Origin of the sequence: Rhodanobacter sp. FW104-R8 (assembly GCF_001617365.1) — a bacterium.
Lineage (GTDB): Bacteria > Pseudomonadota > Gammaproteobacteria > Xanthomonadales > Rhodanobacteraceae > Rhodanobacter.
The window spans coordinates 55687-99308 of sequence record NZ_LVJR01000021.1 but is presented as its reverse complement, the minus strand read 5'-3'; the positions used below and the strand labels follow the sequence as shown (position 1 = coordinate 99308).

The following is a 43622-nucleotide window of genomic DNA, read 5'->3' as shown; positions in this document are numbered from 1 at the left end:
TGTCTTCGTCATGTCGTTCTCCTTGCGTGGATTGAATCACACGGCAAGGGATACGTTTCTCGCGGGCAAGGTCAGAATGACGGACGCCCCCGCGTCCGCGCCGGACCGGATGCCGGCCGGCGCGGCATTGTAGTGGACGAAAACAGGGGCAATGCGAAAACAGGGGCAGAGCGCACTTGCGTGCGTGCGGGCCTCTGGCTGCCCTGATCCCGGTTTGGCTAAGTCGGCAGGCTGACCACCGGCGCGAAGCCGCCGAAGATCATGCGCTTGCCGTCGAACGGCATGTCGCTGGCGGCTGGCATGCGCGGATCGTTCATGATTTTCGCCATGCCGGCGTCACGGGTGGCCTTGTCGGGCCATTCGATCCAGGAGAACGCCACGGATTCGTCCGGCTTCGCCTGTACGGCGCGGCGGAAATCGGTGAGCTTGCCTTCGGGCACGTCGTCACCCCAGCACTCCATCACGCGGGTGGCGCCGAACTCCAGGAAAATGGCGTCGAAGGTACGGGCGTGCCCGATGAACTGCTCGCGGTTGGCGTCGGGTACCGCGATCACGAAACCGTCGATGTAGGACATGGCTGTCTCCTTTGGGGGGAGGGGCGGCCGAAGCGGTCGCCTTCATGGGGGCGACGAACGGGCATTGGCCGGATCGACATGGAACCGGGTGCGAGCGCATTTTCGCGTGAAGGGGGCGAATCGCTCTTGTCGGCCCCTGCGGATGAGGGCAACCTTGCCCGGGCATGCCATCCGGCCGTAACGCAGCACAGCGGAGTACGCGATGAACGGGCAAAGACTTTTCCTCCTGTGCGGGTTCCTCCTGGCGATGGCCGGTTCGGGAGTTGCCCGGGCGGCCGGCGACGATGCCGCCGCGATCCATCAGGTGATGGCGCAGCAGGCCGCGGCGTGGAACCGCGGCGATGTGGCGGGCTACATGCGCGGCTACAAGGATGCGCCCGATACCACCTTCGTCGGCAGCAGCGTGCGCAAGGGCTATCGCGCGATCCTCGACGGCTACCGCAAGCACTACGCGAACCCGGCGCAGATGGGCCGGCTCACATTCTCCGGACTGGATGTGCGCCTGCTGCCCGGGGCCGGCGGCGAGGTGCGCTATGCGGCGGTGACCGGCCGCTTCCACCTCGACCGCGCGGCGCACGGCGAGGTGGCCCGGGACGACGGCGTGTTCTCGCTGCTGTGGGAAAAGACCGCCGACGGCTGGAAGATCATCCTGGACCACACCAGCTGATCGGCCCGGGTCAGTTCGTGGCCGCTCGCGCCGGCTCGTGCAGAAACGCCAGCGCCTCGTGGCAGGGCGCGTCGATCTTCAGCGCGAGCAGCGGGTCGGCGCGGGTACGGCCCAGCGTCACCGCGGCGACCGGCTTGCCGGCCCGCGCCGCGGCATCGACGAAGCGGTAGCCGGAATACACCATCAGCGAGGAGCCCACCACCAGCATCGCGTCGGCAGCCTGCCAGGCGCGCGCGGCGGCTTCCACGCGTTCGCGCGGCACGGCTTCGCCGAAGAACACCACGTCGGGCTTCACGATGCCGCCGCAGTGCGGGCAGGGCGGTACCTCGAACGAGGCGAAGTCGTGGCCTTCCAGGTCGGCGTCGCCGTCCGGTGCATCGGTGGCGTCGAGCTGCGCCCAGGCCGGGTTGCGGTCGACCAGCATCCGCTGGAACGCGTGGCGGGCCAGCCGCCAGTCGCAGCCCATGCAGCGCACCTCGTCGAGGCGGCCGTGCAGGTCGATCACCCGTTCGCTGCCGGCGCGCTGGTGCAGGCGGTCCACGTTCTGCGTCACCAGCAGCTCGACCCGCCCGCGCCGCTCCAGCTCGGCCAGCGCGTGGTGCGTGGCGTTCGGCAACGCGCTGCCGAAGCGCCGCCAGCCGACCATGCTGCGGGCCCAGTAGCGCCGGCGCGTGGCCGGCTCGTGCATGAAGGCGGCGTAGTTCACCGGCGGCGGGCGCTTCCACTGGCCGTCGCGGTCGCGATAGTCGGGTATGCCCGAGTCGGTGCTGCACCCCGCGCCGGTCAGCACGAACAGGCGTGGATGGGCCTCGATGAATTGCTGCAGCGGAGTCATCGGCTCGATATGGGTGTGCGGTGGCCGGAAAACAGGGTGTCCGCAGGCAAGCGGGCAAAACAACCGGATGGGTGGCATTTTCCCCCAAGCCGATGCCTGTGGAGTAGTTTTGGCCGACCGGCGGGCCCGTGCCTGCCTCGCTGACGGGGAATCCGAGCATGCCTGTGCAAAACCATCGTTCCGCAGCTGCGTGGCCGTCGCCCGGCGCCTGTCGGAACACCCTGCTGGCCGTTGTGCTGGCCGGCTTGTGCGCCGTTTCGTCCGCCTGGGCCCAGACGCCGCAGCTGTCGGCGCAGACGCTGCCGTTCGTGAAGTACGCGCAGCCGTTGCTGGCGATCACCCATGTGCGGGTGATCGACGGCAACGGCACGCCGGCCAGGGAAGACCAGACGGTGCTGCTGCGCGACGGCCTCATCGCGGCGGTCGGCAGGCACGTGAAGCTGCCGAAGGACGCGACCGTGATCGACGGCAGCGGGCACACGCTGATCCCCGGCCTGGTCGGCATGCACGACCACATGTTCTATCCGGCGCCGAAGGTGAACCCGGAGGCGAAGGAGGCGATCTATCCCGAGCAGGCGTCGAGCTTTCCCAAGCTGTACCTGGCCGGCGGCGTCACCAGCATCCGCACCACCGGCAGCACCGAGCCGTATACCGACCTCGAGCTGAAGAAGGCGATCGACGCCGGCAAAATCCCCGGGCCGAAGATGCACACCACCGGGCCGTACCTGGAAGGCAAGGGGAGTTTCACGCCGCAGATGCACGAGCTGGCGGATGCGGCCGACGCCACCGGCACGGTCGACTACTGGATCGGCGAGGGTGCGACCTCGTTCAAGGCGTACATGCACATCACCCGCGCCGAGCTGGCGGCGGCGATCGCGGCGGCGCATGCGAAGCACATCCAGGTGACCGGCCACTTGTGCGCGATCGGTTTCACCGAGGCGGCCGAACTCGGCATCGACGACCTGGAGCACGGGCTGCCGGTGGACACCGAATTCATGGCGGGCAAGCAGCCGGACGTCTGCCCGGACACCAAGCTCGCGGTGGCCCAGCTGGCGACGATGAGCGTCGACGATCCGCGCATCCGGCAATTGATCAGGACCCTGGTGTCGAAGCACGTGGCGGTCACCTCGACCCTGCCGGTGTTCGAGACGTTCGTGCCCGGTCGCGCGCCGGTGGACCAGCGCGTGCTGGACGCGATGCTGCCGGAAACCCGGGTGGAGTACCTCAAGGGCCGCGAGCGCATCGCCGGCATGCACGATTCGCCGTGGCCGAAGGTGTTCAAGCTGGAGCAGGATTTCGAACATGCCTTCGTGCAGCAGGGCGGCACCCTGCTGGCCGGCCTCGATCCCACCGGCTATGGCGGCGTGATCGCCGGCTACGGCGACCAGCGCGAAGTGGAGCTGCTGGTGGAGGCCGGCTTCACCCCGCTGCAGGCGATCCAGATCGCCACCATGAACGGCGCCCGCTTCATGGGCGAGGACAAGCGCATCGGCTCCATCGAGGCCGGCAAGGCTGCCGACCTGGTGCTGATCGACGGCAACCCGGCGAAGCGCATCAAGGACATCGAAAATGTCGCGCTGGTGTTCAAGGACGGCGTGGGCTACGACCCGGCGAAGCTGGTGAAGGCGGCGAACGGCACGGTGGGCCTGCGCTAGCGCGGGTTTCGCCTTGTTGCTCCGGGATGGAAACTGCGACGCCGCGCTGTTTCCATCGGCATCACATCCCGGGCGCTAGGCTTGGCACCGCGGCGCAGCGTCGCCCGGGGCGCCGGCAACCCGAGGAGATCACGATGAAGAAGATTCCCACTGGCGCCTGGGTCGTGGTGGCTGACGGCACCGGCGCGCGGCTCCTGCGCAACGTCGGCAAGGGCCTCAACGTATCGCTCGAACAGATGAAACTGGTGGAGCCGAAGGATCTCGCCAACGACGGCCCGGCCGGACGCCAGCCGCCGGAGCGCAGCATGGCCGAGATGGACGAAGCCACCTTCGCCAAGCAGCTGGCGCAGCGCCTGAACGCCGCCGCGCTGAAGAACGAGTTTTCCCACCTGGTGCTGGCGGCCGATCCGCAGACGCTGGGGCAGATGCGCCCCCTGCTGCACGAGGAGACCACGAAGCGGATGGTGGAGGAGCTGAACAAGTCGCTATTCCGTGCGCCGCTGCAGGAGATCGAGCGCGCGCTGAAAGCGACCTGGTGAAGGCGCTCGAGCGGAGGGGTGGTTCCTTGGCCGTGTTGAACCCGTTGCCGGAACGACTTACCTTGCGGAGTTCCCCCGCCGCAGGAGTACCACGTGACCCGGTTGTCCGACTTTCCCGTCAGCACGCGCTGGCCCGCGCAGCATCCCGACCGCATCCAGCTCTATTCGCTCAACTCACCGAACGGGGTGAAGGTGTCGATCATGCTGGAGGAGACCGGCTTGCCGTACGAGCCGCACCTGGTCGACATCGGCAAAAATGAGAGCCACACGCCGGAGTTCCTCGCGCTCAACCCGAACGGCAAGATTCCCGCGATCATCGACCCGCACGGCCCCGGCGGCGAGCCGCTGGCGCTGTTCGAGTCGGGCGCGATCCTGCTGTACCTGGCGGACAAGGCTGGCCAGTTCATTCCCGCCGACCCGGCGCGGCGCTGGGAGACGATCCAGTGGCTGTTCTTCCAGATGGCGTCGATCGGGCCGATGTTCGGCCAGGTCGGCTTCTTCAACAAGTTCGCCGGCAAGGCATACGAGGACAAGCGCCCGCTCGAACGCTACGTCAATGAATCGAAGCGCCTGCTCGGCGTGCTCGACGGGCGGCTCGCCGGTCGCCGCTGGCTGATGGGCGAGGATTACACCATCGCCGACATCGCCACGCTGGGCTGGGTGAACAATCTCATCACGTTATACGAGGCGCGAGAGCTGGTGGCGTTCGACCGCTTCGCCAATGTCGGCGGCTGGCTAGAACGCGGGCTGGCGCGTCCGGCGGTGCAGCGCGGGCTGACGATTCCCGGCCGCGGCTGAGACCGCGCGATCCGGCGCAGCAACGGAACAACCTCAGGAGGTCGTCATGGGCACGGTTCTGGTCACGGGCGGGTCGGGTTTCATCGGCAGCCACTGCATCCTGCAGCTGCTGGCTGCGGGGCATCGGGTGCGCACCACGGTGCGCAGCCCCGGGCGCGAGGGCGTGGTGCGCGCGATGCTGAGGCAGGGCGGGGCCGAGCCGGGCGATCGGCTGTCCTTCGTCGAAGCCGACCTGCAGCGTGACGCGGGCTGGCCGGAAGCGGCGGCCGGCTGCGATTACGTGCTGCACGTGGCCTCGCCGTTTCCGCCGGACATCCCGAAGCATGAGGACGAGCTGATCGTGCCCGCGCGCGAAGGCGCGCTGCGCGTGCTGCGTGCAGCCCGCGACGCCGGCGTGCGGCGCGTGGTGCTGACCTCCTCGTTCGCGGCGGTCGGCTACGGCCACCCGCCGCAGGCGGCGCCGTTCGACGAGACGAGCTGGACGGATCTCGACGGCGACGGCGTGCTGCCCTACATCAAGTCCAAGACCCTGGCCGAACGCGCCGCGTGGGATTTCATCGCGCGCGAGGGCGGCGCGCTGGAGCTTTCGGTGGTCAATCCGGTGGGCGTGTTCGGGCCGGTGCTGGGGCCGGACTATTCCACCTCGATCCTGCTGGTGCAGCGGCTGATGGACGGCGCCGTGCCCGGTTGCCCGCAGCTGTGCTTCGGCGTGGTCGACGTGCGCGATGTGGCCGACCTGCACCTGCGCGCGATGACCGATCCGGCCGCCAGCGGCGAGCGCTTCCTCGCCGTCGCCGGCGACTTCATGTGGATCCGCGAGATCGCCCGGGCGTTGCGGCAGCAACTGGGGGCATCGGCGCGCAAGGTGCCCACCCTGCAGTTGCCCAACTGGCTGGTACGCCTCGCGGCGCTGCGCGACCCGGCGGTCAGGCAGATCCTGCCCGAGCTGGGCATGCACAAGAACGCCAGCAGCGCCAAAGCCCGGCGCGTGCTGGGCTGGTCGCCGCGTCCGCCGCAGGAGGCCGTCGTCGCCACTGCCGAAAGCCTGCTGCGGCTGGGGCTGCTGAAGGGCGGCGCGAAGGCGGGGGCGTAGCGTCGTCGCTGCCCGTCCCGCCGGGACGAGAAGCGTTTGCACGGCCGCGGGCCAACCTGCGCACAATGCGCCACCCGATCCGCGAGAGCACCGGCATGCCCCGACACCATCACGAAAGACACCGTACCGACCGCATCGGCTGGCTGCGCGCTGCCGTGCTGGGCGCCAACGACGGCATCGTCTCGACCGCCAGCCTGGTGCTGGGCGTGGCGGCGGCGCATGCCAGCGGGCAGAACGTCCTGGTCGCCGGCGTCGCCGGGCTGGTGGCGGGCGCGATGTCGATGGCCGCGGGCGAGTACGTATCGGTGCACTCGCAGGCCGACAGCGAGCGCGCCGAACTCGCGCGCGAGCACCTGGAACTGCAGACCCAGGCGGAGGCCGAGCACCGCGAACTGGCGGCGATCTACGTCGGCCGCGGGCTCGACCCGCAACTGGCCCGGCAGGTGGCCGACCAGCTGATGGCGCACGACGCGCTCGACGCGCACGCCCGCGACGAGCTGGGCATCACCGAGGCGCTGAAGGCGCGGCCGCTGCAGGCCGCCGGAGCCTCGGCGCTGAGCTTCGCGGTGGGCTCCGCGCTGCCGCTGCTGGTGGTGGCGCTGTCGCCGGCGGCGCAGTTGCTGCCGCTGGTGTTCGCCAGCTCGCTGGTATTCCTCGCCGTGCTCGGCGCGGTGGCGGCGTGGGCCGGTGGCGCGAAGATGGGCGTGGGCGCCATGCGCATCACGTTCTGGGGTGCGCTGGCGATGGCGGTCACCACCGGCGTGGGCATGCTGTTCGGCACCGCCGCGTAGCGCGGCGGTTCATTCGCCCGGGTGGTAGACCCGCTCGGTGTGCCCCTTGAGTTGCTCCGGCCAGAAATACACCGTGCGCAGGTTGCCGGTGGTGTAGCGCTCGGCCTGGTCGTTGAAGTGCTTCGAATCCGGGTGGCCGCTCTCGCCGCCGGCGGTGATCGCGCGGGCGCTGACCTTGGGGCCGAACTCGACCACGGCGACGAAGCTGTTGCCGCTGGTGCCGTAGTAGCGCCTGGTGCCCGGCCAGCGATGCGCGCCGAACGAGGCGAGCGAGCCCCAGCGCGACGACACGAACGGCACCGGGATGCTCGGCCTGGCGTCGTCGAATTTCTGCACGATGGCGCCGTCGTTGCGCTGGTAGCGGTTGACCTCGCCCCACGGCACGCCCCAGCTGCCGAAATCCTTTTCCAGCCGGTCGGATGCCTCGACCAGCGCATCCAGGCGCGCCTTCGCGCCGGCGTCGCCGGCCATGTAGTCGTAGACCGACTGGTGTCCGGATTCGGCTTCCGCGTGCACCTTGTCCCACAGCGTGTCGCCCCAGAACACCGCCAGCGAGGTGGGCATCGAGGCGATGCCCCAGCGGTAATCCCAGCTGCGCAGCAAGGCGACCGGGCCGGCCAGGCGCGGCTTCAGCGGGTCGTGGTCGGGCAACATGTCGTAGTCGTGCACCAGCACCGGCAGCAGTCGCGAGAACGCGGGCAGTAAGGAGTCGAACGCGGCGCCGATCAGCGAGGCCTTGCTGAAATCGCGCACGCCATCCAGCACGCGGGTGGCGTGGATGCCGCGCGGGTTCTCGCCGAAGCTGTCCATGTAGCGCGGGTAGTCCTGCTGCCGCGGGCTGAACTTGCCGGCGGCGGAGTACGGCCAGTTGTTGGTGTTCATGATCCAGCCGTTCGGCGGGTTGAGCAGGTGTGGCGCCTCGTCGAGCGCGTGCAGGCCTTTCCAATCGGTGGCCGGGTCGCTGCCGTCGACCGGCTTCGTGTAGTCGAAGCGGTTGTCGCGCTTCGGGATGAACTGCGGGTGCAGGTACGCGATCTCGCCCTTGTCGTCGGCGAAGATGGTGTTGTTCGACGAGTTGGCCTTCAGCTCGGCGATCTTCATGTAGCTGGCGTAGTCGCTGGCCTTGGTGCGCAGCCAGCTTTGCTGCAGCGCTTCCAGCGGCTTGTTCATCATCGCCACCGCGATCCACTTGCCGTCGGCCGCGCGCACGATCGGGCCGTGATGGGTGAAGTGCGCGTCGAAGCTGCGCGTGGCCATTGCGCCGTCCTTCGCACGGTATGCCACGCGGATCGTGCGCGTGGCGACCGGCCGCAGTTCCTTGCCGTAGCGGTAGAACAGCTGGCCGCCCTGGCGCACGATGGTCTCGGCGAACTCGTCGACCACGTCGGCGCCGGTCGAGGTGTGCATCCAGCCGATGTGCCGGTTGAAGCCCTGGTAGACGAAGAACTGGCCCCAGGTCACCGCGCCGTAGGCGTCCAGCCCTTCGTCGCTGGACATCTGCAGCTCGGAGCGGAAGAAGAACGAGGTGTGCGGGTTGATCCACAGCAACGCATGGCTGTCGGCGCTGAGCTTCGGCGCGATCGCGAAGCCGTTGGAGCCGGTCGGTTCGACCCAGCTGGCCGGCGTATCCGCGCGCGCCAGCGCGGCAGAATTGCGGCCGTAGAAAGCTTCGAGCTGCTTCAGCGACACCCGTTCGATGTCGCCGCCGATGCTGCCCTCGCTGAAGCTGAGCGCCATCCACGGTTCGAAGTGCTTGATCACGCGCGGATGCACGTCCGGATGCGTAGCGAGGTAGTAGTTGAGCCCGTCGGCCCAGCTGTTCATCAGCGCCTGCAGCCAGGTGGGACTCTTCGCGTACAGCGCCTGCAACTCGACCGGATCGATGAACAGTTTCTGCCGCAGATCGCTCCAAATCGCGGATTCGCCCTCGGTTTCGGCGAGTCGGCCCAATGAGTTGAGATAGTTCGTCTCGACCCGGTTGAAGTCGTCCTCGGCCTGGGCGTAGGCCATGCCGAACACCGCGTCGGCGTCGGTGCGGCCGTGCACGTGGGCGATGCCCCAGTCGTCGCGGGTGATCGTGACCGCCTGCGCCTGGCGTTGCCGGCGCGCCTGCCCGGGTTCGGCGGCCTGCACGGTGGCGAGCAGGCCGGCTGCGAGCAGCGCCACGGCCAGCAGCAGGCGCGGCAGGTGGCGGCGGCGTGCTCGCGGGCAGGAAGTCTTCGAGGTATGCGGGTGCATCGGCGGGTCATCCCCTGGTGGTCGTCGGTGCCGTCATGTTTCAGGGAGTTGACCACCACTGGGCCGGTCTTGCAAAACCCGGGTTGCGGCGGCGCTTTGACGCATGCGCCAAAGGTCGTCTTGGCGGGCTGCGTCCGCGTGTCCAGAATGGGACCTGGCGCGCTCGCGGCCGGCCTCCACGGGCGCCGCGCTTGCCGTCCAAGCCTCCTGACGAGTTGGAAAAACCATGACAGCACGCATTGCGCATTCCGGCCTGGCCGCGCGCCGCATGTCGGCGGAGCAGGCGGCCGAGTTGATCCTGCCGGGCATGACGGTGGGCATGAGCGGCTTTACCGGCGCCGGCTACCCCAAGGCCGTGCCGCTGGCGCTGGCCACGCGCATCGCCGCGGCGCACGAGCGCGGCGACAAGTTCGCGCTGCGCATCCTCACCGGGGCCTCGACCGCGCCCGAGCTGGACGGTGCGCTGGCCCGCGTGGGCGGCATCGACTTCCGCCTGCCGTACCAGTCCGACCCGGAGCTGCGCGCGCGCATCAATGCCGGCCAGATCGAATACATGGACATCCACCTGGGCCAGGTAGCGCAGTACGCGTGGTGCGGTTTCCTGGGCAAGATCGACGTGGCGCTGATCGAGGTTGCCGGCATCCTGCCCGACGGCCGGCTGGTACCGTCCACCTCGGTGGGCAACAACAAGACCTGGCTGGACCTGGCCGACAAGGTGATCCTGGAGGTGAACCGACGCCAGCCCGAAGGGCTCGATGGCATGCACGACATCTACTACGGCACTGCGCTGCCGCCGCACCGCCGGCCGATCCCGTTGCTGCAGCCGGGCGACCGTATCGGCGAGCCGTATCTGCGCTGCGACCTGGACAAGGTGATCGCGGTGGTGGAAAGCGACGCGCCCGATCGGCTGGGCCGGTTCGCGCCGCCGGACGAGGCGTCGCGGCGCATCGCCGAACACCTGGTGGAGTTCTTCCGCCACGAGATCGCCGCGGGGCGGCTGGGCGAGCAGCTGCTGCCGCTGCAGTCCGGCGTGGGCAACATCGCCAATGCGGTACTGGGCGGCCTGCGCGAGGGTGGCTTCCGCGGTCTGACCGCGTTCACCGAGGTGATCCAGGACGGCATGCTGGAACTGATCGGCGACGGCACCATCGCGATGGCCTCGGCCACCTCGCTGTCGCTGAGCCCTGAGGGCGTGGAAGAGTTCGTGCGCCGCATCGACTTCTACCGCCGGCACATCGTGCTGCGGCCGCAGGAGATGTCCAACCACGCCGAGCTGGTGCGCCGGCTTGGCTGCATCGCGATGAACGGCATGGTCGAGGCCGACCTGTACGGCAACGTCAATTCCACCCATGTCGCCGGCAGCCGCATCATCAACGGCATCGGTGGCTCCGGCGATTTCGCCCGCAACGGCTTCCTGTCCTGCTTCATGAGCCCGAGCACGGCCAAGGGTGGCGCGATCTCCGCGATCGTGCCGATGGTCAGCCACGTCGACCACACCGAACACGACGTGGGCCTGGTGGTCACCGAGCAGGGCCTGGCCGACCTGCGCGGGCTGTCGCCGAAGCAGCGCGCGCGGGCGGTGATCGCGCAGTGCGTGCACCCGGACTACCGGCCGATGCTGCAGGATTACTTCGACCGTGCCTGCCGCGACAGCTACGGCAAGCACACCCCGCACCTGCTGAACGAGGCGCTGTCGTGGCACCAGCGCTACCTGGACAGCGGCAGCATGCGTTGACGCCTGTCGATTTGCGGCCGGGCCGTTCGTCGCAGTGGGGAGAGCCGGTGTGCCGGCTCCGCTTTGCCCACCCCACGACGAGGCCACCCCATGCAAGCCCAGCCCTACCTGTTCTTCGACGGCCGCTGCGAAGAGGCCATCACCTTCTACCGCGAGGCGATCGGCGCCGACGTGGTGATGCTGATGCGTTACGGCGATGGCCCGGAAGGTTCCGCTCAGTGTCCCGACGGCACCCAGCCGCCGGCGGACAAGGTGATGCACGCCTGCCTGCAGATCGGCGCGACCCAGCTGCTGGTGTCGGACGGTTTCAGCCGCGGCCAGCCCGAGTTCAAGGGCTTCTCGCTGGCGCTTTCCGCCGACGACGATGCCGCGGCGAAACGCCTGTTCGACAACCTGGCCGCCGGCGGCCAGGTGCACCAGCCGCTGGCGCCGACCTTCTTCTCCTCCAGCTTCGGCATGCTGGTCGACCGCTTCGGCGTGTCGTGGATGGTGCTGGTGCCGAGCGCGCCGGCCGGTTGATGGTGTAGCGGCGGCGGGCTTGCCTGCCGCGGTCTGCACGAGGAACCTGCTGCCACGGCATGCGTCAGATGGCTGGGCGCGTCGTACTATCGGCTCATGCAGGTGGCTGAGATGGCAGAGGCAATGCCGGTCGTCGGGAGTGCGCCGCAGCGCACCGCCTTCGTGCTGGCCGGCGGCGGCAGCCTCGGTGCGATCGAGGTGGGCATGCTGCAGGCGCTGCTCGACTGGGGCGAGACGCCGGCGTTCCTGGTCGGCGCCTCCGCCGGTGCGATCAATGCGGCGTATTTTGCCGGCGAGCCGACCTCCGCCGGTGCCCTCGAGCTGGAACGGATCTGGTGCGCGCTGAAACGGCGCGAGGTGTTTCCGTTCAACCTGGGCAGCGTGTTCGGCCTGCTGTTCCGGCGCGATCATCTGGTGGATTCGGCCGGCCTGCGGCGCCTGCTCGAACGCCATCTGCCTTATCGGCGCCTGGAAGACGCGGCCCTGCCGGTCCACCTGGTGGCGTCGGACATGCTGACCGGGCAGGAGGTACTGCTGTCTGCGGGCTCGGTGGTCGACGCCGTGCTGGCCAGTGCCGCGATTCCGGGCGTGTACCCGCCGGTGTGGATCGACGGGCGCTGGCTGGTCGACGGCGGGGTGACCAACAACACGCCGATCTCGGTGGCGATCGGCCTCGGTGCCACGCGGGTGATCGTGCTGCCCACCGGGTTTGCCTGCGCGCTCGAGCAGGCGCCGTCGGGCGCGATCGCTCGCGCGATGCACGCGCTCAGCCTGCTGGTGGCGCGCCAGCTGGTCTACGACGCCGATCGTTTTTCCGGCAGTGCGGTGGAACTGCGCATCGTGCCCAGCCTGTGCCCGCTCGACGTCTCGCCGTACGACTACTCCGCGGCGGCCGGGCTGATCGCCCGCGCCCGGGCGGAAACCTGCCGCTGGCTGGAACGCGGCGGACTGGAGCGCGCCGGAACGCCTCCGCAGCTGCGCGAGCACCACGACTGACGTGCGCCGCGAGGGCAGGACGCTGCGCGGCACACTTGAACAAGTCGGCGGCGGCGAAGAGACTGGCGGCTTTCCCGCCAACCGCATCGGCATGTCATGACCAGGTACGTGGCGTTACTGCGCGCCGTCAACGTGGGCGGCACCGGCAAGTTGCCGATGGACGAACTCAAGGCGATGTGCCAGGCCGCCGGCTTTGCCGAGGTGCGCACCTATATCGCCAGCGGCAACGTGGTCTTCGGCAGCCGGCTCGGCGAAAAGGCGGTGAAGCAGGCGCTGGAGCAGCAGCTGCAGGGCTACGCAGGAAAGCCGGTCGGCGTGGTGGTGCGCACGGCGGCCGAGATGGCCGCCGTGCTGGCGGCCAACCCGTTCCCGGAAGCGCCGGCGAACCGCACGGTGGCGATCTTCCTCGACGCGCCGCCGGCGACGACGGCGCTGCAGGACGTCACCGGCACCGATGGCGAGCGGCTGGTGCTGGGGCGGCGCGAGATCTATGTGCACTATGGCGGGGGCATGGCCGATTCGCAGCTGAAGATCCCGGCCGCGAAGGCGGGCACCGCGCGCAACATGAACACCATCGCGAAGCTGGCGGCCATGGCCGCCGCGCGGTGACGATGCGGGGCGCCCGGAGATCATGGGCAGGCTCCAGGGCGGCAGCGATCCATCCCGTCCCGCCGCAACCGGTCACCGGCACGGCGCGGTTCGCCGCTGCCGGCTGGCGTATCGGACGGCGGCGCTCCATCGTGGCGGCATCCAAGGCGACCTTTCCGGAGGGGGTGACTCGATGAAACGAAGAGACCTGCTGAAAGCGGCGCTGGCGATCCCGTTCCTGCCGGGCATTCTTTCCGGCGGGCCGGCCACGGCCCGGGCGGCTGGTGCGATGCCGGCGCGTTTGCGTTCGCGGGTGCGACCCGGCGACCCGGGGTGGCCTTCCGCAGCCGACTGGGAGCGGCTGAGGCGCGACGTGGGTGGCCGCCTGCTCAGGCTGGAGTCGCCGTTTGCCGGCTGCGGCTCGACGGCGGCCGGCGCCGCCTGCGACGAGGCGCTGAAGCATCTGGACAACCCGTTCTATCTGGGCGACCAGCCGGCGCTGACCCAGACCAGCGGCTGGGTCGATGCGTGGACTTCGCAGCCGAGCGCGTATGCGGTCGCCGCCGAAAGCACGGCGGACGTGGTCGCGGCGGTGAATTTCGCGCGCGAGCATCACCTGCGCCTGGTGGTGAAGGGCGGCGGGCACAGTTACCAGGGCACCTCCGACGCGCCCGATTCGCTGCTGGTGTGGACGCGGCACATGAACGACGTCGCCTTGCACGACGCCTTCACGGCGCGGGGTTGTGCCGGCACGCAGGCGCTGCAGCCGGCGGTGACGCTGGGTGCCGGCGCGATGTGGATCGACGCCTACGACGCGGTGACCACCCGCGGCGGGCGCTACGTGCAGGGCGGCGGCTGCACCACGGTGGGCGTGGCCGGGCTGGTGCAGAGCGGCGGCTTCGGCAGCTTCTCGAAGAACTACGGCACCGCGGCGGCGGGCCTGCTGGAGGCGGAGATCGTCACCGCGGACGGCCGGGTACGCGTCGCCAATGCCTGCATCAACGCGGACCTGTTCTGGGCGATCAAGGGCGGTGGCGGCGGCAGCCTGGGCGTGGTGACCCGGCTGACCTTGCGTACGCGCGAGTTGCCGGAGTTCTTCGGCGGCGTGTCCGGTTCGATCAAGGCCGCGTCGGGTGCGGCTTACCGCGCGCTGATCGCGAAGGTGATCGGGTTTTACCGGGACGCGCTGTTCAACCCGCACTGGGGCGAGCAGATCGGTTTCGGCTCGGACAACACCGTGCGGGTCGACATGGTGTTCCAGGGCCTGAGCCAGGCGCAGGCGGAGCAGGCCTGGGCGCCGCTGCTCGACTGGGTTCGCGCGCGCAAGGAATACGAGCTGGTCAAACCGATCCAGGCGCGCGCATTGCCGGCCAGGCACATGTGGGATGCCGAGTTTTTCCGGCAGCACGTGCCGGGCGTCCAGGTCGGTGACGACCGCCCTGGCGCGCCGCGGAACCACGTGCTGTGGGCGGGCGACCAGGGCCAGGTGGGCTGGTTCATCCACGGCTTCAAGTCGGCGTGGCTGCCGGCGTCGCTGCTGCACGAGGAGCGAGAGGCACAGCTGGTCGATGCACTGTTCGCCTGCACCCGCCACTGGGGCGTGGGCCTGCATTTCAACAAGGGCCTGGCCGGCGCGCCGGCGGCCGAACTCGCCGCGGCCGGGAATACCGCGACGAACCCGCAGGTGCTGGACGCGTTCGCGCTGGCGATCATCGCCGGCAGCGGGCCGCCGGCGTTTCCCGGCATGCCCGGCCCGAAGCCGGATCTGGCGCGCGCCCGCGATCGCGCCGCGGCGATGGGCAAGGCGATCCACGCACTGCGGCGCGCGGCGCCGGGCGCCGGTTCGTATGTATCGGAGAGCGACTACTTCGAGCACGATTGGTCGAACTCGTTCTGGGGCACGAATTACCCGAAGCTGGCTGCGGTGAAGCGGAAGTACGACCCGGCCGGCCTGTTCTTCGTGCATCACGGCGTGGGCAGCGAGGCGTGGAGCGCGGACGGCTTCACCCGACTGGAAGGAGAAGGGGCATGAGAGTGCTGTTGCTCGGTGCCTCCGGCATGGTGGGCAAGGCGTATTGCGCGAATGCCTGCTCGCCGAGGACGTGGCCGAGGTGGTGACGCTGGCCCGGCGCAACCCGTCGATGTGTTTCGTCTACGTGTCCGGCGCCGGCGCAGACAGCAGCGAAACCAGCCCGACCATGTGGAAACGGGTGCGCGGGCGGCTGGAGAACGCGCTGCAGCGGCTGCCGTTCAGGGCGATATGCGTGTTCCGCCTCGGCATCATCCAGCCGCTGCACGGCATCCGTTCGAAGACCGGTGCGTACCGCTGGTTCTACGGCCTGAGCCGGCCGCTGCTGCCGTTGCTGCGCGCGTTGATGCCGGACACCGTGCTCAGCACCGAAGTCGTCGGCCGCGCGATGCTGGCGGTGGCCCGGCACGGGGCGCCGAAGCCGGTGCTGGAAGCGGCGGATATCAGCGCACTGGGGCGCGGGCTGGTGAGGTGAGGAGCGCGGCCACGTCAGTGGCGGGCTGCCGCTGGCGTGGACATCAGCCTTGCTTGGTCTGCACTTTGCGGATTCGCGAAAACCGGGGGCGCCGACGCGGCGGGGTAGCCATGCACGTCTGAGCAGCATGGCCCTGTGCGGCGATGCGGGCGGGAATCGCGCATGCATTGCTGGGCGGACAATTTCATCCGCGGTCTCAGCTTCGGCGTAGCCGGCGCTTCACTGGTCGGCGCGCGGAAGGTGCAGGCGTGCCGCGTAGGCATCGCGCAGCCCGGCCCAGCCATGGGCCAGCGCGGTCTCGCCGATGATCGGCGCGATCGGCCGGCCCTGCAGCAGGCGCTCGGCCACGAACAGGCACAGGTGCCAGCCGGCGGCCACCTTCGGGATCCAGTCCCGGTCGCGGACGGTCTGGCGCAAGCTCAGCCGCGTGCCGCCCGCGCACGGCTCCAGTTCCCAGCGCAGCACGCTCCGGCCGAACTGCTCCAGTTGCCAGCCGTATTCCAGCAGTCGCGGCGGGTCGGCGCGGGTCACCGTGGTGGGGACGTCGGGCTGCTCGCTGTCGAGCATGCGCAGGCTGGCGTCACCGGCCTGGCCGAGGTTGCGGTCGGCGGTATACGGCGACCAGGCGCGCAAGCGGGCGGGGTCGGTGAGCACGTCCCACACGCGCTCGGGTGGTTGCGGCAGTTCGCGCACGAAGGCCAGGGTCCAGCCGTCGGCATCGCGTCGGCAATCGACCTGGGCCAGTGGCCCGGTATCGGCGTCGGATGGGTTCATGGCGGGGTTGCCTCTGTGGTTTCGCGCACGGGCGATCGGTGCGGGGTGGCTTTTTTCGCCCGCTGCCGGGACCGGGGCGGCGGGATGCCTGGCGATAATTTGCCCAACGACAAATTACGGCCAGGGATTAGCGCGTCAAGCGCGCCCCGGCCGGTAGCAGGCCCGTCACTGGCGCGGCAAGGCGCGCACGCCGAGGTAGCCCTTGACCGCGGCGATGGTCAGCGGGATCGCGCCGAAGATGATGAACACCAGGTCGCCGGGCAGGCGCAGCCATTCGATCAGGTGCGAGCGCGGGCTGCCGATGTAGTCGAGCGAGCGTGCGTGCCAGTAGCCGTGCTGCATCACGTCCCACACCTGCAGCACGCCGCTGGGGAACAGGCTGAACACCACCATCATGGCGAGGCCGATGTTGGTGCCCCAGAAGCCGACCCTGACGTATTTCTCCATGCCGGCCCAGCGCTCGTCGCTGCTGGTCTGGCGCAGCGTGAACACCATCAGCGCCAGCGCCAGCATGCCGAACACGCCCATCATCGCGGCGTGGCCGTGGTTCGGCGTGAGCTGGGTGCCGACTTCGTAGTAGCTGACGATCGGCAGGTTGATCAGGAAACCGAAGATGCCGGCGCCGACGAAGTTCCACACGCCCACCGCGATCAGGAAATAGAACGTCCATTTGTGCGGCACCGCCACCGACTTGCCGCAGACGTCGCACTGGCCGCGAGTGGTGTGCACGAAGTCCCACGCGTCCAGCGTGAGCAGGGTCAGCGGCACCACTTCCAGCACCGAGATCATCGCCGACATCGCCATGTTGACGCTGGTCTGGCCGGTGAAATACCAGTGGTGGCCGGTGCCGACCAGGCCGCCGAGGAAGTACAGGATGCCGTCCAGGTAGATCACCCGCAGCGCCACGTTGCGGCGGGTCAGCCCCAGTTGGTAGAAGGTCAGCGCCACCACGGTGGTGGCGAAGAACTCGAAGAAGCCCTCGACCCACAGGTGGATGATCCAGAAGCGCCAGGTGTCGACCACGGTGTAGTTGGTCTTGGCGCCGAAGAACAGCGCGGGGATGTAGAACACCGGGATCGCCACGGCGGCGAACAGGAACATCTTCACCAGCGGCTTCGACTCCTGGCTGACCAGCGACCGCGGGCGCACCAGCAGCCACAGCAGGGCGAACCATACCAGCAGGCCGACCACCAGCAGCAACTGCCAGACCCGGCCCAGCTCCAGGTATTCCCAGCCCTGGTTGCCGAACCAGAACCACCACTTGCCGAGCATCTGGGCGATGCCCAGCCACTCGCCGAGCAGGCTGCCGCCGATCACCACCACGAATGCGCCGAACAGCAGGTGCACCCAGGGCGCGAACCAGCGCGGCTCGTCGTTGCGCAGCGTGCGGCCCAGGAACAGCGCGGCCGCCACGTAGGCGGTGGCGATCCAGAAGATCGCCGTCTGCAGGTGCCAGGTGCGCATCAGGTTGCTGGGGAAGATCGTTTCGAGCTGGAAGCCGTAGAAGCTGCCCGGATCGGCGCGGTAGTGCGCCACCGCGCCGCCCACCAGGGTCTGCGCCAGGAACAGCAGCGCCACCACCACGAAGAATTTCACCAGCGCGCGCTGGCCGGGGCTGGCCACGCCCGGCAGCAGGTGCGGGTGGATGTGCTGGCCGCGGCTGATCCAGCCGAGGTAGTCGAACTTGCCGAACATCAGCAGCACCACGGCGATGCCGGCCAGCAGCACGATCAGGCTCAGTGCGCTCCACAGCAGCGCCCCCGGCACCGGCAGGTTGCCGACGGCGGGGTCATACGGGAAGTTGTTGGTATACGAGTAGTTCTCGCCGGGGCGGTTCGCCACCGAGGCCCAGGCGGCCCAGGTCACGAACGCGGTGAACTGGTGCAGCTCGGTCGGGTCGGTGATCAGCCCGGCCTTGAGGCCGCCGTTGCGCTCCGGGTGCAGGAAGTAGTCGGTCCAGTAGGGCAACTGCTGGCGGTACGCCGCCGCTTCCGGCGCGGTCAGCTGCAGGGTGTCGCTGGCGTCGTCGTAGCGGTTGGTCTTCAGGTCCACCGCCGTTTCCGCCCGCACCGCGGCGCGCTGGCCCGGGGGCAGCCCGGCCAGTGGCTGCTGGTACTGCTGCTGCGCAGTGGCCGCGGCGGTGTCCTCGCCGATCCGGTGCAGCGCCACCGCCGAGTAGTCCGGCCCCAGGTAGGCGCCGTGGCCCCAGATGCTGCCGTTGTCCATCAGCCCGTATTTCAGGAAAACCGCCTGGCCGTCGCGGATGTCGTCGCCGCTGAACAGCCGGTCGCCCTGCGCGTCCACCACCTGGGCGGGAATCGGCGGGGCATTGCGGTAGGCCAGCCCGGTGATCGCGAACAACCCGGCAAAGCCGAGCACCATCACGATCAGCACCGTGCGCAGCCACCAGGGGGAAAGTTCGGGATCCTCCGGGGTCAATGGCTGAGCGGCAATGCTCATGGTGCTTCCTCTTCCGCGACGTGTGGGTGAGTATCGGGCGGTATCGGGAACGCGTCCGCCCGCCGGTGCCGGAACCGGACCGTGCCTTGTGCAGATTTCCCCCGAATTGTGGCGGCAAGCATTTTCTTCTTTCCGTGCAGGACATGTGAACGACGGTTGGGCTGGCCATCCATTCGGTCGAGGCGAATCGGATCGGCAGCGAAACAGGCGGACGCGCGCACTCCGGACATGCGCCTTGGAGCACCGCGTCGCGCCAGTGGCAACGCTCGGCTCCGACAGCGCGCGTGGAAAGGCGCCGCCACGGTGGTCGAGCATGAAGAATTCCGACATCACCCGCGATGCCGGATGACGGCCGGTATCGGGAATTTTGTCTTCCGTGCCGGTCATTGACGCTGCGGTTGGATGCAGCACCCATTGACGACCGAGGAAAAACGTTATGCATACTCCTTTTGAGCGTACCGGCCCGTTGACCGAACTGAGCAGTTATCCGCAGTGGGCGCAGGACATGGTGGCCGACTGCGAAAGCACGAAGCAGCGTGTTCTGGATCACGATATCTGGCAGATGATGATTGCCCTGCAGCTCGATGCGGAGTCCACCCGCAATTTCATGATGGGCCTGTGGCCGTTTATCGAGCGGTTTCCGAGCTTCATGGCGCTGAACCTGCTGAAGACCCGTTATGGCCGCAGCCCGGGCGACGACAAGGCGCGTCGCTGGCTGGTGCGCAATATCCGGGTCGAGCAGAACCACGCCGAGTACTGGCTGAACTGGGCCGAAGGCGCCGGCGTGCCGCGCGACGACCTGTTGCACGGGGTTCCTCCGCACGGCACCGACGGGCTCACCCGCTGGTGCGAGGAGATCAGCGCCCGGGGCACCCTGGCGGCCGGCATGGTGGCCACCAACTATGCGATCGAAGGGGTTACCGGCGAGTGGTCGCAGCTGATCTACGACAGTGCGAAGTACCGTGAGAGCTTCGACCCGGCGATCCGTGCGTCCAGCCTGCGCTGGCTGCACTTGCATTCCGCCTACGACGACGTCCATCCATGGGAAGCATTGGATATAGTGTGCACGCTGATGGGCGAGACGCCCTTGGCCGATGACGTGGCACATCTGGCCGAGTGCATCAAGCGGAGCTACATGAGCATGATCCTGCTTGGTGACCGGTGTATCCGGTCGTGTCGCGACCTGTGGGTGGCTAAAGGAGCCGCAGCTTGAGTCGATACCCGGGACAGACTGCATCCATGGAAGCGAGCTGCATCATCAATCGAATGGGCAGGCGATGCACTCCAGCGGCAACAGTTTGCAGAAACCTCTGACACGGCGCCTGCTGCCGCTGGCCTATGCGCTGGCGGTGGCGATCGTGTTGATCATGGCGCTGACCTGGGGCGTGCTCCAGGTCCAGATCACTCTCGCTGGTTTCCTCAACAGCGAGAGTGTCTGGTCCAAGGCGCAAAAGCAGGCCGTGATCGACCTGGACAACTACGCGCTTGGTGGCGACGCCGCGGACCTGGTCGGCTTCCGGGACCATCACGGGCTGCTCGAGTCCGATCGCTGGGGGCGCGACGCGATCATCTCCGGCGATTACAACAAGGAAGGCATCACCCGGGTATTCGAACGCGGCAACATCATGCCGGCGGCACAGCCGGGTATGACTTTCATGCTGCAGCACTTTTCCGGCATGCCGCACGTGCGCGAGGCGCTTGCAGCCTGGCGCTCCACTGATGCGTCGATCGCCGAACTCGGCGCCATCGCGGATGAGTTGGTTGCCGCCTATCGCGCCGGCGGGCCGTCGCCGGCCGAGATCGCGCGGCAGCGCGGACGCATCAAGGCGCTCAACGTCTACATGGCGCCACGTACCGACTTGTTCTCGATCGAGGTCGTGAAAGGTGCGGTGTGGCTGGGCGAACTGCTGTTTTGGGGTGTGCTTGGCGCGTTCCTGATCGCCGCGCTGCTGTGGCTGCGCATGGCGCGCCGCACCCTGGAAGGCATCCGCGGCAGCGAGGAGCGCTATCGCTTGCTATTCGACAGCGCCGCCGACGCGATCGTGATGATCGACGAGACCAGCGGGCGGATCCTGGACGTCAACCGCACCGCTTCGGCGTGGACCGGGCGCAGTGCGAACGAGCTGGTCGGCGACCGCTTCGTGCACCTGTTCATGCAGTCCATGGCGGGCCAGCAGGCCGGGCGGGCTGCCACCAACGTGCTGCTGGGCGCCGATGGCCAGACCCGCCCGGTGGAAACGCAGACCAGCGTGGCGAACTGGGGCGCCCAACCGGTGCGTCAGGCGATCATCCGCGACATCTCCGAGCGGGTGGTGATGGAGCGCGAGCGCCGGATCGCCGCCGAGGCGCTGGCCAGCATCGCCGAAGGCGTGATCATCGCCGACGCCGGGCGACGGGTGATCTCGACCAATGCGGCGCATACCGAACTCACCGGCTTCACCAGCCAGGCCTTGCAGGGCAGGCGCCTCGACGACAGCCGTCGCCTGCCCGACGGCAAGCCGCTGCCGCAGTCGATCTGGGACAGTGTCAACGCCGGCCACGCCTGGATGGGCGAGGTGCTGAGCATCCGCAGCGACGGCAGCAGCTACCCCGAGCACCTGAGCCTGAGCACGATCCGCGATGCCGATGGCCAGGTGGTCCATTACGTTGCCGTGTTCAGCAACATCCACGAGGCCAAGACGAACCAGCTCCGGCTGGAGCACCTGGCGCGGCACGACCCGCTGACCGGGCTGGCCAACCGGGCGGAGTTCGAGCGGTGCTGCGCCGAGGCGATCGCGGTGGCCGAGCGCGAGCGGCTGGCAGTGGTGGTGCTGTTCATCGACCTGGATGCGTTCAAGATCGTCAACGACAGCTACAGCCATGCGATCGGCGACCGCCTGCTGGTCAAGGTGGCCGAGCGGATCCGCCGGCAACTGTCCGAGGGCGACGTGGCCGGGCGCATCGGCGGCGACGAGTTCACCGTGCTGATCCCGCGGCTGATCCTGCGCGAGGACGCGCGGGCCATGGTCAACCGGCTGCTCGCCAGCCTGTGCGAACCACTGCTGGTGGACGATTACGAGATCGTGCTGAGCGCCAGCATCGGCGTGGCCGGCTATCCGCTGGACGGCGACAGCGCGCTGGCGCTGATCGCGAACGCCGACGCGGCGATGTACGCGGCGAAGACCGAGGAGCGCAACGCGTTCCGCTTCTACACGCCGATGATGCACGCCGACACCCGACGGCGCCTGCAACTGGCCACCGAGCTGCGCCAGGCGCTGGCGCGCAACGAATTCCAGCTGGTGTTCCAGCCCAGCGTGGAGCTGCGCACGGGGCGCATCGTGGCGGTGGAGGCGCTATTGCGCTGGCGGCATCCGGAGCGCGGCGAGGTGCTGCCGGGCGAGTTCATCCCGGTGGCGGAGAGCCTGGGCCTGATCCGCCGCATCGACGAGTGGGTGATGCAGACCACCTGCGCTCAGATCCAGGCCTGGGACTTGGCCGGCGTGCCGCCGATCCGCGTGGCGGTGAACATCTCGGCGCGCTGGTTCGGCCACCCGGCCTTCGTCGACGGGGTCAGCCGCACCCTGCAGTCACGGCAGCTGGCGCCCGGCCGCCTGCTGCTGGAGATCACCGAGAGCGCGATGCTGCGGCTGGGCGACGACATCGAGCGCACCATGCAGACCCTGGACGCGCTCGGCATCGCGGTGGCGATCGACGATTTCGGCACCGGCTATTCCTCGATGGCCTACCTGAAGCTGCCGGCGGTGGCCTGCCTGAAGATCGACCGCTCCTTCGTCACCGGCCTGCCGGGCGACAGCAACGACGCGGCGATCACCGGGGCGATGCTGGCGATGGCGAAGAGTCTCGGCCTGACCACCATCGCCGAAGGCATCGAGACCGAGGCACAGCATGATTTCCTGCTGCGCAGCGGTTGCATCGAAGGGCAGGGTTACCTGTATTCCTACCCGTTGCGGCCCGAGGAGGTGCAGCATTTGCTGTGCCCGAGCCAGCCGCCGGTGCCGACACGGTTGAAACTGGTGCCGCCGAAGCGCAGCTGAGCGGACGGTCCCGCGCACGGAACCGCTCCGGCTGCCTTGATGTGCATCAGGGCGTGCGGGCGGGCGGAGCGGGACACTGGATGCAGTCCAGCCAGCCGCGCATGTCCATGTCCAGCAGCCATTCCGTCCCCGACGGCAGCAAGTACGTCAGTGCGCAGGGCACCCGCGCGGTCAAGGGCGGCATCCGCCCGAACGCCGCCACCGGCGCGCCGGATGTCGACCGCAAGCCGCCGTGGCTGCGGGTCAGGTTGCCGGGCGGCGCGCAGTACGAGGCGGTGCACGAGATCGTGCGCAGCCACAAGCTGAACACCGTTTGCGCCGAGTCGAAGTGCCCGAACATCGCCGAATGCTGGGGCCGCGGCACCGCCACGCTGATGCTGATGGGCTCGGTGTGCACGCGCGCGTGCAAGTTCTGCTCGGTCAGCACCGGCAACCCGCAAGGCTGGCTCGATCCGCTGGAGCCGCTGCAGGTGGCCGACGCGGTGGCGCTGATGGGGTTGAAATACGTGGTGCTGACCTCGGTCGACCGGGACGACCTCGCCGACGGCGGCGCGGCGCACTACGCCGCCTGCGTGCGGGCGATCCACCAGCGCGCGCCGCAGGCGGCGGTGGAGGCGCTGACCCCGGACTTCGCCGGCAACCACGATGCGGTGGCGACCGTGCTCGACGCCGGCCTGGTCACCTATGCGCAGAACATCGAGACGGTGGAGCGGCTGACCCACCCCGTGCGCGATCCGCGCGCCGGTTATGCGCAGACGCTCGGCGTGCTGGCGTTCGCCAAGCGGCATGCGCCGCGGACGCTGACCAAGACCAGCCTGATGCTGGGCCTGGGCGAGACCGACGCGGAGATCGGGCGTACGCTGGACGACATCCGCGGCGCCGGCGTCGACGTGGTCACCCTGGGCCAGTACATGCGGCCCAGCCCGCATCACCTGCCGGTGCAGCGCTTCGTCACGCCGGACGAGTTCCGCCGCTATCGCGAGCTGGCGCTCGGCAAGGGTTTTCTGGAAGCGGTCGCCGGACCGCTGGTTCGTTCGAGTTATCGCGCCGAACGCGTGCTGGAGCACAACAACCTGGGACTGTGACCCGGGCGCGACGGGCCGGCCCATCGCTTCGATGTCCACCGACATCAGGAGGTACCGTCATGTTTCCTTTCATTGCGCATCGTTTCCCCCGCCGCGCGCTGGCCGGGCCGGATTCCGCCGGCGCCGCAGCCGCAGCGGGCCGCATGCCGCCCGCTGCGGGAGCCGGCGAATCCGTGCTGGCGCGGGAGCGCCGCATCGACGACGAACTCGCCCAGAGTTTCCCGGCCAGCGACCCGCCCAGCTGGGTGATGGGCGCGGTGCCGGTGCGGCATTGAGTTTTCACCTGGCTCATCGAGGAGGATGGCATGGACACGACGATGTACCCGCAGTCGACCGCGGAACTGGCGCGCAAGCGTCGCGAACTGGCGCCTGCGCCGCTGGATGCGTTCAAGGCGTTCAGCGCCGCGGTGTTCGCCGACGGAGCGCTGCCGGCCGTCACCAAGCAGCTGATCGCGGTGGCGGTGGCGCATGTCACCCAGTGCCCGTACTGCATCAAGGGGCACACCGCGGGAGCCTTGAAGCAGGGTGCCAGCGAGCAGCAGATCATGGAGGCGATCTGGGTCGCCGCCGAGATGCGCGCCGGTGGCTCCTACGCCCATTCGACGCTGGCCCTGGACGTGATGCAGCACGCGCACGATGCGCACGGAGCCGGCTGAGATGGCCACGCGCTTCACCACGGTGTCGGACAGCATCCTCGATGCGGTGGGCGATACGCCGCTGCTGGAGATCGAGGGCGTCTACGCGAAGATCGAGTTCCTCAATCCCTCCGGCTCGATCAAGGCGCGCATCGCCAAGTACATGATCGAGCGGGCGGAGCGGGAGGGCCTGCTCAAGCCCGGCGACACCATCGTGGAGGCGACCAGCGGCAATACCGGCAACGCGCTGTCGATGGTGGCGGCGGTGAAGGGCTACCGCATGCTGGTGGTGATGCCCGAGGGCATGTCCAGCGAGCGCGTGGCGATCTCGCGGGCGTACGGCGCGGACGTGCTGTTCTGCGGCAACTTCCACGTGAACGAGGCATTGGTGCGTGCGCAGCGGCTCGGCCAGCAGCCGGGCTACTTCTGCCCGGGCCAGTTCGAGTCGGAGTGGAACGTGGAGGAGAACCGGTTGCTGCTCGGGCCGGAGATCCTCGCCCAGCTGCCGCCGGGCCGGCTGCCCGACGCGCTGGTGCTGGGCGTAGGCACCGGCGGCACGCTGATCGGCGTGGGCCAGGCGTTCCGTGAGGCCAACCCGAACGTGCGGCTGTTCGCGATGGAGCCGTCCGAGTCGTGCACGATCCTGTGCGGCGAGATCGCCGCGCATACCATCGAGGGGATTTCCGACGGCTTCGTGCCGGGCATCTTCCAGCGCCACGCCGCCCTGGTGAACGAGGTGCTGAGCGTGTCCAGCGCCGACGCGGTGCGCGAGATGAAGCGGCTGGCGCGCGGCTACGGGCTGTTCTGCGGCCCCAGTTCCGGCGCGCACCTGCTGGCGGCCAAGCGCGTGCGCGAGAGCTTCCCCGAGCTGAAGACGGTGGTCACGGCGTTCTGCGACGAGGGCGAGAAGTACCTGCACGAGTACTTCATGCAGCCGGCCGCCGTCGAGGTGGGCGCCACGCACTTCCAGTAAAGCGGCGTCGCATCGCGGATGCCATGCAGGGCGGACACTGTCCGCCACTGCATGACATCGTGGCACGCTTCTTGGCGGGCGTGCCTGCCCTACGCACCTGGGCGACCTTGCCGCTGTAGGAGCGCACCTTGCGCGCGATGCTCTTCGTCACGTGGCGGAAAAGCATCGCGCACAGGGTGCGCTCCTACGGGGGTCTACAGCGGTGCGCAGTGGCGGTTCAGCCACTCCAGGTCGGCGTCCTCCAGCAGCGGGCTGAGCGCGGCGCGCACGCTGGCGTGGTAGTCGTCCAGCCAGGCGCGTTCTTCCGGGTTGAGCAGGCCCGGTTCCAGCGCGCGGCGGTCGAACGGACACATCGTCAGCGTCTCGAAGGCGAGGAATTCGCCGAACTCGGTGCGGTCGGCCTCGACCACCACGGCCAGGTTCTCGTGGCGGATGCCGTGCCGGCCGGGCTTGTACAGGCCCGGCTCGATCGAGCTGATCATGCCCGGCTCCAGCGCCACCAGCGCGCCGCCGGCGACCGGCGGACGGATCGACTGCGGGCCTTCGTGCACGTTGAGGAAGTAGCCCACGCCGTGGCCGGTGCCGTGGCCGTAGTCCATGCCGCTGGCCCACAGCGGCGCACGCGCCAGCGCGTCCAGTTGCGGGCCGCTGGCGCCTTTGGGGAAGCGTGCGCGCGACAGTCCGATCATGCCCTTCAGTACCAGGGTGGCGTCGCGGCGCTGTTCCGCCGTGGTTTCGCCCAGCGCCAGCACGCGGGTGATGTCGGTGGTGCCGCCAAGGTACTGGCCGCCGGAGTCGATCAGCAGCAGGCCCTTGGCCTGCAGCGTGCTGTGCGATTCCGGCGTGGCGCGGTAGTGTGGCAGCGCACCGTTCGCCTGGTAGCCGGCGATGGTGGCGAAGCTCTCGCCGACCCAGCCCGGCTGGGCCGAGCGTTCCTCGTGCAGCAAGGCGTCGACATCCAGCTCGGTCACCGTCATGCCGGCGGCGAGGCGCTGTTCCAGCCGGCGGAAGCCGCGCACCAGGGCGGCGCCGTCGCGGCGCATCACGTCGCGGATGTGCTCGAGTTCGGCGGCGCTCTTGACCGCCTTGAACGCGGTGCTCGGGTTGGCCGCCTCGATCCGGGTCACGTCTTTCGGGATCGCCGCGGCGATCGCGCTGACCACCCGGCCGCTGTCCAGCAGCAGGCGGTCGTCGGCCCCCAGTTCCTGCAGGGTCGAGGTGACCGAGGCGTAGTCGGCGATGGCGACGCCGTCGGCGGCCAGCTTCGCGACCAGCGCGTCGCCGAGCTTGGCGCGACCCACGAACAGGGTGGCGCGGCGGTCCGCCTGCACCAGCAGGTGGGCCAGGAACACCGGGTTGCACTCCACGTCGCTGCCGCGCAGGTTGGTCAGCCAGGCGATGTCGTCGAGGCTGGACAGCAGGTGATGGGTGGCGCCGAGCTTGTGCATCGCCTTGCGCAGGCGGGCCAGCTTGTCGGCGCGCGGGGTGCAGGCCCAGGCCAGCTCATGCTCGACCACCGGCGCCTGCGGCAGCGCCGGGCGGTCCGTCCAGATCAGGCCGGGCAGGTCCAGGTCGATGCGCAGCGCGGCGCCGGCATCGGCCAGCCGGCGCTCGATCTGACGCTGGGTGGCCACTGCCACGCTGTCGCCGGCCACCGCCAGCACGTCGCCGGCGTGCAGGTGCTGTTGCAGCCACTCCAGGTGTTCGGGCGTGTGCGCCACGCGCAGCTTCATCAGACTGACGCCACTGCCGGCCAACTGCTGTTCGGCCTGCGCGAAATAGCGCGAGTCGGTCCACAACCCGGCTTGGTCGCGGCCGACGACCAGGGTACCGGCCGAACCGGTGAAGCCGGACAGCCATTCGCGCGTGGCCCAGTGGGTCGGCAGGTATTCGGACAGGTGCGGATCGGCGCTGGGAACGAGCACGGCGGCGACGCCGTGCTGCTGCATGGCCGCGCGCAGGGCGGCGAGACGGGCGGGGACGGGGCTGTTCATCCGGCCATGCTAGCAGGCGGCTTGCGGCGGTTTCATCCGTGGCGGGGGTGCCGGAAATGAACCGATCGCGAGGAATTCCGTACTGCCATCTCGCAGTACGGCGCTTCTGCGGCTAAAATGCCAATTTCCAGCACGGCTGCTTTCCATGACCCCCCTGATTTTCGTCACCGGCGGTGTGGTGTCCTCGCTTGGCAAGGGCATTGCTGCGGCGTCGCTCGCTTCCATTCTCGAGGCGCGTGGTCTTTCGGTCACCATGATGAAGCTCGATCCCTACATCAATGTGGATCCGGGCACGATGAGTCCGTTCCAGCACGGCGAGGTCTACGTGACCGACGACGGCGCCGAGACCGACCTCGACCTCGGCCACTACGAGCGCTTCGTCCACACCCGCCTGACCGGCAAGAACTCGATCACCACCGGCAAGATCTACGAGAGCGTGATCCGCAAGGAGCGCCGCGGCGACTACCTGGGCGCCACCGTGCAGGTGATCCCGCACATCACCGACGAGATCAAGCACTGCATCCACGAGGCCACCCGCGGCTTCGACGTGGCGCTGGTGGAGATCGGCGGCACCGTGGGCGACATCGAGTCGCTGCCGTTCCTGGAGGCGATCCGCCAGCTGCGCATCGAGCACGGCCCGGAGAAGGTGGTGTTCATGCACCTCACCCTGGTGCCGTTCATCAAGGCCGCCGGCGAGATCAAGACCAAGCCCACCCAGCATTCGGTGAAGGAGCTGCGCTCGATCGGCATCCAGCCGGACATCCTGCTGTGCCGCTGCGAGCAGCCGCTGCCCGAAGGCGAGCGGCGCAAGATCGCGCTGTTCACCAACGTGCCGGAAAACGCGGTGATCAGCGCCGCCGACGTGGACATCATCTACAAGCAGCCGTTGTGGCTGCACCAGCAGGGCCTGGACGACATCGTGGTGAAGAAGCTCGGCCTCGATGCGAGGCCGGCCGACCTGTCCGCCTGGCAGCGCACGGTCGATGCGGTGGAGCATCCGAAGGACGAGATCACCGTCGCCATCGTGGGCAAGTACGTCGAGCACAAGGACGCCTACAAGTCGCTGGGCGAGGCGCTGCGTCACGGCGGCATCAAGCAGCTGACGCGGGTGAACCTGGACTGGATCGACTCCGAGCAGGTCGAGGCCGAAGGCGCCGCCAAGGTGCTCGGCAAGGCCGATGCGATCCTGGTGCCGGGCGGCTTCGGCAAGCGCGGTTTCGAGGGCAAGGTGCTGGCCGCGAAGTACGCACGCGAGCACGGCGTGCCGTACTTCGGCATCTGCTACGGCATGCACGCGGCGGTGGTGGATTTCGCCCGCCACGTCGCCGGCCTCGCCGATGCCGACTCCAGCGAGAACGACCGCAACACGCCGAACCCGGTGATCGCGCTGATCACCGAATGGACCACCGCGGCCGGCGAGGTCGAGCAGCGCAGCGACCGCTCCGACCTGGGCGGCACCATGCGCCTGGGCGCGCAGGAATGTCGCCTCAAGGCCGGCACGCTGGCGCGCGAGCTGTACGGCCAGGACGTGGTGCGCGAGCGCCATCGCCACCGTTACGAATTCAACAACCGCTACCGCCAGCCGTTCGAGGACCTGGGCCTGGTGATCTCCGGCAAGTCGATGGACGACCTGCTGGTGGAGATCGTGGAGCTGCCGCAGCAACGGCATCCGTGGTTCCTCGGCTGCCAGGCGCATCCGGAATTCACCTCCACCCCGCGCGACGGCCACCCGCTGTTCATCGGCTTCGTGCGCGCCGCGCGCGAGTACAAGGCCGTGCGTGACGGTGAGAAGCTGGCCCGGGAGCACGTGGCATGAAGTTGTGCGGCTTTGAAGTCGGCCTGGACCGCCCGCTGTTCCTGATCGCCGGGCCGTGCGTGGTGGAGTCCGAGCAGTTGCAACTGGACACCGCCGGCACGCTGAAGGAAATCACCGGCCGGCTCGGCGTGAACTTCATCTTCAAGTCCAGCTTCGACAAGGCGAACCGTTCCTCCGGCGAGAGCTTCCGCGGACCGGGGCTGGAAGAGGGCCTGCGCATCCTGGGCGAGGTGAGGCGGCAGATCGGCGTGCCGGTGCTCACCGACGTGCACGAATACACGCCGATGGACGAGGTGGCCGCGGTGGTCGACGTGCTGCAGACGCCGGCCTTCCTGTGCCGGCAGACCGACTTCATCCAGAAGGTGGCGCGCGCCGGCAAGCCGGTGAACATCAAGAAAGGCCAGTTCCTGGCGCCATGGGACATGAAGCACGTGGTGGCCAAGGCGAAGGCCGTCGGCAACGACGACATCATGGTGTGCGAGCGCGGCGCCAGCTTCGGCTACAACAATCTCGTTTCCGACATGCGCAGCCTGAGCGTGATGCGCGAGACCGGCTGCCCGGTGGTGTTCGACGCCACCCATTCGGTGCAGTTGCCGGGCGGGCAGGGCGCCAGCTCCGGCGGCCAGCGCGAATTCGTGCCGGTGCTGGCGCGCGCCGCGGTGGCGGTGGGCGTGGCCGGCCTGTTCGCCGAGACGCATCCCGACCCCAGCAAGGCGCTCAGCGATGGCCCGAACGCGTGGCCGCTGGACAAGATGGAGGCGCTGCTGGAAACCCTGCTGGAGCTGGATGCCGTGACTAAGCGGCACCGCTTCCTCGAACAAGACGTGTGACCTGGTAGGAGCCCGCTCGCGGGCGATGCCTTTCTTGCTTTCCAAACCTGGAGCATCGCCCGCGAGCGGGCTCCTACAAGAACGACAACACTTCACCGACGGACGACCATGACCACCCAGATCACCCGCATCCACGCCCGTGAAATCCTCGACTCGCGCGGCAACCCCACGCTGGAAGCCGAAATCACCCTGGCCGGCGGCGGCTTCGGCCGCGCCGCGGTGCCCAGCGGCGCCTCCACCGGTTCGCGCGAGGCGGTCGAGCTGCGCGACGGCGACAAGTCGCGCTACGGCGGCAAGGGCGTGAAGAAGGCGGTGGCCAACGTCAACGGCGCCATCGCCAGCGCGCTGAAGGGTTTCGATGCGGCCAACCAGGGCGGCCTGGATGCCACGCTGATCAACCTCGACGGCACGCCGAACAAGGGCAAGCTGGGTGCCAACGCGCTGCTCGGCGTCTCGATGGCGGCTGCCCATGCGGTGGCCGCCCAGCGCAAGCAGGCGCTGTGGCAGTACCTGGCGGAAATCAACGGCACCACCGGCAAGCCCGGCGCGCTGCCGGTGCCGATGATGAACATCATCAACGGCGGCGCGCACGCCGACAACAACGTCGACGTGCAGGAGTTCATGATACTGCCGGTGGGCATGCCGAGCTTCGCCGAGGCGCTGCGCGCCGGCGCGGAGATCTTCCATGCGCTGAAGAGCGTGCTGCATGGCCGTGGCCTCAGCACCGCGGTGGGCGACGAGGGCGGTTTCGCGCCGAACCTGCGCTCCAACGTCGAGGCGATCGACACCATCCTCGAGGCGATCGGCAAGACCGGCTACAAGGTCGGCAGCGAGATCCTGCTTGGCCTCGACGCAGCCAGCTCGGAGTTCTACAAGGACGGCAAGTACGACCTCGCCGGCGAAGGCAAGCAGTACAGCTCGGCGCAGTTCGTCGACCTGCTCGCCGGCTGGGCGAAGCAGTACCCGATCGTCACCATCGAGGACGGCATGGCCGAAGGCGACTGGGACGGCTGGAAGCTGCTCACCGATGCGATCGGCGAGCGCGTCCAGGTGGTCGGCGACGACCTGTTCGTGACCAATCCGGCGATCTTCCGCGAGGGCATCGAGAAGAAGATCGCCAACGCGATCCTGATCAAGGTGAACCAGATCGGCACGCTGTCGGAGACGCTGGAGGCGATCGCGATGGCCGACGCGGCGAAGTACGCGGCGGTGATCTCGCACCGCTCCGGTGAGACCGAGGACACCACCATCGCCGACATCGCGGTGGCCACCACGGCGACCCAGATCAAGACCGGTTCGCTGTGCCGCAGCGATCGCGTGGCGAAGTACAACCAGCTGCTGCGCATCGAGGAAGCGCTGGGTTCGGCCGCGCGTTACGCCGGCCGCGACGCGTTCCCCAACCTGACCCGCCTGCCGGGCTGAACGGCCCGGTCGGTCGCCCATGCTGCGCTGGATCGCCCTGGTCCTGCTCCTGCTCCTGATCGGTCTGCAGCTGAAGCTGTGGACCGGCAGCGGCAGCATGCGCGAGGTGGACGTGCTGCGCGTGGCGGTGAAGAAGCAGGCCGACGAGAACGCGAAGCTGCTGCAACGCAACCAGGCGGTCGGCGCCGACGTGCAGGATCTCAAGCATGGCGACCAGGCGGTCGAGGCGCGTGCGCGCACCGAACTTGGCCTGATCAAGCCGGGCGAAGTGTTCTACCAGGTGGTCGAGCAGCCGGCTCGCGCCGGCAGTGCGTTGCCGCCGCCCGCCACGCCTGCCGGATCGCCATGAGCGCGCCGGCGCTGTGGTGCGTGGTGCCGGCCGCGGGGCGCGGCACCCGGGTCGGCGGCGACTGCCCCAAGCAGTACCTGCCGTTGGCCGGGCGGCCGCTGATCGCGCACACGCTGGAACGGCTGGCCGCGCATCCGCGGATCGCCGGCCTGCTGGTGACGCTGGCTGCCGGCGATGCGCACTGGCCCGGGATCGACGCGCTCAACGGCAAGCCGGTGCTCACCGCGACCGGCGGGGCCGAGCGCAGCGACTCGGTGCTGGCCGGCATCGACGCCCTGCCGGCGTCGGTGGCGGCGGGCGACTTCGTGCTGGTGCACGACGCCGCGCGACCGTGCGTGCGGCCGGCCGATATCGGCAAGCTGATCGGGCTGGCCGGGGCGACCGACGGCGGCCTGCTCGGCGCGCCGCTGCGCGATACGCTGAAGCGCGCGGACGCCGACGGCCGCAGCCGGCTGACCGAGCCGCGCGACCTGCGCTGGCGCGCGTTCACGCCGCAGATGTTCCGTCGTGGTCAACTGGCGGCGGCGCTGCGCGAGGCGGCGCGGCGCGGCATGAACGTCAGCGACGAGGCGATGGCGATGGAGCTGGCCGGCTTCGCGCCGCTGCTGGTCGAGGGCGCCGAGGACAACATCAAGGTGACCACCGCGGCGGATTTCGCGCTGGCCGAGTTCCTGCTTGCGAGGACAGTCGCGTGAGGGCAGCCCCATGAGGATCGGACAAGGTTTCGACGTGCACGCGTTCGGCGAGGGCGACCACGTCACCCTGGGCGGCGTGCGCGTGCCGCATCGCCGCGGCGTGGTGGCGCATTCGGATGGCGACGTGGTGATTCACGCGCTGTGCGACGCGATCTTCGGCGCGCTGGCGCTGGGCGACATCGGCCGGCACTTCCCGCCCACCGACGAGCGCTGGCGCAATGCCGACAGCCGCCGGTTCCTGCGCCACGTGGCGATGCTGATGGCGCAGCACGGCTACGCGCTGGGCAACGCCGACATCACGGTGATCTGCGAAGCACCCAAGGTGGGGCCGCACGCGCAGGCGATGCGCGAGAACCTGGCGGCCGACCTGGACAGCGAGGTCGGCCGCATCAGCGTGAAGGCCACCACCACCGAGCATCTCGGCTTCTGCGGCCGCGGCGAGGGGATCGCCGCGCAGGCCTGCGTCCTGCTGGAGCACGCGTGACCGAAACGGAGGCTCGCAGCGCCGCCGGCCGGCTGCACGACCGGCTCGAGGCGATCGTCGGACTGCTGCGCCGGCACGACGACGACGGACATCTTCGGGCGGCGGCGTTGCTCGAACTGCGCCGGCAGCTGGACGAGCTGCACCTGGCCGACATCGCCTTCATCCTCGAATCGCTGCCGCTGGACGACCGCCTCGTGGTCTGGCAACTGGTCAAGGCCGACCGTGACGGCGAGATCCTGCTGGAAGTGTCCGACGCGGTGCGCGAATCGCTGATCGCGGACATGGACCGCCAGGAGATCCTCGCCGCGGTCGAACCGCTGGACGCGGACGAACTGGCCGACCTGGTCGAGGACCTGCCCACGGCGGTGCTGCCGGAGCTGATGGCCAGCCTGGACACGCAGCAGCGCGAGCAGGTGCAGTCGGCGCTGTCCTACGCGGACGACCAGGTCGGCGCGCTGATGGATTTCGAGATGGTCACCATCCGCGAAGACGTCAGCCTGGAAGTGGTGCTGCGCTACCTGCGCCGCTGGGACGAGCTGCCCGCGCAGACCGACAAGCTGTTCGTGATCAACCGGGACAGCCTGCTCACCGGCGTGCTGCCGCTGCACTGGCTGCTGGTGAATCCGCCGGGGAAGATGGTCGGCGCGGTGATGGCGCCGGACGTCAACACCTTCCACCCCACCGACGACGCGTACGAGGTGGCGCAGGCGTTCGAGCGCTACGACCTGGTGACCGCGCCGGTGGTCGACGAGCGCGGCCACCTGGTCGGCCGCATCGCCATCGACGCGATGGTCGACGTGATCCGCGGGGAGGGCGAGAGCGAGGCGCCCAGCCGTGGCGGCCTGCGCGAGGAGGAGGACATCTTCGCCCCGGTGTGGGCCTCGCTGAAGAACCGCTGGTCGTGGCTGGCGATCAACCTGGTCACCGCGTTCATCGCCTCGCGCGTGATCGGCCTGTTCGAGGGTTCGATCGAACGGCTGGTGGCGCTGGCCGCGCTGATGCCGATCGTGGCCGGCATCGACGGCAACTCCGGCAATCAGACCATCACCATGATCGTGCGCGCGTTGGCGCTGAACCAGATCACCGCCGAAAGCGCGAAGCGGCTGTGGCGCAAGGAACTGACCGTGTCGCTGCTGAACGGGCTGGTCTGGGGCGGGGTGATCGGCGCCGTGGCGTGGCTGCTGTACGACAGCGCTTCGTTGGGCCTGGTGATGACCGCGGCGATGACGCTCAACCTGCTGCTGGCCGCGTTCGCCGGCGTCGGCATCCAGGTGCTGATGACGAAGTTCGGCCGCGACCCGGCGCTGGGCGCTCCAGCGTGCTGATCACCGCGATGACCGACAGCGGCGGTTTTTTATTTTCCTCGGCCTCGCCACCATCTTCCTGATGTAGGAGCCCGCTGGCGGGCGATGCTCCTTCCCCGGGCTTCAGAGCAGGAGCATCGCCCGCCAGCAGGCTCCTACGGCCACCAACAGGATTTCGACGTGCAAGAACTTCCCTACGCCTTTGGCGAACCGCCACTGACCGCCCGGTTGCGCGCCAGCCCCGAGGACTTCCAGGTCGAGGAGATCCTCGGTTATGACGCCGACGGTGCCGGCGAGCACGCCTTGCTGTGGGTGGAAAAGCGCGGCGCGAACACCGACTGGGTCGCGCGCGAGCTGGCGAAATTCGCCGGCGTGCCGCAGGTCGCGGTCGGCTACGCCGGAATGAAGGACCGCCATGCGGTGACCCGGCAGGCCTTCTCGGTGCAACTGGCCGGCAAACCCGACCCGGACTGGTCGGCGTTTCCGCGTGCGGAAGTGAAGGTGCTGGCGGCGACGCGGCATTCGCGCAAGCTGAAGCGCGGCGCGTTGCGCGGCAACCGCTTCGTGCTGGTGCTGCGCGAGGTGCAGGGCGACCGCACGGCGGCCGAACGGGTGCTGGAGCAGATCGCCGCGCGCGGCGTGCCCAACTACTTCGGCGAACAGCGCTTCGGCCGCGAAGGCGGCAACGTGGCGCAGGCGCGGGCGATGTTCGGCGGGCGCCGGGTCGATCGCGACAAGCGCTCGTTCCTGCTGTCGGCGGCCCGTTCGCAGATATTCAACGGTGTGCTGGCGGCACGGGTCAAACGCGGCGCCTGGGACAGCCCGCTGGACGGCGAGATCTGGTCACTGGCCGGCTCACGCTCGTGGTTCGGGCCGGAACCGTTCGACGCCACGCTGGCGGAACGGCTGGCGCGCGGTGACATCCATCCGTCCGGCCCGTTGTGGGGGCAGGGCGAGCCGCCGAGCCAGGGTGAGGCCGGCGCGCTGGAACGTGAGATCGGTGCGGCGAACAGCGATCTGGCCGATGGCCTGGCGGCGGCGCGGATGGAGCAGGAACGCCGTCCGCTGCGACTGCTGCCCAAGGACCTGCGCTGGCACTGGCTGGGTGACGACGCGCTGGAATTGTCGTTCGAACTGCCTGCCGGCGCGTACGCCACGGTGGTCGTGCGCGAGCTGGCCTCATCGACCGCCACTTGAACCGGCGACCGGCGCGATGCGCTGTATGACCTTGCCGTCGCTATCCAGGAAAGTCAGGCTCGGCGTGCCCGTGTCGGGCACCTCCAGCAGCAGTCGTTTGTGCCCGGCGCCATCCATCAGAGCGAGCCTGGCAACACCGTCGTCATCGCGCCCGACCCAGATGCGCCGATGCCCTTGCCGGTTCTCCGGGCTGTCGGATACGGCCAAGCCGGCCATACGATCCTCGTGGTCGTACACGCCGAGCAACTGGACGACCTGGTTGGCGTTATAGCGGTCGAACGACAGGCTGCCGCCGGAATCCACCACCTCGCCCTTGGCATTGCGATGCCCGCCGAAGATCAGGCCGCCAGTCTCCGAGCCCTCGTCGTTGTAGAACAGCATGCCCGCCTGTGGGCGGTCGAAGGCTTGTTCGTGACCTTTCACGATGATGCCTGGCAGACGAGCATGGTCGGAGATCACCATGCGCAGCGTGCCGTCGGGCTCGACAATGTTGATGCGTTGCACGTCCAGTGTGTCGAACTTCGTCCGTGAGGCGGCGGCACCCAGGACCGTGACAGCGAATACGGCGGTAAGCAGACCGGAGTAGATCATCAGGAAACGCTGGCCGAGCGGGCGCATGGAAGATCCTCTTTGTGGCGGGATGGTTTGAGCACGCCGAGAAAGTCAGCTCGAGCGTAGCAGGACGATCACCGCGCCGGTGCCACCCAGGGCCGGCCGCGCCGAGGCGAAGGCGATCACATCGTCGCGCCGGCGCAACATGCGATCGGTGAGACCTTTCAGCACCGGTCCGGCGGCTTTCGAGCGCAGCCCCTTGCCGTGCACGATGCGCACGCAGCGCAGGCCGCGCTGCTTCGCCTCGGCCAGAAAGGCGGTGATGCTGGCCTGCGCGGCGGCGGCGTTCATCTGGTGCAGGTCGAGGTCGTCCTGCACGCTGAACTGGCCGCGCTTGAGCTGGCGCAGCAGCTTCGGCGGATAACCGTCGCGCAGATAGCCCAGTTCCTCGCCCACCTCGATCGCGGCGGGGTCGAACGCCATGTCCAGCAATTCGCCCGGCACCGCGGCTTCGTCCGCCTCCAGCATGCGTGGATGCGGCGCCGGCCGGGTGGCGGCCGGCGGCGCCGCCACCGGGTCGAGCGGGCGCACGTCGCCGATCACCTCGCGGAACAGGCGGCTGTCCTCGGCGTCGATCGGGGCGGGCGTGCGGCGCTTCATGCGCCCATGCTACCCAATGGCGCGGCGAGTGAAACCGGCGGCGCGCTCCGGTAGACTTCAGGCAATGAAATGCGCGCCTCGACGGGACCGTCGGCGCGCCTGCAGTCAGCTTTCGACGGAGCGTCATGCGAGTTCTGGTCAGCAACGATGATGGCGTGGATGCCCCGGGCATCCACGTGCTTGCCGAGCGTCTCGGCGAAGTGGCCGAAGTGACGGTGGTGGCGCCGGATCGCGACCGCTCCGGCGCCAGCAATTCGCTGACGCTCGACGCGCCGTTGCGCGTGCTGCCGATGGGCAACGGCTACTACCGCGTGGCCGGCACCCCGACCGATTGCGTGCACCTGGCGCTGTCCGGCCTGCTGGACGAGGAGCCCGACATGGTCGTGTCCGGCATCAACAACTCGGCCAACCTCGGCGACGACGTGATCTATTCCGGCACGGTGTCGGCGGCGATGGAAGGGCGCTTCCTGGGGCTGCCGGCGATCGCGGTGTCGCTGGTCAGCCACGACCACAAGGGCGTGCATTACGACTCGGCGGCGAAGGCGGTGTTGCTGCTGATGCAGCGGCTGCTGGTCGATCCGCTGCCGGCCGACACCATCCTCAACGTCAACGTGCCGGACCGGCCGTGGGCACAGATCGAGGGCTTCGAGGTGACCCGGCTGGGTCGCCGCCATCGTGCCGCGCCGTGCATCGCGCAGACCGATCCGCGCGGCCGGCCGATCTGGTGGATCGGCCCGGCTGGCGAGGTGGACGATGCCGGCCCCGGCACCGATTTCAATGCCGTGCGGCGCGGCTTCGTTTCCGTCACGCCGATCCATGTCGACCTGACCCGGTTCCAGGCGCTGGAGAAAGTGAGCAGCTGGATGCGGCCGCTGAGCGACGCGCTGGCATCCGGCCGGACCAGCAGTGACGAGGCGGCCTGAGCCATGACCGTCTATCCATTGCCTGCCGCGGACCTGAAGGGCGAGGGGATGACCTCGCAACGCGCGCGTGACCGGCTCGTGGCGATCCTGCGGGAAGGCGGCATTCGCGATCCGCGGGTGATCGAGGTGATCCGCAACCTGCCGCGGCATCACTTCATCGACCAGGCGCTGCATTCGCGCGCGTACGAAAACGACGCGCTGCCGATCGGCCACGGTCAGACCATCTCGCAACCGTGGGTGGTGGCGCGCATGACCGAGGCGCTGATCGAGTTCGGCATCCCGCAGAAAGTGCTGGAGATCGGCACCGGTTCCGGCTACCAGGCCGCGGTGCTGGCGGCACTGGTGCCGCAGGTGTTCACGGTGGAACGGATCGAGGCGCTGCTGCGCCAGGCGCGCCGGCGCTTTCGCCAGCTCGGCCTGACCAACCTGCGCTCGCGCTATGACGACGGCAAGCTGGGCTGGGCGGACGAGGCGCCGTTCGACGCGATCATCCTCACCGCCGCCGGCGACACCATCCCCACCCGCATCCTCGACCAGCTCGGCCCCACCGGCGTGCTGGTAGCGCCGGTCGGCTCGCCCAGCCGGCAGACCCTGATCCGCATGCGCGGCGACGGGCAGGGCGATTTCATCCAGGAGGAACTGGGTGCGGTCAGTTTCGTGCCGCTGCTGGGCGGGATCGGCTGATGCGCCTGTTCGGGGCACTTTATGCGCGTGCGCTGACCTGGGCACGCGAGCCGAGGGCGCTGTATTACCTGTCCGGGCTGAGTTTCGTCGAGTCGTTCATCTTCCCGATTCCGCCGGAAGTGATGCTGGCGCCGATGATGCTGGGCAAGCGGCACAAGGCGTTCTTCTTCGCGAACATCAGCCTGTTGTTTTCGCTGCTGGGCGCGTTGGTGGGCTACATGCTGGGCCATTGGGCGTTCCATGCCCTGCGGCCGGTGCTCGGCACGCTGCACCTGCTGGCGCCGATCGAGCAGGGCGTGGCGACCTTGAGCAAGCAGATGGTCGAGCATCGCTGGGGTATGTTCGGCGTGCTGATCCTGGCCGCGCTGCAGCCGGTGGTGCCGATGAAGTTCGTCACCTGGGCCTGCGGCATCATCGGCGTGCCGATCCTGCCGTTCCTGGCCTGCATCGGGCTCGGCCGCGGCAAGCGCGTATGGCTGCTGGCGCTGCTGATCCGCCTGTTCGGCGAACGCGCCGAGCATATCCTGCACAAGTACATCGAGTGGATCGGCTGGATCGCGCTGGTGGCGTTGGCCCTACTGCTGGTGTGGTGGTTCTGGCTGCGTTGAGCGGGGTTGCCCCGGCGGGCGGGGTTGCATGAAAAATGCCGCCCGCCTCGGTATGCTGGAACGCATGGACCGATATCTCTCAAGGCTGGCCGTCCTGGCTGCGACCGCGCTGCTTGCCGCCTGCGGCACCCTGCGCAGCTCGGTCGTGGTGGAGCCGGTGGCCGGCAGCAGCTACGGCAACCTTCCGGCCCACGTAGCGCCGACGCCCTCGCGTACGCCGATACCGGGTGGCAGTTACGTAGTGGCGAAGGGCGACACGCTGTACTCGATCGCGTTCCGCAAGGGCGTGGATTTCCGCGACTTGGCACAGTGGAACGGGGTTGCCGCGCCATACACGATCTGGCCGGGACAGAAGTTGACTCTGTCGCCGCCGGCCGGGGCGGCGGTGCCGCACACGGCGGCCATGCCCGGCCACGTGGCCAGTGCTCCACCGGTCGCAGCTGCGTCCGGCCGGGCGGCCAGTCCCTCCCCTGCTGCGGGCGCACCGGTGTTCGAGCCGGTGACGGCGCCTGTTGCGGCGCCCGCCACGCCAGTCGCCGGAGGGTCGGCCGCACCGCCGGCGACTGCCGCGACCATCCCGGGCCACGCCATTGCACCGACCGCCGTCGCGGCAGCTACCGCCGCGGTGCCGGTCGCCGGTGTGCCGACCGCCCCGCCGGCGACCATGCCGCCCCCGGCACCGGTCGCTGCGGGTGTCTCGCGCGTGGTCAGCGGCGTGCAATGGCGCTGGCCGGCCGATGGCACCGTGATCGGCCGGTTCCGCAGCGGCGACGCGATTCCCGGGATCGGGATCGCCGGCAAGTCGGGCGATCCGGTGCGCGCCGCCGCCGATGGCGTGGTGGTGTACAGCGGCAATGGCCTGGTCGGCTACGGCGAGCTGGTGATCATCAAGCACAACGACAGCTTCTTGTCCGCCTACGGCCACAACCGCAAGCGCCTGGTCAAGGAAGGCCAGCGGGTCAGCATGGGCCAGCAGATCGCCGAGATGGGCTCGACCGGCACCACCCGCGACGAGCTGGAATTCCAGATCCGCAAGGACGGCAATCCGGTCGATCCGCTGGGCTACCTGCCAGGAAAATAAGCTCTTTGTGAATAGTGCGGCCATGGATGGCCGCCCGTGTGATTTTGGCGATCAGGGACGAGCGCTAAAGAATGAACGCGGCGACCACGTGGCGCCCTTCGCCGGCGAGCAGGTTGTAGGTGCGTGCGGCAGCGGCGTTGTCCATGACCTCGATACCGACGCCCTTGCGCAGGAAACCCGCCATGAACGCCGCTGCCGGGAAGACCTGGCGTTCGCCGGTGCCCAGGATCACCAGTTCCGGCCGCAACGCCAGCAGGGCCTCGACATGGCCGGCGTCCAAGGTACCGGCGGCGGTCACCGGCCAGTCCTCGATCGCCTGGTCGGGCGTCAGCAGGAAGCTCGCGACCAGTTCGCGATCGATCACGGTGATGCCGCGCGCACCGACGCGGCGTATGTAGAGGTAGCCCTCGGGACGTTCGAGCGACAGGTCCATCAGCGTGGCAGGGCGATCTTCGGCTCGTCGGTGTTGCGGCGGAACAGCACCACGACATGGCCGATCTGGTGGATCGGCTCGGCCCCGGTGCCGGCGGTCAGCACGTCGATCTGGGCCTGCCGCTCGTCCTTGTCGCCGCCGGAGAGCTTCACCTTGACCAGTTCGTGGATCTCCAGCGCCAGGCCCAGTTCCTTCACCACGGCTTCGCTGGCGCCCTTGTTGCCGAGCAGGATGACCGGGCTCAGGTCATGGGCGAGGCTGCGCAGGTAGCGGATCTGCGAGGGGGAAAGGGCCATGCGGCGGTGCTCGATTCACGGTAAATGAACGGCAAAGGGTATCATGCGCCATCCCGTTCCCCAATCGGCGACTGTGACGACATGGCCCGCAGCAAGAGCAGCGCAGTCTGGCTGCGCGAACACTTCAATGACGAATATGTGAAGAAGGCCCAGGCCGAGGGCCAGCGTTCGCGTGCGGTGTACAAGCTGGAGGAACTGATCGAGCGCGACCGCCTGCTGAAGCCGGGCATCAACGTGGTCGACCTCGGCGCGGCGCCGGGCAGCTGGTCGCAGCTGGTGCGCAACCGGCTGGGCGACAGCGGCAAGGTGTTCGCACTGGACATCCTGCCGATGCAGAGCATCGCCGGGGTGGATTTCCTGCAGGGCGATTTCCGCGAAGAAAGCGTGCTGCACGAGCTGGAATCCCGCCTGGAAGGGCTCAGGGTGGATCTTGTGCTGTGCGATATGGCCCCCAATATGAGTGGAGTGGCGCTGGCTGACCAGATCCGGGCCATGGGCCTGGCCGAACTGGCGCTGGATTTCAGTCGGCAGTGGCTCAGGCCGGGCGGCTCGTTCCTGATCAAATTGTTCCAGGGAGTCGGCTTTGATGATTACTTGCGCAGCTTGCGTGCGGACTTCACCCGCGTAACCATGCGTAAACCTAAGGCCTCTCGCGCACGTTCGCGTGAGGTGTACGCGCTGGCAGTGGGGTTCAAACCAACCGTCGCGCATCCGGGCGAGAACCGTGCATGAATGAAACAGCGAAAAACGTGTTGCTCTGGGTGATCATCGCGGTGGTCCTGTTCACCGTGTTCCAGAGCTTCAACCCGCGCGGCGCGGCCTCGTCCGACCTGCCGTACAGCTCGTTCGTGCAAAGCGTGGACAACGGCAACGTCGCCACCGCCACGATCGGCGCCGACCAGCCGGCCACCATCAGCGGCAAGCTGAAGGACGGCAGCCCGTTCCGCACGGTCGCGCCGATGCTCGGCTTCTCCACCAACGCGGTGGTCAAGCAGATGCAGGACAAGGGCGTCGAGGTCCGCCAGGATCCGTCCGAGGGCTTCTCGCTGATCGGCCTGCTGATCAGCTGGCTGCCGGTGCTGCTGATCGTGGGCGTGTTCATCTGGTTCATGCGCCAGATGCAGTCCGGCGGTGGTGGCCGCGGCGCGATGAGCTTCGGCCGTTCGCGCGCCAAGCTGCAGGGCGAGGACCAGATCAAGGTCAATTTCAGCGATGTCGCCGGTTGCGACGAAGCGAAGGAGGAGGTCGGCGAGCTGGTCGAGTTCCTGCGCGATCCGGGCCGCTTCCAGAAGCTCGGCGGCAAGATTCCGCGCGGCGTGCTGATGGTGGGCCCGCCCGGCACCGGCAAGACCCTGCTGGCCAAGGCGATCGCCGGCGAGGCGAAGGTGCCGTTCTTCTCGATCTCCGGCTCCGACTTCGTCGAGATGTTCGTCGGCGTGGGCGCCAGCCGCGTGCGCGACATGTTCGAGCAGGCCAAGAAGCACGCGCCGTGCATCATCTTCATCGACGAGATCGACGCGGTCGGCCGCCATCGCGGCGCCGGCCTGGGCGGCGGCCACGACGAGCGCGAGCAGACGCTGAACCAGCTGCTGGTCGAGATGGACGGCTTCGAGGGCACCGAAGGCATCATCGTGATCGCCGCGACCAACCGTCCCGACGTGCTGGATCCGGCGTTGCTGCGCCCGGGCCGCTTCGACCGCCAGGTCGTGGTGGGCCTGCCCGACGTGCGCGGCCGCGAGCAGATCCTCAAGGTGCACATGCGCAAGGTGCCGACCGCCAGCGACGTCGACGCGATGACCATCGCGCGCGGCACGCCCGGCTTCTCCGGCGCCGACCTGGCCAACCTGGTCAACGAGGCGGCGCTGTTCGCCGCGCGCGAGAACGCGCGCGAGGTGCGCATGAGCCACCTGGACAAGGCGCGCGACAAGATCCTGATGGGCACCGAGCGTCGCTCGATGGCGATGAGCGAGGACGAGAAGAAGCTTACCGCCTACCACGAGGCCGGCCATGCCATCGTCGGCCGGCTGGTGCCCGAGCATGATCCGGTCTACAAGGTCACGATCATCCCGCGCGGGCGCGCGCTGGGCGTCACCATGTACCTGCCCGAGGGCGACAAGTACAGCATCAACCGCGTGGCGATCCAGTCGCAGCTGTGTTCGCTGTACGGCGGCCGGGTGGCCGAGGAGCTGATTTTCGGTGCCGACAAGGTCACCACCGGCGCCTCCAACGACATCGAGCGGGCCACCAAGATGGCGCGCAACATGGCGACCAAGTGGGGCCTGTCCGACGAACTGGGCCCGATCACCTACGGCGAGGACGAGGACGAGGTGTTCCTGGGCCGTTCGGTGACCCAGCACAAGAGCATCTCCAACGAGACCGCCAGCAAGATCGACGAGGTGGTGCGCGGCATCCTCGACCGTGCCTATGCGCGCAGCAAGGAGTTGCTGACGGCGAACCTCGACAAGCTGCATGCCATGGCCGAGGCCTTGCTGCAGTACGAGACGATCGACGCGCACCAGATCGACGACATCATGGCCGGTCGCGTGCCCGGTCCGCCGGCGGACTGGACCAAGGACGCCTCGGCCGGCACCACGCCGCCGCCTCCGCCGCCGAAGGGCGGTGCCGGCTCGGCCGTGGGCAAGGTGGGCGATCCGGCGCCGCAGAGTCGTACGGGCCTGGACGGCTGAGCGGTAGGCCAGGCTGTTGCCTGATGCAACGATGGAAGAGGGCGGCCATGGGCCGCCCTCCGCACATGGGCGGTCGGCATCGGCTCGACCGGTATCGGCACGACATGATGAAA

Annotated in this window: 42 protein-coding genes; 32 read left to right on the top strand and 10 right to left on the bottom strand. The window is 68.8% G+C overall.

What is annotated here, in order from left to right:
• Positions 1-218: 218 nt before the first annotated feature.
• Positions 219-575, bottom strand: coding sequence for a DUF1428 domain-containing protein (locus RHOFW104R8_RS06070; RefSeq protein ID WP_068095404.1), 357 nt, complete (start codon positions 573-575; stop codon positions 219-221).
• Positions 576-777: 202 nt separating this feature from the next.
• Here RHOFW104R8_RS06070 and RHOFW104R8_RS06065 point away from each other — a divergent pair, with 202 nt between their 5' ends.
• Positions 778-1242, top strand: a complete 465-nt coding sequence (locus RHOFW104R8_RS06065; protein ID WP_068095406.1) for an SgcJ/EcaC family oxidoreductase — start codon at positions 778-780, stop codon at positions 1240-1242.
• Between the two features lie 10 nt (positions 1243-1252).
• Here the strand turns inward: RHOFW104R8_RS06065 and RHOFW104R8_RS06060 are convergent, their stop codons facing one another.
• Positions 1253-2077 carry an NAD-dependent protein deacetylase gene (locus RHOFW104R8_RS06060; protein WP_068095408.1) on the bottom strand — a complete coding sequence of 275 codons (825 nt, stop codon included), beginning with the start codon at positions 2075-2077 and terminating at the stop codon, positions 1253-1255.
• Between the two features lie 158 nt (positions 2078-2235).
• Here RHOFW104R8_RS06060 and RHOFW104R8_RS06055 point away from each other — a divergent pair, with 158 nt between their 5' ends.
• The 5 genes from RHOFW104R8_RS06055 (at position 2236) to RHOFW104R8_RS06035 (ending at position 6953) form a co-directional block, all read left to right on the top strand.
• Positions 2236-3732, top strand: a complete 1497-nt coding sequence (locus RHOFW104R8_RS06055) for an amidohydrolase family protein (protein WP_068095410.1) — start codon at positions 2236-2238, stop codon at positions 3730-3732.
• Positions 3733-3866: 134 nt separating this feature from the next.
• A complete protein-coding gene (locus RHOFW104R8_RS06050; RefSeq protein ID WP_068095411.1) occupies positions 3867-4271 on the top strand; it encodes a host attachment family protein in 405 nt (134 codons plus the stop codon).
• 93 nt (positions 4272-4364) lie between these two features.
• The gene (locus RHOFW104R8_RS06045; protein WP_068095413.1) at positions 4365-5069 is read left to right on the top strand and encodes a glutathione S-transferase N-terminal domain-containing protein; all 705 of its coding nucleotides are present in this window, start codon (positions 4365-4367) and stop codon (positions 5067-5069) included.
• 46 nt (positions 5070-5115) lie between these two features.
• Positions 5116-6162: an aldehyde reductase gene (locus RHOFW104R8_RS06040; RefSeq protein ID WP_068095415.1), complete on the top strand. Its 1047-nt coding sequence runs from the start codon at positions 5116-5118 to the stop codon at positions 6160-6162.
• A 95-nt stretch (positions 6163-6257) separates the two neighbouring features.
• Positions 6258-6953: a VIT family protein gene (locus tag RHOFW104R8_RS06035; protein WP_068095436.1), complete on the top strand. Its 696-nt coding sequence runs from the start codon at positions 6258-6260 to the stop codon at positions 6951-6953.
• Positions 6954-6962: 9 nt separating this feature from the next.
• Here the strand turns inward: RHOFW104R8_RS06035 and RHOFW104R8_RS06030 are convergent, their stop codons facing one another.
• Entirely contained in the window at positions 6963-9191 is a 2229-nt protein-coding gene (locus tag RHOFW104R8_RS06030) for a penicillin acylase family protein (RefSeq protein WP_068095417.1), read from the bottom strand.
• Between the two features lie 226 nt (positions 9192-9417).
• Between RHOFW104R8_RS06030 and RHOFW104R8_RS06025 the strand changes: the two genes are divergently transcribed.
• From RHOFW104R8_RS06025 to RHOFW104R8_RS06000, 6 genes are all read left to right on the top strand, one after another.
• The gene (locus tag RHOFW104R8_RS06025; RefSeq protein ID WP_068095419.1) at positions 9418-10926 is read left to right on the top strand and encodes an acetyl-CoA hydrolase/transferase family protein; all 1509 of its coding nucleotides are present in this window, start codon (positions 9418-9420) and stop codon (positions 10924-10926) included.
• Between the two features lie 90 nt (positions 10927-11016).
• Complete coding sequence (locus RHOFW104R8_RS06020; RefSeq protein ID WP_068095421.1) at positions 11017-11445, top strand: VOC family protein; 429 nt, start codon at positions 11017-11019, stop codon at positions 11443-11445.
• A 111-nt stretch (positions 11446-11556) separates the two neighbouring features.
• Positions 11557-12441, top strand: coding sequence for a patatin-like phospholipase family protein (locus RHOFW104R8_RS06015; protein WP_068095438.1), 885 nt, complete (start codon positions 11557-11559; stop codon positions 12439-12441).
• Positions 12442-12537: 96 nt separating this feature from the next.
• A complete protein-coding gene (locus tag RHOFW104R8_RS06010) occupies positions 12538-13050 on the top strand; it encodes a DUF1697 domain-containing protein (RefSeq protein WP_068095423.1) in 513 nt (170 codons plus the stop codon).
• A 172-nt stretch (positions 13051-13222) separates the two neighbouring features.
• Positions 13223-15061 carry an FAD-dependent oxidoreductase gene (locus tag RHOFW104R8_RS06005; protein ID WP_068095425.1) on the top strand — a complete coding sequence of 613 codons (1839 nt, stop codon included), beginning with the start codon at positions 13223-13225 and terminating at the stop codon, positions 15059-15061.
• A 43-nt stretch (positions 15062-15104) separates the two neighbouring features.
• A complete protein-coding gene (locus RHOFW104R8_RS06000) occupies positions 15105-15533 on the top strand; it encodes a hypothetical protein (protein WP_068095427.1) in 429 nt (142 codons plus the stop codon).
• A gap of 219 nt (positions 15534-15752) precedes the next feature.
• Here RHOFW104R8_RS06000 and RHOFW104R8_RS05995 read toward each other — a convergent pair whose 3' ends face one another.
• Positions 15753-16307: an SRPBCC family protein gene (locus RHOFW104R8_RS05995; protein ID WP_068095429.1), complete on the bottom strand. Its 555-nt coding sequence runs from the start codon at positions 16305-16307 to the stop codon at positions 15753-15755.
• Positions 16308-16472: 165 nt separating this feature from the next.
• Positions 16473-18767: a nitric-oxide reductase large subunit gene (locus RHOFW104R8_RS05990; protein ID WP_068095431.1), complete on the bottom strand. Its 2295-nt coding sequence runs from the start codon at positions 18765-18767 to the stop codon at positions 16473-16475.
• A gap of 436 nt (positions 18768-19203) precedes the next feature.
• Here RHOFW104R8_RS05990 and RHOFW104R8_RS05985 point away from each other — a divergent pair, with 436 nt between their 5' ends.
• The 6 genes from RHOFW104R8_RS05985 (at position 19204) to RHOFW104R8_RS05960 (ending at position 25494) form a co-directional block, all read left to right on the top strand.
• On the top strand, positions 19204-19980 hold the full coding sequence (locus RHOFW104R8_RS05985) for a TenA family transcriptional regulator (RefSeq protein WP_068095432.1): 777 nt from the start codon (positions 19204-19206) through the stop codon (positions 19978-19980).
• Between the two features lie 64 nt (positions 19981-20044).
• Complete coding sequence (locus RHOFW104R8_RS05980; RefSeq protein WP_068095434.1) at positions 20045-22801, top strand: bifunctional diguanylate cyclase/phosphodiesterase; 2757 nt, start codon at positions 20045-20047, stop codon at positions 22799-22801.
• A 107-nt stretch (positions 22802-22908) separates the two neighbouring features.
• Positions 22909-23886, top strand: coding sequence for a lipoyl synthase (lipA, locus tag RHOFW104R8_RS05975; RefSeq protein WP_235605134.1), 978 nt, complete (start codon positions 22909-22911; stop codon positions 23884-23886).
• 59 nt (positions 23887-23945) lie between these two features.
• On the top strand, positions 23946-24161 hold the full coding sequence (locus RHOFW104R8_RS05970) for a hypothetical protein (protein ID WP_068095648.1): 216 nt from the start codon (positions 23946-23948) through the stop codon (positions 24159-24161).
• A 30-nt stretch (positions 24162-24191) separates the two neighbouring features.
• Positions 24192-24542, top strand: a complete 351-nt coding sequence (locus RHOFW104R8_RS05965; protein ID WP_068095646.1) for a carboxymuconolactone decarboxylase family protein — start codon at positions 24192-24194, stop codon at positions 24540-24542.
• A 1-nt stretch (position 24543) separates the two neighbouring features.
• Entirely contained in the window at positions 24544-25494 is a 951-nt protein-coding gene (locus RHOFW104R8_RS05960) for a PLP-dependent cysteine synthase family protein (protein ID WP_068095645.1), read from the top strand.
• 194 nt (positions 25495-25688) lie between these two features.
• On the opposite strand, the gene RHOFW104R8_RS05955 is transcribed toward RHOFW104R8_RS05960, so the two are convergent.
• Complete coding sequence (locus tag RHOFW104R8_RS05955) at positions 25689-27488, bottom strand: aminopeptidase P family protein (RefSeq protein ID WP_068095644.1); 1800 nt, start codon at positions 27486-27488, stop codon at positions 25689-25691.
• A 145-nt stretch (positions 27489-27633) separates the two neighbouring features.
• Between RHOFW104R8_RS05955 and RHOFW104R8_RS05950 the strand changes: the two genes are divergently transcribed.
• The 8 genes from RHOFW104R8_RS05950 to truD all read left to right on the top strand — a co-directional run bounded on the left by RHOFW104R8_RS05950 (position 27634) and on the right by truD (position 35585).
• On the top strand, positions 27634-29304 hold the full coding sequence (locus RHOFW104R8_RS05950) for a CTP synthase (protein WP_068095643.1): 1671 nt from the start codon (positions 27634-27636) through the stop codon (positions 29302-29304).
• Positions 29301-30134: a 3-deoxy-8-phosphooctulonate synthase gene (kdsA, locus tag RHOFW104R8_RS05945; RefSeq protein ID WP_068095641.1), complete on the top strand. Its 834-nt coding sequence runs from the start codon at positions 29301-29303 to the stop codon at positions 30132-30134. Before RHOFW104R8_RS05950 ends, kdsA begins: the two co-directional genes overlap by 4 nt.
• A 108-nt stretch (positions 30135-30242) precedes the next feature.
• Positions 30243-31556: a phosphopyruvate hydratase gene (gene eno / locus RHOFW104R8_RS05940; RefSeq protein WP_068095639.1), complete on the top strand. Its 1314-nt coding sequence runs from the start codon at positions 30243-30245 to the stop codon at positions 31554-31556.
• A gap of 19 nt (positions 31557-31575) precedes the next feature.
• Positions 31576-31905, top strand: coding sequence for a cell division protein FtsB (gene ftsB / locus RHOFW104R8_RS05935; protein ID WP_068095636.1), 330 nt, complete (start codon positions 31576-31578; stop codon positions 31903-31905).
• Complete coding sequence (gene ispD, locus RHOFW104R8_RS05930) at positions 31902-32600, top strand: 2-C-methyl-D-erythritol 4-phosphate cytidylyltransferase (protein WP_068095635.1); 699 nt, start codon at positions 31902-31904, stop codon at positions 32598-32600. The genes ftsB and ispD overlap by 4 nt, the downstream gene beginning before the upstream one ends.
• Positions 32601-32610: 10 nt before the next feature.
• Positions 32611-33084: a 2-C-methyl-D-erythritol 2,4-cyclodiphosphate synthase gene (gene ispF, locus RHOFW104R8_RS05925; RefSeq protein ID WP_068095633.1), complete on the top strand. Its 474-nt coding sequence runs from the start codon at positions 32611-32613 to the stop codon at positions 33082-33084.
• Positions 33081-34409 (top strand): magnesium transporter, encoded by a 1329-nt coding sequence (mgtE, locus tag RHOFW104R8_RS05920; RefSeq protein ID WP_235604211.1) that lies wholly within the window; start codon positions 33081-33083, stop codon positions 34407-34409. Before ispF ends, mgtE begins: the two co-directional genes overlap by 4 nt.
• A gap of 159 nt (positions 34410-34568) precedes the next feature.
• Complete coding sequence (gene truD / locus RHOFW104R8_RS05915; RefSeq protein ID WP_068095632.1) at positions 34569-35585, top strand: tRNA pseudouridine(13) synthase TruD; 1017 nt, start codon at positions 34569-34571, stop codon at positions 35583-35585.
• On the opposite strand, the gene RHOFW104R8_RS05910 is transcribed toward truD, so the two are convergent.
• Both RHOFW104R8_RS05910 and RHOFW104R8_RS05905 read right to left on the bottom strand, forming a co-directional pair.
• Positions 35568-36203, bottom strand: a complete 636-nt coding sequence (locus tag RHOFW104R8_RS05910; protein ID WP_068095631.1) for a hypothetical protein — start codon at positions 36201-36203, stop codon at positions 35568-35570. The genes truD and RHOFW104R8_RS05910 overlap by 18 nt on opposite strands.
• Positions 36204-36248: 45 nt before the next feature.
• Positions 36249-36797: a Smr/MutS family protein gene (locus RHOFW104R8_RS05905; RefSeq protein ID WP_068095629.1), complete on the bottom strand. Its 549-nt coding sequence runs from the start codon at positions 36795-36797 to the stop codon at positions 36249-36251.
• Positions 36798-36922: 125 nt separating this feature from the next.
• Between RHOFW104R8_RS05905 and surE the strand changes: the two genes are divergently transcribed.
• Genes surE through RHOFW104R8_RS05885 form a run of 4 tightly spaced genes read left to right on the top strand, consistent with a single transcriptional unit; the run spans position 36923 to position 40093 of the window.
• On the top strand, positions 36923-37720 hold the full coding sequence (surE, locus tag RHOFW104R8_RS05900; protein WP_068095627.1) for a 5'/3'-nucleotidase SurE: 798 nt from the start codon (positions 36923-36925) through the stop codon (positions 37718-37720).
• 3 nt (positions 37721-37723) lie between these two features.
• A complete protein-coding gene (locus RHOFW104R8_RS05895; protein ID WP_068095626.1) occupies positions 37724-38404 on the top strand; it encodes a protein-L-isoaspartate(D-aspartate) O-methyltransferase in 681 nt (226 codons plus the stop codon).
• Complete coding sequence (locus RHOFW104R8_RS05890; protein ID WP_068095625.1) at positions 38404-39012, top strand: YqaA family protein; 609 nt, start codon at positions 38404-38406, stop codon at positions 39010-39012. Before RHOFW104R8_RS05895 ends, RHOFW104R8_RS05890 begins: the two co-directional genes overlap by 1 nt.
• A gap of 52 nt (positions 39013-39064) precedes the next feature.
• A complete protein-coding gene (locus RHOFW104R8_RS05885; RefSeq protein WP_068095623.1) occupies positions 39065-40093 on the top strand; it encodes a peptidoglycan DD-metalloendopeptidase family protein in 1029 nt (342 codons plus the stop codon).
• Positions 40094-40157: 64 nt separating this feature from the next.
• Here RHOFW104R8_RS05885 and RHOFW104R8_RS05880 read toward each other — a convergent pair whose 3' ends face one another.
• Both RHOFW104R8_RS05880 and RHOFW104R8_RS05875 read right to left on the bottom strand, forming a co-directional pair.
• Positions 40158-40526, bottom strand: coding sequence for an Mth938-like domain-containing protein (locus RHOFW104R8_RS05880; RefSeq protein WP_068095620.1), 369 nt, complete (start codon positions 40524-40526; stop codon positions 40158-40160).
• On the bottom strand, positions 40526-40822 hold the full coding sequence (locus RHOFW104R8_RS05875; protein WP_068095619.1) for a YhbY family RNA-binding protein: 297 nt from the start codon (positions 40820-40822) through the stop codon (positions 40526-40528). The genes RHOFW104R8_RS05880 and RHOFW104R8_RS05875 overlap by 1 nt, the downstream gene beginning before the upstream one ends.
• 81 nt (positions 40823-40903) lie before the next feature.
• On the opposite strand from RHOFW104R8_RS05875, the gene rlmE reads away from it, so the two are divergent.
• Positions 40904-41554: a 23S rRNA (uridine(2552)-2'-O)-methyltransferase RlmE gene (gene rlmE / locus RHOFW104R8_RS05870; RefSeq protein ID WP_068095618.1), complete on the top strand. Its 651-nt coding sequence runs from the start codon at positions 40904-40906 to the stop codon at positions 41552-41554.
• The gene (gene ftsH / locus RHOFW104R8_RS05865) at positions 41551-43509 is read left to right on the top strand and encodes an ATP-dependent zinc metalloprotease FtsH (RefSeq protein ID WP_201028661.1); all 1959 of its coding nucleotides are present in this window, start codon (positions 41551-41553) and stop codon (positions 43507-43509) included. The genes rlmE and ftsH overlap by 4 nt, the downstream gene beginning before the upstream one ends.
• Positions 43510-43622 lie beyond the last annotated feature (113 nt).

Coding starts and splice junctions, on each gene's coding strand:
- ispF (WP_068095633.1), top strand. CDS start 32,611: ATGAGGATCGGACAAGGTTTCGACGTGCACGCGTTCGGCGAGGGCGAC.
- RHOFW104R8_RS05885 (WP_068095623.1), top strand. CDS start 39,065: ATGCTGGAACGCATGGACCGATATCTCTCAAGGCTGGCCGTCCTGGCT.
- RHOFW104R8_RS06065 (WP_068095406.1), top strand. CDS start 778: ATGAACGGGCAAAGACTTTTCCTCCTGTGCGGGTTCCTCCTGGCGATG.
- RHOFW104R8_RS05890 (WP_068095625.1), top strand. CDS start 38,404: ATGCGCCTGTTCGGGGCACTTTATGCGCGTGCGCTGACCTGGGCACGC.
- kdsA (WP_068095641.1), top strand. CDS start 29,301: ATGAAGTTGTGCGGCTTTGAAGTCGGCCTGGACCGCCCGCTGTTCCTG.
- RHOFW104R8_RS05990 (WP_068095431.1), bottom strand. CDS start 18,767: ATGAGCATTGCCGCTCAGCCATTGACCCCGGAGGATCCCGAACTTTCC.
- RHOFW104R8_RS06060 (WP_068095408.1), bottom strand. CDS start 2,077: ATGACTCCGCTGCAGCAATTCATCGAGGCCCATCCACGCCTGTTCGTG.
- rlmE (WP_068095618.1), top strand. CDS start 40,904: ATGGCCCGCAGCAAGAGCAGCGCAGTCTGGCTGCGCGAACACTTCAAT.
- RHOFW104R8_RS05980 (WP_068095434.1), top strand. CDS start 20,045: ATGCACTCCAGCGGCAACAGTTTGCAGAAACCTCTGACACGGCGCCTG.
- RHOFW104R8_RS06025 (WP_068095419.1), top strand. CDS start 9,418: ATGACAGCACGCATTGCGCATTCCGGCCTGGCCGCGCGCCGCATGTCG.
- RHOFW104R8_RS05970 (WP_068095648.1), top strand. CDS start 23,946: ATGTTTCCTTTCATTGCGCATCGTTTCCCCCGCCGCGCGCTGGCCGGG.
- RHOFW104R8_RS05960 (WP_068095645.1), top strand. CDS start 24,544: ATGGCCACGCGCTTCACCACGGTGTCGGACAGCATCCTCGATGCGGTG.
- RHOFW104R8_RS05985 (WP_068095432.1), top strand. CDS start 19,204: ATGCATACTCCTTTTGAGCGTACCGGCCCGTTGACCGAACTGAGCAGT.
- RHOFW104R8_RS05950 (WP_068095643.1), top strand. CDS start 27,634: ATGACCCCCCTGATTTTCGTCACCGGCGGTGTGGTGTCCTCGCTTGGC.
- RHOFW104R8_RS05910 (WP_068095631.1), bottom strand. CDS start 36,203: ATGCGCCCGCTCGGCCAGCGTTTCCTGATGATCTACTCCGGTCTGCTT.
- ftsH (WP_201028661.1), top strand. CDS start 41,551: ATGAATGAAACAGCGAAAAACGTGTTGCTCTGGGTGATCATCGCGGTG.
- surE (WP_068095627.1), top strand. CDS start 36,923: ATGCGAGTTCTGGTCAGCAACGATGATGGCGTGGATGCCCCGGGCATC.
- lipA (WP_235605134.1), top strand. CDS start 22,909: ATGTCCAGCAGCCATTCCGTCCCCGACGGCAGCAAGTACGTCAGTGCG.
- RHOFW104R8_RS05905 (WP_068095629.1), bottom strand. CDS start 36,797: ATGAAGCGCCGCACGCCCGCCCCGATCGACGCCGAGGACAGCCGCCTG.
- RHOFW104R8_RS06015 (WP_068095438.1), top strand. CDS start 11,557: ATGGCAGAGGCAATGCCGGTCGTCGGGAGTGCGCCGCAGCGCACCGCC.
- RHOFW104R8_RS05895 (WP_068095626.1), top strand. CDS start 37,724: ATGACCGTCTATCCATTGCCTGCCGCGGACCTGAAGGGCGAGGGGATG.
- RHOFW104R8_RS06010 (WP_068095423.1), top strand. CDS start 12,538: ATGACCAGGTACGTGGCGTTACTGCGCGCCGTCAACGTGGGCGGCACC.
- RHOFW104R8_RS06055 (WP_068095410.1), top strand. CDS start 2,236: ATGCCTGTGCAAAACCATCGTTCCGCAGCTGCGTGGCCGTCGCCCGGC.
- RHOFW104R8_RS05955 (WP_068095644.1), bottom strand. CDS start 27,488: ATGAACAGCCCCGTCCCCGCCCGTCTCGCCGCCCTGCGCGCGGCCATG.
- RHOFW104R8_RS05875 (WP_068095619.1), bottom strand. CDS start 40,822: ATGGCCCTTTCCCCCTCGCAGATCCGCTACCTGCGCAGCCTCGCCCAT.
- ftsB (WP_068095636.1), top strand. CDS start 31,576: ATGCTGCGCTGGATCGCCCTGGTCCTGCTCCTGCTCCTGATCGGTCTG.
- RHOFW104R8_RS06035 (WP_068095436.1), top strand. CDS start 6,258: ATGCCCCGACACCATCACGAAAGACACCGTACCGACCGCATCGGCTGG.
- RHOFW104R8_RS06030 (WP_068095417.1), bottom strand. CDS start 9,191: ATGCACCCGCATACCTCGAAGACTTCCTGCCCGCGAGCACGCCGCCGC.
- RHOFW104R8_RS06070 (WP_068095404.1), bottom strand. CDS start 575: ATGTCCTACATCGACGGTTTCGTGATCGCGGTACCCGACGCCAACCGC.
- ispD (WP_068095635.1), top strand. CDS start 31,902: ATGAGCGCGCCGGCGCTGTGGTGCGTGGTGCCGGCCGCGGGGCGCGGC.
- RHOFW104R8_RS05880 (WP_068095620.1), bottom strand. CDS start 40,526: ATGGACCTGTCGCTCGAACGTCCCGAGGGCTACCTCTACATACGCCGC.
- RHOFW104R8_RS06050 (WP_068095411.1), top strand. CDS start 3,867: ATGAAGAAGATTCCCACTGGCGCCTGGGTCGTGGTGGCTGACGGCACC.
- RHOFW104R8_RS05965 (WP_068095646.1), top strand. CDS start 24,192: ATGGACACGACGATGTACCCGCAGTCGACCGCGGAACTGGCGCGCAAG.
- RHOFW104R8_RS06020 (WP_068095421.1), top strand. CDS start 11,017: ATGCAAGCCCAGCCCTACCTGTTCTTCGACGGCCGCTGCGAAGAGGCC.
- RHOFW104R8_RS05995 (WP_068095429.1), bottom strand. CDS start 16,307: ATGAACCCATCCGACGCCGATACCGGGCCACTGGCCCAGGTCGATTGC.
- RHOFW104R8_RS06040 (WP_068095415.1), top strand. CDS start 5,116: ATGGGCACGGTTCTGGTCACGGGCGGGTCGGGTTTCATCGGCAGCCAC.
- RHOFW104R8_RS06005 (WP_068095425.1), top strand. CDS start 13,223: ATGAAACGAAGAGACCTGCTGAAAGCGGCGCTGGCGATCCCGTTCCTG.
- eno (WP_068095639.1), top strand. CDS start 30,243: ATGACCACCCAGATCACCCGCATCCACGCCCGTGAAATCCTCGACTCG.